The following is a 57,671-nucleotide window of genomic DNA, read 5'->3' on the forward strand; positions in this document are numbered from 1 at the left end:
ATTTCAGTTTTTTCTTTGTCAGTAAGGGTGTCAACAAGGAATATTACAAATTGTTAACCGAGTCTTGAAAGCCTTGTGCTACAAAGGTTTGAAATGTTAAGAAAGATGTGACTAAAGGACAGCTTATTAAGGGGGGATTAAGGGGGGATCGGCACCCCCCTTATCAAGGGGGGCAGGGGGGATCGAAGCTAAAATCCATTTTTAATTTAATTATAACCAGCTACTTAAAATGATGAATATTACCATCCCAAATCTCTACGATAGCGATTATCAACTTTGGTTAGAAAATACTATCAACCAATTACGTCAAGGCGATTTTCAAGCGGTAGATTGGCAGAATTTATTAGAGGAGTTAGCGGATTTGGGGAAAAGTGAACGACGAGCATTAGAAAGTTTATTAACTCGACTTTTAGAACATTTACTGAAGTTAACTTACTGGCAATCCCAACGAGATTATAATCAAGCTGGATGGAAAAAAGAAATTCGCAATTTTCGGATTCAGATCAAAAAAATTCTCAAAGATAGTCCCAGTTTAAAGTCTTATTTAAGGGAAATTTTGCAGGAATGTTATCTCGATGCTCGCAATCTGCTTATTGACGAAACCCAATTAGATGCAAGTATTTTCCCTGTGGAAGTGTTAGCTAATCTAGAGGAGATTCTCGATGAAAATTGGTTGCCTAATTGGGAAGCTATCAGCAATAATTCTGAACAGTGAAATTAAGGAGTAAAAAATCATGAATATTACCATCCAAAATCTCTACAATAGCGATTATCAACTTTGGTTAGAAAATACTATCAACCAATTACGTCAAGGCGATTTTCAAGCAGTAGATTGGCAGAATTTATTAGAGGAGTTAGCGGATTTGGGAAAAAGTGAACGACGAGCATTAGAAAGTTTATTAACTCGACTTTTAGAACATTTACTGAAGTTAACTTACTGGCAATCCCAACGAGATTATAATCAAGCTGGATGGAAAGGGGAAATTAGAAACTTTCGGAAACAAATCAAGAAAATACTGAGAGATAGTCCCAGTCTCAAACCCTATTTATCCGAGATACTTGAGGAATGTTACAGCGATGCTCGGGAGATAATTATTGATATAACCGAATTAGATGCCAGTATTTTCCCTATGGAAGTGTTAGCTAATCTAGAGGAGATTCTCGATGAAAATTGGTTGCCTAATTGGGAAGCTATCAGCAATAATTCTGAACAGTGAAATTAAGGAGTAAAAAATGATGAATATTACCATTTCAAATCTCTACGATAGCGATTATCAACTTTGGTTAGAGTCCACTATCAACCAATTGCGTCGGGGGGATTTTCAAGCGGTAGATTGGCCGAATTTATTAGAGGAGTTAGCGGATTTGGGTAAAAGTGAACGACGAGCGCTTAAGAGTCTCTTAACTCGACTTCTAGAACATTTACTGAAGTTAACCTACTGGCAATCCCAACGAGATTACAACCAAGCGGGATGGAAAAAAGAAATTAGAAATTTTCGCCTACAAATTGCTGATCTTTTAGCAGATAGTCCCAGTTTAAAGTCCTATTTAAGGGAAATTTTAGCAAAATGTTATCTCGATGCTCGCAATCTGCTTATTGACGAAACCAAATTAGATGCCAGTATTTTCCCCTTGGAAGTGTTAGCTAGTCTAGAGGAGATTCTCGATCAAAATTGGCTGCCGGATTGGGAAGATATAAACAGGGATAAATCTTCCGAGGTGAACTAAAGATTAGCTTCACCTACCCGGTTTACAGACATTATAGTCCTCGTGAGAGATCACCGCTTCCGGGACGAGGAGATTGCCGTAGTCGCGACAGATGAGGCGATAATTGCGGGTAACGGGGATACTGATAATAAAGCGATCGTGTCGCAATCGTTTACCGTGGAAATCTCGATAATTGCGGTGATCTTGCAATCCTTGCAGGATTTCCCTAGCTTTAAGTACGACATTTTTCGGTAATTCCCGTAGATCGATCGGATCTTGGGAAAAAGTGGCTTCCCAAGCATTTTTTTGACGTTTTCTTTCTTCCCAAGCGGCATCTAGTTGAGCGCAATGATGGCAGACTTGGCCATAACCCTTGTGACCACAGGGAAACTTCTTCTTTCTTCTGGACATAATACCATCTGTCTGTGAGGCTGTGAGAGACTATTCAAGAGCGGCAAAGCTTGCTTCACTTTTGGCAGATGGAGAAGAAAGTCTTTACCTAGTGATTATCTATACTTATCAGCATACAGGGATCGATACCTCGTTTGGTCATTGACCAGCAAGAAAGTTGATCTTGGTTAGTTAGGGTCTGCTGTCACCAACAGGATTAAGGCTGCTTAGAATAATTCCCATTCTTGGGTTCTTAAACGTTTGAGAATGGCCAAACGGCTACTAAAATAATTGGCGCAGAGACGACTATAATCGGTTAAACGCAGGTTATTTAAGCTAATTGACCAAGACCAAATATAGGCCGCTTGGGTGAGATACTGAAGACAAGATAATTCACCATCAGTTAAAGGCACTGTTTGATCGTAACCTTGGATAAAACTGTGGCGAACCTGGCGATTTAAGCCGGATTGTAGGGAAACTTGCAGAAATTTAGCGATATCAAAAACTCGCCAACCATAACCGCACTGATCGAAATCAAATAGGGTCATCTGATTATCTGGGGTGATATGTACATTACCACTATGAGGATCGCCCCAACAAATGCTCCAATAGGGAGATTCTGTCGGTAATTTGGCGGTTTCTTCCTCTATTTCCCCAATGGTTTCTAAAACACAGTCTAGGTCCCTCGGTCGTTGGTGCAGAAAAGGTGCGATAATTTGCAGGGAATCCTCGAGAAGATATTTGAGGTTGAGGGGATGACGATAGGCTAGGGGTTGAAAATCTGCTGTCACCCGATGTAAATTAGCTACGATCGCCCCTAAATGATAGGCTTGTTCTATATCTATGTCTCCAATGGCAATTCCCCCCGGAGCATAGGGAAAGAGGACGGCGTAACGTTTCCCTTCCGGAGCATTAATTTCTAGGGATAAATCACCCTTTTTGCTGCGAATTGGGGCGGCGACGGGAACCTGAGAGCGATCAAGATAATCTAATAATTCTAACTCGAAGTCGATTTCCATTTTGCTGCGCCAATGGCAGTGAGATACGCGCAAAATGTAGGGAGTTGTCAGGGTTTCGAGGAGATACACATCACTTAAACCCCGATGCCAAAATTGACAATTTTTCGGTACATCAATCTCGTAACGAGAAAAAACTAAATCTGCTAGGGCAGCAGGAGCCAGAGTCGAGTAGAGTGTGGGAAAAGTCCATTCTCCAGTGCGAAAATTGGCAGCGGGAGAACTAGAAGGCAGTAAATTGAGCGAAGCCTGAAAAGTCGTCACGGTTCCCTCCCGATGCAAGTGTGGACAACGCTCGCATCATCCTATTTTATAGGCCACATATATTACAAATTGGTTCGATCGCTCCGTATATTTCGCTACATTCCTCTGTAAGTTATCAGATTTGAGTTTTCAGCACCCACAGCAGTTATCTGAATGGTGAGATGGGAAGTTTTCGTTTTGGGGAGTCGGTCGTTAATACCAAATTAGGTTACACTTCATCTTTATGAGAAAGGCTGTACTAAAGTTGTTGATTCTTCCTGACTGAGATGACGTAGTTTATCTCGAAAATAGCGAAATTCATAGGTAATTGGTCGGGAATTGTAATCTTCTTTATAGTAAATCTGAAATTCAATGCTTCCTTTCTGACCCTGGGAACTAAGACGCTCAAACCCGCCCCGACCTCGCGCATCACAAGCTTCTTCTAAGTAGCTGGTTATAATTAAATTAAAAATGGATTTTAGGTTCGATCCCCCCTGCCCCCCTTATCAAGGGGGGTGCCGATAGGCGGGGGGATCCCCCCTTATCAAGGGGGGATCCCCCCTTAATCCCCCCTTAATAAGGGGGGCATCTGACAAATTTTAACGCCTACCTACTTACTCCTCCTTTAAGACAATCAGATAAAAAACCGAACGCATCAAAAAGTGTGCTTTTTCCCACGCCATTTTTGCCGATAACGGCCGTCATCGGTGTCAGAGAATCTCGATTTTGAGTGTTCCATAACTTGCCCAGGGTTATATCCTTGAGCGCTCGATAATTTTTAATCCTCAATCCCTCAATTCTGGCCATTATTTAGTCCCGTTTCTCATTACTAAAGTAATTTGAGCAATTTCTTGATAGATTGATTCTAGACCAGTTATTAATAGAGTTCTTGCCTAATTAATTTTTGAGAGTTCAAAAATGAGAAAAATAGGCATAAAATTGCATAAAATCCTTAGATAGAGCATTTAATTGATTAATGCTCATTCTTAATTCTCCTGACTACTGACTACTGGCTACTGACTCCTCACCTAAGGTCAGATTTTTGATTTTTACAAGAGGTCTAATTACTGACCCGATTCGATCGCTCCTTCGGCCTCATGAACAATTGCCCTCAATCGATCTAAAGTTTTCTGGTCCACCTGGGTCCATAATCCCCGTTGTTGAGCCTCTAATAATCTTTCGGCCATATCTCGCAATGCCCAGGGGTTTTTCTCCTGAATAAATTGTTGTACCTTGTCGTCAAATAAATAAGCTTCGGCTACTCCCTGATAGATAAAATCCTCCACGAGATGAGTAGTGGCAGAGTAGGCAAAAATATAATCTACGGTCGCAGCCATCTCGAAAGCGCCTTTATAGCCGTGTCGCATCACTCCCGCTATCCATTTGGGGTTAACCACTCGCGAACGGTAAACCCGGCGAATTTCTTCCTCTAGGGTTCTGATGCGGGGATTTTCCGGACGGGAATGATCACCAAAATAGGTGACGGGATTTTTGCCGGTTAATGCCCGGACACTGGCAGTTAAGCCGCCTTGAAATTGATAGTAGTCATCGGAGTCGAAAATATCGTGTTCCCGATTGTCCTGATTGTGCAGCACTATCTCTAATTCTTGCAGTCTATTTCTCAATACTTCCGGTAAAGAATGGGCAGTTCCTTGACTATCATAGGCATAACAACTCCAGTTAATATAAGCATTAGCTAAGTCTTGATCATTTTGCCAGTTTTGTGACTCGATTAACCCCTGTAAACCGGCCCCGTAAGCACCCGGTTTGCAGCCAAAGATTCTGGCAGTAGCTCTCAGTTTCGCCTCTTTTTCTCCTAAGCCCTGATTTAGCCAAAACTCCCTCTCTGTCTTCACTTTCGCCGCTAAAGGATTAATTTTTTCCTCTTCCTCTTGACAAGCTACCGCATTTATGCCAGAATTAAGAAGATGTAGTATGCTGGGGAAACTGTCCCTAAAAAAGCCCGATACCCGAACGGTCACATCAATGCGAGGACGGCCTAAGCTAGACGGGGTAAGGATTTCAAACCCGACCACCCGACGGAAAAAACCATCCCAAAGGGGACGAATTCCCAGTAAAGCCATGGCTTCGGCCACATCTTCGCCACTATTTCTCATCGTCGAAGTTCCCCAGATAGAAATCGCCAAAGTGCGGGGATATTCGCCATTTTCTTGGGTATAACGTTCAATTAGTGCCTCTGCGGCCTTTCTTCCCACTTCCCACGCGGTTTCTGTGGGGATTGCGCGGGTATCGACGGAATAGAAATTTCTGCCGGTGGGGAGAACATCAGGACGGCCGCGGGTAGGAGCGCCGGAAGCACCACTGGGGACGTATTGGCCAGCGAGACCTTTTAAGAGATAGGTAAGTTCATCGGGGGTTTGTTTTAAAGCAGGAATTAACTGATTTTCTAGCCAAACCAATTCTTTTGCCGTATTTTCGCCTACAGGTTCAATTTTCCGGCTAATTAAATCCTGAGCGAGACCTTCCAGATAAGTAGTGGTATCGTTATATTCCGTCAGGGGGTCGCAGTCGAGATGGAGGTCAAGGGCGATCGAACGGGTTAAACCGGGGCGGTCGGGACTGGGAGAACGGGCGATCGATTGAATTAAATCAATTAACTGCTGACCCTGGGGACATTGACCGAAGATATGTAAACCATCGCGGATTTGTGCTTCCTTGAGTTCACAGAGATAACCATCCACGACGGTGAGAAATTGACCAAAGGAGGCGCTGGTCGCAACGCGCTCGCTACGCGAGATCGTGCCTAGCTCTCGATCGAGATTAGTTTTCGCCACCAGGTCGTTAATCCGCTCGCGAATCAGAGCTAAACGAGAAGGATCAAGAGATTCTGCCTGATAATATTCATCGATGAGAGACTCTAACTTTTCCCAATCCCCATACAATTCCGCTCGCGTCATTGGGGGAGTGAGATGGTCGATGATAACAGCTTGGGAACGTCTTTTAGCACTGGAACCTTCTCCGGGGTCATTGACAATAAAAGGATAAAAATTCGGCAGCGACGAGAAAGCAATTTCGGGATAACAATGGGGAGAAAGAGCGAGACTCTTCCCGGGTAGCCATTCTAAATTGCCGTGTTTACCGAGATTAATCACGGCAGTGACTTGGAATTCCTGTCGTAACCAATGGTAAAAAGCGAGATAGCTGTGGGTAGGTTCCAGGTCGGGGGAATGATAATTAAGAGTCGGGTCAAGGTCATAACCGCGAGAAGGTTGAATACCGATAAAGACATTACCTAACTGGATGCCGGGGATAGGAAAATCCCCATCCGGATGTCCCCAACGGTCAAGCAGAGCGCTTTGATTATCGGGGGGAAGGGAGGAGAAATAATCTAGATATGCTTCTAGGGAGAGAGATTGATAGATAGGTTTTAATTCCCTTGTCTCCAAGTCATTAGTGATACCGGAAATAAGCAATCGCATTAATTCGTCGCTATGGTCGGGGAGGTCGGTGAGGGTATAACCTTGGGTTTGTAATGCGCGAAGAATTTCCAAACCACTAGCGGGAGTATCTAAACCAACTCCGTTAGCGATACGACCATCCTTATTGGGATAGTTGGGGAAAATGAGGGCAATTTTTTTCTGGGAGTTGGGAAGGGAGGAGAGTTGACAATAGTTTGCGGTTAAATCAGCGACAAAATCAACCCGGTGGGGGAGGGGTTGATAGATAACTATTTCCGTTTCTAGTTTGGGATGTCGGGTGAGGACAGATTTAAAGGAAATAGCGCGGGTGATAATTTTGCCATCCATTTCCGGTAAAGCGATATTCATGGCCACATCCCGGGGGGAAAGACCTTGATAACCCTGTTGATAAGCTTCTAAACTGCTGCTGCTGAGGATTACTTGGAAGATGGGTTTATTGAGGGACTGCCAGAAGTGATGATTTTGTTTGTCTTCCGGTCGCTGGATAGAGAAGCTAGTGGTATCGAGAATTAGGTCTGGGGGATGGTGGGAAAAGAGGGTTAATAGTTCCTCTTGCACTTCAATTTCCCGGAGAGAGGAGAGAAAGATAGGGACAGTTTCAATATTTCTTTGGGTGAAAGCGCTGATTAAAGCATCGATAGCTTTGGTATTACCCGCGAGATAATGGGAACGATAGAAAAGTATCCAAGTCCGTGCTTGGGGTTGGGATAGGGTTATCTGGGAATAGATTCCCAACCTAGGGACAACCCTAGGAGGAGAGGGAAGATAGTCGAGATGGAGACAGGTATGCGCGATAAATTTAGCAGCATTAATCCAGTTATCTATCCCTGCTTCCGTGAAATAGCACCATAACTGGTTAACAGTAGTCAGGGAAGCAGTGGAATGACTCATCAACTCTAAATCCGGTTTATCCTCTCCTGGGAGGACAAATAAAGTCGCACCAGTTTCCTCGACAATTTCCTTAACTACTTCCAACCCGTAGGACCAACTCCCCCGTCCCCCCAATAAGCGAAGAATAATCACCCTTGCTTGGAATAGTACCTTGTCCCCATAGTTATCGATACTGTATTGCTGTTGTAACTGGGATAAATTCAGGGCGCGAATTGCGGGAAAATTATCCGGTAGATGGTCGATAGCTGCCGCTAGAGTTTGAATATCGGTATCAGCCATGGTGAGGAGAACAATCGGGGCCGGATTTTGGTCAATAATAATCACCCCTTCGGTATCTGCTGTCCAACCACCCGCTTGGGGAGCAATTCGGTGCATAAGTTTTGAGAGTCAGGTTAAATAATGATTAGGTTTTGAGAATCAGGGTCTCGATCGAGGGATCATTCTTAGGTAGATAGAGATGATTATATCTGTCTGCGGCAATTTAAAGAACAGGGAATAGGGATTAGGGAATAGTAGGGGATAGGGATTAAGAAAACTTCACTAAAAACCGAACCCCAGTCCCCTTACTGATGACTGGGAAGTGGGAAGTGGGAAGTGGGAAGTGGGGAAGTGGGGAAGTGGGGAAGTGGGGAAGTGGGGGAATTTCAACTAAAACCCCAAAACCCTAACACCCTATCACCCTATCACCCTATCACCCTATCACCCTATCACCCTATCACCCTATCACCCTATCACCCTATCACCCTATCACCCTATCACCCTATCACCCTATCTCCTCCTGCCTCCTGCCTCCTGCCTCCTGCCTTCTGATAACTGATAACTGATAACTGATAACTGATAACTGATAACTGATAACTGATAACTGATAACTGATAAATGAATGCTTCTCCCGCTTATGTTTGCTGTCAAGTGTTGTCATCTACTCACTTCGAACAAATTCGTTCTTGGTGGGGACAGTTGGCAATACAGGTGACAGCGCCGAGGATTAGTCTCAGTGAAAGAGAGCTGCCGCTAAAGACGGGGGAAATCTATCAACTCTTGCTTTCTACTGACCTACAAGCTTTATTGTTAGCCAGTCCCCAAGCACATAACTTTGAGTACGAAGTCCGCATTAGTTTTGAAGCGAACACGATTAAAAACTTTCTGCAAGGACTGGCCGTCAAGTCTCTCCACCAACCGAAAATTGAGCAGGGTTATCAAATTTTAAATCTGCCTCTATCCACTAATGTCAGCAGTTTTCAAAATAAAATTTTAGTCAAAATTCTCTCGATAATTTCTTCTCCGTCTGCTGAGGGGGGTTGTCCCCACATCTTCTCCGTTTGTCAACCGATAGAAGCGGCCCTATCCCAACAAATCGAACAGGAAAGATTATTAAACCAAGTCATCACCCAAATGCGTCAGAGTCTGGAGTTACCGGTGATTCTGGAAACCGTGGTCAGGGAAGCGCGGGAGTTTCTGCAAGTGGACCGATTGTTAATTTATCAATTTTTCCCCGGTATCGGTGAGGGAAAGGGAAAAATAACTTCCGAGTCGCGCATTTCTGACCAGATAAATTCCGTGTTAAATTTAACCCCCGAAGACGATTGTTTTTCCTATATTCCCCAATACAAGGAAAAGTATCGTCAAGGATTAATTCTGGCCGTGGATGATGTGGATGTTAACTATTCTTCTTCCTTCTGTTTGTCCGAATTTTTGCGACAACACCAAGTGCAATCAAAATTAATCGCCCCGATTGTGGTACAAGAAGAATTGTGGGGTTTATTAATTGCCCATCAATGTGTAGGAAAACGCCAATGGTTGCCGCAAGAAAAGAAATTTTTAGGTCAGATTGGTGAACATCTCGCCATCGCTATCTATCAAGCGCAATTATATTCCCAAGTACAGGAACAAAAAGATATTTTTGAGTGCCGGGTAATAGAAAGAACCCAAGAATTACAAGATACTTTAATGGCCGCAGAAGCCGCTAACCTCTGCAAAAGTGAATTTTTAAATAATATGAGTCATGAGTTATTAACTCCCCTAACTTGTATTATCGGTTTGTCCAGTACCCTGCAAAAATGCTCGGCATCCAATAATTTTTTACCCCCCGACAAACAAAAACACTATCTAAAAGTTATTCAGGATAACGGCAATAAACTATTAGAATTAATCAATGACTTGCTTAATTTCTCGCAAATTTCGGCAGGAAAAGCTGTTTTAGATATTAAACAATTTTCGCTAAAATACCTCTGTAATCACGTTTTAGAAATTATCAAAACAGAGGCAGAAATTAAAGAAATTAGTCTAATTTTAGAGATGAAAATTGCCGAAAAAGAGCATTATTTTTACGCCGATTACGATCGAGTTCAGCAGATACTTTTGTACTTGTTAAAAAATGCCCTGAAATTTACCCCCGAACAGGGTGCTATCACGCTGAGACTGTGGAAAGAAGGCAGTCAGGTCATTTTTCAGGTAGAAGACACGGGCATCGGCATTCCTGCTCAAAAAATACCGCTTCTGTTTGAAAAATTTACCCAGTTGGATGGCTCTCGTAAACGTCGTTATGGTGGTATGGGATTAGGATTGGCTTTAACTAAACAATTAGTGGAACTCCATCGCGGCACGATCGAGGTAGAATCTTGCTTAGATAAAGGTTCCATCTTTACCGTCCGTTTACCTCAACAAAACCCATCCAAATCTCAACCCCAACCCTCAGAGTATAATCCCCATTTTAATCACCACCATCCCACTATAGTTTTAATTGAAAGTGACGAAGAAATCGCCAATCTTATTTGTGAGTTATTGATGGTGGCACATTATCAAGTTATTTGGTTAATCGATAGTGTCTCCGCTATCAAAAAAATTGAGATCGTGCAGCCAAGTATTATAATTGTCGATCAAAAAATGCCCGATATATATCATCTCTGTCATCTCTTAAAAAAATCCAGCCAAACTCAAGCCAGTAAAGTGCTAATCTTGAATGATACCCCCGAAATCAGCGTTAATTTCCTCGGTCGTCATGGCATTGACGACTATCTCCTCAAACCGATTCAACCCTCCCTATTGTTGGAAAAAATCCGCTATCTAACCGCTTTATAAGTGGGGTTTGCGGCAAACAGTTTTTCGGTGCGGGTAGGGGTGTGGGGTGTAGGGTGTGGGGTGTGGGGTGTGGGGAGAAACAATTCATAACTTGAGAGTTAATCACACTATTAAAAAGGGATTTGGTATCATTTTTGTCAATCTACTAATTTGGGATTTTTCAGGGGAAACTTTCTCCTAAAATTGGGTGTGTTACTTTCAGTTTTATCACTCAATCCAAGCTTTTGGGGGGTTCTACCCCCCAAACCCCCCGTTGGGGGCGTGGCGCGGCCACTGAGCCTGTCGAAGTGCCGCCCCCAAACCCCCCGCGCATTAGGTTAACTGTGAGATGCTTACACGCGATTGTTCATATTTTTTTACCAATTTCAGAGTCACTGATAATTGCTGATTGTCGGTATTTCTGCAAATGTGGGATGCAGCCGGGGGCAGGGTGTGGGGTCTGGGGTTTTACCCATTTTCATCTGGTCAATTTTTTCTTTTTTCTTCAGAAAATAGGACTTGAAAACTAACTATAAAATAGCTAATTTTCAAGTCCTGAATTGTAGGAATCCTAGGCTAAATTAGGATTCACTTTCGATATAGATAAATAACAAACCCATCACTACAGCTGGCATTAACCAACAGACGATCGGGATTAAAATCCAAGGCAGATAAGAAGCTGCGTAGGCACCAGTCATGTCAAATGCTCCTAGTAAAAAAATAAGGAAATGATAATCAGGTAGAACAAGGGTTAATTATTGATTAAAAACCCCGCGCATGATGCCATCAACGACACCAAGATTTTCTAGGAGGAAATAGGCCACAAAAGCGCCACCCATACCACCAATAAAGAAACCGGCGGCGAATTGACTCCAACCCTCGGAGGATTGCAGAGGATCACCACTAGCGGCCTTACCTTGGAAGGAGACAAGACCATAACTAGCTAAACAACCCGTAGCCAAGAGAACCATGGCTAAAGCGGGGATTAAGCCGCCGAGATTAGCATATTCCGAGTCTCTCAAGGGACCCAGGACAACCCAGGGACCACCGAGGAAATAACCGTGGGCCATACCCACTTCTAGACCGCGCAGAATCGGAGCTAGACCGGGACGATAGGCAGGTAAGTTACCAATAAAAGCTTTGGTAAAACCAGAAGCGGAAATGGGGGTAGCTAGATGACCAATGAACGGATCATCATTGTAGGGTGTCACCACCTGTTTGTATCCAGTTTCAGCCATTGTGTTTGAGTTCTCCTTTTTCCGATCAACAGGAAAATTGATCATAAAACTTTAAGATTACACTTTAGGCCTAAGAATTACTTCAAGCAACCCCATCGATCGAGTTTTCAAGGGTTGACGGCTGAAACTCTCACAATTCGTTACATTTCTCTCAGGAGACGGGGGAGTGGGGGAGATGGGGAGATGGGGGAGCTTTGTTTCAGTGAGCAGTAAACAGTAATCAGTGAACTGAAAACTCACATCTGATACTAAATCCGTTGAGTATAGGCTACATATCAGGATAGGCAAGAGGCAAGGGGCAAGGGGCAAAAGGAGGAATAGATAATCAGTCTTTAATAACTGGATTTAGTATGATATAGCCTTTTTCAGTCTGCTGAGCTACAAAAGTTATGGGTTTTAGGCACTCATGCACTCATGCAAGAGGCAAAAGGGAAGAAAAATATGTGTACCTCACTAGCTTAGGAAACGCTATAACTGCTCACTGATAACTGATCACTGATAACTGATCACTGATTAAGGGATAATCAACACTGGACAGGGGGCAAGGTTAATAACTTTGGTGGTGACGCTTTCGGACACACCTTCGCCGGTTAATCCTAAACCGCGACAACCCATAACGATCAGGTGAGCATTAATTTCATCGGCCACATCACAGATGACAAAAGAAGGCATTCCCTCCCTTTCAATCATTTCCGCCTTGATGCCAGCTTGAGCGAAAATCGCTTGGGCCGATTGTAACAATCTATCCACCGCTTCGATCGAACTCATCTTATCGTCGGCGGCAATTTCTCCGGTGGGTGTCGTTTCCACCACCGACAACAGGACCAAACGACTGTCAAAGATTTTGACTAATTCGATCACACTACTGGTAGCGTCACGACTTTCGCGGCTGTGGTCGATGGGAAATAAAATCGTCTCAAACATAATTAGCAAGTCTCTCCAATCAAATTTTTCTGGGCAAATCAGTCTTGGAACTGCAAAACTGATCCCCAAATCTGAAATAATCTTTGTCAAAGTAATTGCCGCAAGTAGCGATACCCTGATTTAATCTTTATTGTACGGTAAGCAATCTAGGAGGTTATGGGCTGTGCCAAAAAAAACAGTAGCGAATTTAACAGAGGCTGATTTAGCGGGCAAACGGGTTTTAGTCCGGGTCGATTTTAACGTTCCCATGGACAAAGCCACCGGGGCAATCAGCGATGATACCCGTATTCGGGCGGCACTACCAACGATTGAGGATTTAATTAAAAAAGGGGCTAAGGTTATTTTATGCAGCCACATGGGTCGCCCCGACGGTCAAGTTAAAGAAAATTTGCGTCTGACTCCTGTGGCTAAACGTCTCTCGGAATTATTGGGCCAAGAAGTAATCATGTGTCCCGATTGTATTGGTGAGGGAGTGACGGCAGCGATTAGTCAAATGTCTAACGGCCAAGTGGCCCTTTTAGAAAATCTGCGTTTCCACGGTGAAGAGGAGGCAAATGATCCCGATTTTGCCAAAAAATTAGCCGCTAATGCCGATTTATACGTTAATGATGCTTTTGGTACCGCCCACCGCGCCCACGCTTCTACGGAAGGCGTTACCCACTATCTCAGCCCCTCGGTGGCGGGTTATTTGATTGAAAAAGAGTTAAACTACCTACAAGCAGCTATTGAAACTCCCCAACGTCCCCTAGCGGCGATTATCGGCGGTTCTAAGGTTTCTAGTAAAATTGGCGTGATTGAAACTTTATTGGAAAAGTGCGATAAACTGCTCATCGGTGGCGGTATGATCTTTACTTTCTACAAGGCCCGCGGTTTAAGTGTTGGTAAGTCTTTGGTGGAAGAGGACAAACTGGAATTAGCCAAATCCCTGGAAGCGAAAGCTAAAGAAAAAGGAGTGGAATTCCTCCTTCCTACCGATGTGGTGTTAGCGGATCAATTCGATAAAGATGCCGAGTCCCAAATCGTCAAGGTCGAAAATATTCCCGATGGTTGGATGGGATTGGATATCGGACCTGAATCAGTTAAAGTTTTCCAAAAAGCTTTATCTAGCTGTAAATCTGTCCTCTGGAATGGCCCCATGGGGGTGTTCGAGTTCGATAAATTTGCGGCGGGTACAGATGCGATCGCTCACACTTTAGCCGATTTAACCGCTACTGGTACAACTACCATTATCGGTGGTGGTGACTCGGTAGCGGCGGTGGAAAAAGTGGGAGTTGCAGAAAAAATGAGCCATATTTCCACCGGTGGTGGCGCTAGTTTGGAATTACTCGAAGGGAAGGTTTTACCCGGTATTGCCGCTCTCGATGAGGCCTAATTATCGCTAATATCTAAGGTTTAAACAAGGTGGGTGTTGCCCCACCTTTTTTTATGAATTATGAATTATAATACTAAATCTGTTTATTAAAGACTGATTATCTATAGCCCCTATTGCCTATTGCCTATCCTGATATGTAGCCTATACTCAACGGATTTAGTATCATTAGGATACTTCAATCGCGGTAAAATCCACCCGCTGATATAAATCTGTCAGGGATATTTGAAAATCTAGAGAAAACAGAGTTAAAATCGCTTCTTGATCGTGATAATCCCGAAATGCCCAATGATCGCCTCTTTTATGAAATTGTTCTATATAATAACCATATTGATCAATTAAAATATATTCTTCAAAACTATCAAGAGAGCGATAAAACTTAAACTTATCACCCCGATTATAGTCTTGAGTAGATTTTGATAAAACCTCGATAATCACCTGTGGATTGGTAATCGTATCGGTGCGTCCTCTTTCAAGAATTGGTTCCCCCTTAACGATCATAAGATCGGGATAGGTGTACACATTATAGGCGGGTATTGCCAAGCGTAGATCGGTGATAAATATATCATAGGCTTGATTCTGGATAGTTAAGGGAAATCTTCTATAAAAATTTCCCGCAATGCGATTATGGTTAGGAGTTCCCCCAGTCATAATAATAATTTCTCCATCTCGATACTCGTGTCTGTCGGTGGCGGTTTCCTCTAGTTGAAAGTATTCTGCGACTGTGTAGCGTTTCTCAGTGGTTGCGACCATATTGCCCCCTTGAAAGCAAAGCTCTGTTTTTATAATAACCTGTTTTCTGAAAAGGTAAGTAGCTGGTTATAATTAAATTAAAAATGGATTTTAGGTTCGATCCCCGCTGTTCCCCTTGATAAGGGCGGTGTCTGATAATTTTTAACGCCTACCTACTTATAATTATCGGTTTTAATCAGGTGCTGACTGCCGGATAAATATCGAGAGACCTTGTTAACAAGGTCTCTCGAAAGTGGGTGGGATTATTGTTGCTAATTTGTTAATCCGGTTGGGATAATTTGAGGATAGAGCTAGTGACTTTCATGCTTTCTTGATAAAGCACATCCTGGCCCCAACGCTGTAACTGTTTACCTAGCAGAGTTTCTGTTTTTTGGTCTTCCAGATGGGACACTTGTTCAACGCGGCAAGATTGGGCCCCTCCCGAAGCTTCCATCCGCATACAGCCAGTAGTTCCCGAACAAATTACCGTGCAACAATCGGCCTGAAGATTAGTAGAAGTGAGTTTAATACTAATCAGATCTCCTTGTACTTCACCCCAATCGGCCACGGGAACACCGGCTAATTCTGCCTCAATTAAACGCTGGTCCTGACCGAGGAAGCTAATCCGATGAATAGCGTAATCTCCCGACCGGTGACTATATCCCACCGGTCGCCATTGTAACCGGCTGGCCATCCAACCCAGGAACATAAAAGCTTGGCAAGGATTGCCCTTTTCGTAATCAATAGTGATGCGATCGACTTCCAGAATAGCATCCCGGCGCTCCGGTGGATCAAAAGCCTCGGCGGTTAGTTCTTGCCAGGGGGCGAGACGACTCCAGTTCAGGTCAGCTAATGGTACATCTGTTGCTAATAAATCCCCCACTTGCAGCAGTTCCTTTTCCGGTTCCCGAAAAGTGCTGGAATCGACGATAATCGTATCACATTGACTGGCCAAACGTTTAAATAGTCCATATTCCGCATCGGGACTGGCTTTCCACCAGAGAAATTTGGGCAAACTGGGAATAGTTAACTCGGAAATAATGCCGCCAATTCGTTCCAAAGCTTCCGCTGTGCCGCTTAAAGTGACGTATTCACAGCAAACTAAAGTGTTCTGACTACGTTTGTTAACGGGACAATAGGCAGAAACAGAGGCTTTTACCCCTTCATCGGCCTCGGCGGTGGGACAGAGGGTAATAATGCGACAGGGATTGGAGGCAGCGATCGCATCGGCGACCCCGATAGCATCTAAATCGGCGGCGTATTGACGATGATTAGCCCCATCCTCGGCGTTTTTTTCCGCTTCCCAGGCCGCCCTTAACCGGGCGACAAATTCATCGCTAGAAAGCCCAGTTACTTCTAGTTCTAGGTCTTTCTGGGCGACTTTGATGGCGGCGTGGGTTCGCGGACCGGCAATACCATCAATCGGGCCGGTGTAATAGCCGAGAAGGGTTAACAATTCCTGTACCGCATCGGGTTCATAGACAATAAAGCTAAAGGTGGTGGCCCGGGTGGCGGCCATACCATCCTCATTATTATTATAGGATTGCCAGATATCGCGCAGTTCCTGCTCGATCACATCGATGGAAACATCTTTCGGTGCTTGCAGGGAGACAATGGGGGGGCTTTGGGTGGTCATGTCAGTTATCAGTTATCAGTTATCAGTTATCAGTTATCAGTTATCAGTTACCAGTTATCAGTTATCAGTTACCAGTTATCAGTTATCAGTTATCAGTTACCAGTTATCAGTTATCAGTTATCAGTTATCAGATGTGAGTTTTTAGTTTACTGTTTACTGATTACTGATTACTGTTCACTGTTTTAGAGTCGTCGCCAACGACGGCCATCGCGGTTAAGGAGAAATTCCGCTTCTGTGGGTTCCCAGGTACCCGCTTCGTATTGGGGTACGGAGGCGGGATCGGCGGGGGCATCCCAAGCGGCGAGAGCGGGAGTAACGATGCGCCATGCTTCTTCTACCTCGTCAGAACGGGTAAATAGGGTTTGATCTCCCAGCATAGCGTCTAAAAGTAGGCGATTATAGGCATCGGCGCTGGTGACACCGAAGGAGGAACCATAGCTAAAGTCCATTTCTACCGTGCGCGTGCGTAATTCCGAGCCCGGCATTTTCGCCTCAAAACGGAGGGCAATACCTTCGTTAGGCTGAATCCGCATACTCAGTACATTTGCATTAGTTTGTTGCGCCGCCGATTGGAAGATTAATAACGGCACATGACGGAATTGGATGGCAATCTCGGAAACTTTTTTCGGCAGACGTTTACCGGTACGCAGATAGAAGGGAACCCCCTGCCAACGCCAGTTATCTACCATTAATTTCATGGCCACGTAGGTGGGGGTGGTCGATTCGGGATTAACCCCCGGTTCTTCCCGATAGCCCGGAATGGGTTTTCCTTTCATCCAACCGGCTTTATACTGGCCGCGGATGGCGGATTTTTCTAGGTTATTAATATCGGCCAGGTGAGTCGCTTGCAGGACTTTGACTTTTTCGCCGCGGACACTATCAGCGTTAATAGCGTTGGGTGCTTCCATCGCCGTCAAGCAGAATAACTGCATCAGGTGATTTTGCACCATATCGCGCAAAGCTCCCGATTTTTCGTAATATCCGGCCCGCTCCTCCACTCCCACGGTTTCGGCCACGGTAATCTGGACGTGATCGATAAATTGACGATTCCAGAGGGGTTCAAAGATAGCGTTAGCAAATCGGAACACCAGCAAGTTTTGGACGGTTTCCTTGCCTAAATAGTGGTCAATGCGATAAACTTGGTTCTCCTGACAAACCTCTTGTACGACTCGATTGAGAACTTGGGCAGAACTGAGGTCTTTGCCAAAGGGTTTTTCGATCACTAACCGGTGTTTAATTGGGTCTTTCAGCATTCCCGCCGCGCCGAGGTTTTTAAGACCGGGGGGAAAGAAATTAGGAGAAACCGCTAGATAAAAGACTCGATTGCCGCGGGTTCCCCGGATTCCGTCTAATTCTTCCAGAAAGACTTTCATTTTGGCGTAACTTTCTGGATCGTCCATGTTGCCGGGGAAATAGTACAACCCTTGGGCGAAGTCTTGCCAATATTCCTCACTACCAATCCCGTCGGAAAATTCTTCGATGCCTTGGCGCATCTGTTGGCGAAAATAATCATGACTCCACTCTCGGCGCGCTGTACCGACGATGGTTAATTCGGCCGGCAGTCGTCTTTCCCGTTTCAGTTGATAGAGAGCAGGAACCAGTTTTCTTTGGGTTAAGTCTCCCGATGCCCCAAAAATGACTAAGATTAAGGGTTCTGGGGTTCTTTCTTGTCGCAATCCCACTCGGAGAGGATTTTCGAGCAGCTTTACCATAGGATTTTGTCTAGCCGAGGTGCATTATTTTCCAGTCTAGCGAGAATACTCGACGGCATACCTAAAGTAAAAATTAATAACCACAATCAGTAATCAGTGATCGGTAATCAGTAATCAGTGATCATACTAAATCTGGTTATTAAAGACTGATTATTGATTCCTCCTTTTGCATGAGTGCCTAGACCTTTTTGAGATCAAAAAGTTCTGGGTCCGGGAGTGGTCGGGGGGAAAATTGGGGGACTTTTTCCCTGAAAATTAGGTAATTGACCACCCAAAAATGGGTGAAACCCCACAACCTACCCCTAGGAAAAACTTTTTGCCGCAAACCCTACTTATTTTTTGGCGGTTTTAACACAATCGAGGGTACGGACGATGGCGGCTGCTGCGTAGTTACGACGGGTGGGATCATTTGGTACAAAAGCACTACCCTGTTCGTTCAAGGGAGAGGCCACAGCGCAAAATCCCGACATCTGGGTAATTAAACCAGCGGCCCAATGACCAGAAGTATCGGAAAAATTGGCGGGGGTTTTAGTTTGGGCCAAATCGGGGGCTTGTTTTTGCTGAGTTTTCAGGTAGGTGGCGGCCTGTTTGAGGATCGCCATCAATTCGGCCCGGGTGATGGGGTCGCCCGGACGGAATTCGCCGTTAGCTTTGCCGGCAACAATACCATTGGCCCGGGCCCATTGGATTTTTTTGGAACTCCAACGCGTCGCGTCCACATCGTTAAAACTGCCGCTGCCGGGGGGAATCTCTTCTAGGTTAATTTTGGTGACAGTTCCCATCCCCTCAATAATCATCGAGATGAATTGTTCCCTGGTAACGGGATTTTCGGGGCGGAAGCTGTTATCTTCTTTAAAACCAGCCACTACCCCAAGCGCGATCGCTTTTTCGATCTCAGTTTTATAGATATCGCCGCTAATATCCCGGAAACTGGCCCCGGAAGTGGGGGGAGGAGTGGTTTCGCTGATAGGAGGTCTGCCAGCGATTGCGAGAACTTCCGTTTCTTTGCCGCTAAAGTAGAAGTGGCCTAAACTTTTGCCTTCAAAGGTACGTCGGCTAAATCTCCAACCCGGTTCGAGGATAATTTTCATAAATCCCGTTTGCATTCCTCGGGTTCTTCCCACCACTAATTCTGGTCTGCGAGCATCCCGGGGAGTTCCCACTAAGTATAATTCGCCATTGCGTTCCACAATACGCAGGATGTAATCTAGCCCAAAATCCCGGCCATCGAGACGGATAGAATAACCATTACTATCGGTGGCGCGGCGACAAATGCCGGTAAAGTCAAAGTTGAGGAGCAGCGGGTCGATCATGACGGGATTTGAGCCGGTTTCACTCCAACACTTCTGTTTTCCCTGAATTTGTTCCAATACTAGGAGGTCAAATTTATTACCTCCGTAGGGACGAGCGATCGCTACTACCTGGGTCTGCTCGATGTCCTGTTCGTCAAAGTTGGCCGCTGGTGTGGCAGTTATGCCCAAGGTCATTAGGGCGGTTAGGGCGATCGATAATCTAGCTTTCATGATCTTTATCTATAAGACGATTTTTGCAGTAAAAATAATAGACGTGCTAATCCCACTATTCTAAGACTGAATACTTCCGGTTGTTGTTCCAGACTGCGCCGGATTGTTGTCTGTCTGCACAACTTTTCTCTCAATCTTCAATTTCCGAACCTATTGATCCTAGCAATATTCTGCTTGAACTGGTGGGTTGATCAATATTAATTCGGTTAGCTGTTGAAACTGGGGAGATTTTAGCGAATTGTTGAAAATTTTAGCCAGCCATTCGAGTCTTAGGCTAAGATGGGGAGAGAGGCTTTTAATTGGCCGCAGCCCTTGACTTCCTCACAGGATTTAAGCCCAATAATTGCCTAAAAAATGGCAATTAATCGATTTATCGCTATCAGTGCCGCAGTGAATTATCATAGTTCATTAGCTCTGGTGAGCCGTTGCCCTTTCTTTGGTGTGTGTGAGGTAAACAATTATGAGTAACTCCCCCGGTGATCCTTCTCCTCGTCCTAATCTTTTTCTGAGTATCGGTCGATTTTTACGCCGGCCTTCTACTTTAATTGTTGGGGGAATTACTCTACTAGGAATTACCTCCCTTGGCTATTTTACGACTCGTTATTTAGTTTATGAACGTCTAACCCCAATTTTAGATAATATCTTCAGTGAAATGCTGCATAGACCCGTCAGGGTAGGTAAAATAGAGGGCTTTTATTTTAATCGCATTCGTATCGGTAAATCGGAAATTCCAGCTACGGCCAATTCTGCCGATAGTTTATCTATTGATGCGATCGAATTGGGATTAAATCCGCTGCCCTTACTTTTAGGTCTGCCGCTGCCAGTTGATGTGAAGTTAATTAATCCCAGTATTTATCTCGATCAGGATAAAAATGGTCAATGGCTCGATAATTTAGAAAAAATAGCTAGTAACTTAGATCGGGAGGCACCCATCAGGTTAAATCTGGGTTTTCAGGTGGAGAAGGGAGATATTACTATCCAACCCTATGCCCTGAAAAAACCGATAGAAATTAAGGCCGATGGTCAGGGAAGATTCATCGATAATCAAAGGCAGCCTCTCACCTACGATTTTAGCGCAGAAATCCTCAAAAGTCAAGTAAAAATTGCAGGAGAAACGGCGTTAAAAACAGGCGAAAGTCAAACTAATCTTCAGATTGATCGTTTGAACTTAAATGAACTATTAACTTTAAGTCCTCGGAGCAATTTCCAATTAAATCAAGGACAAGTAAATGCTAATATTGCTCTCAATATTCCCAGTTGGGCAAAGCTAAATCAAACCGAAGGAAATGGCAATTTTCAGGTGACAGATTTGGCGGGGAAATTCCAACCTTTCCAGTATCCAATTAAGCTAACAACTAAGTTAAATTTACAGGGAGATAAAGTATTAGTCGAACAGGCGAGCGCAAGTATTGGCAAGATTAAAACTGAGGTGAAGGGAGAAGTAAATTGGCAAACTGGTTATCATCTCAAGGTCGCTCTAGAATCGGTGGATTTACAACAGCTTTTAAGAATTATTTATCTGCAATCACCTCTAGATTTACGGGGAGAAGCACGCTCTACTTTTCAAGTGACGGGAAAATTAGATCAACCTCTAATTAAAGGAACCGTTAGCAGCAGCAAACCGATTATTTTTGAGCAAATTCCCATTCAATCAATAACCAGTAATTTTCAAACAAATCTCAATCGTCTTAATTTAGATAAAATTCAAATTAAACCCGTCGCAGGTGGAGAAATTAAAGGAGAAGGAAAATTGCAGTTAAATATTCTGCAATCCCTGCAAAAAAATCAAACTCTTGACGGGACAAAAATGCCGATTAATTTGAATTTACAAGCAAATTTTCCCACGAGAAAAATTTTATCTCAACTGGCAACAATTCCCGCTAAAATTAATATAAACGATCTGCAAGCTAATATTAAAGCTAGGGGTAGTTTAGGACTACCACAATTATTAATTAATTGGCAAATACCCACGGTTAATCAGTCAGAATTAATCAATGTTGCCGGGGAGGGTAAAGTATTTTTAGGGGGCAACAAAATAAATTTAACCGATACGGTCATTAAAACAAATGGCGGCAAACTACAGGTTAATGGTAATGGTGATTTTACTAGCAAATTAGTCCAGGCAAAAATCACGGGTAATAACTTTTTATTGACTCCTTTTGTGCCTCTTGTTTGTCAATATTTAGATAGCATTTGCCCCTACCTAGAAACCTTAGAACCCTTAAATTTAGAGACAGCTAATATTCAAGTCAGTGGCAAAATTGATCAACTCAATGTTAATACTTTAAACGGAATTGCTAACTTAAAAATTAGCGGTAAACAAGGCACAATTTTAGTCAATAGTCAAGTATTGCAAGGAAATCTTCAGGCTAACGCTTTCTTAGCGGGATTGCCGATTAATTCCCTATTGCCTAACTTACCAACCCAGGTTAAATTAACGCGATCACAAATTAATTTACAGGGTTATTTAGGGGAATTACTGAATAATAAAAATAATATTTTCAGCAGTTGGCAAGGTCAAGGGAATATGGAGTTATTAGTAGATAATAATCCTTTAATTGCCACAGCTAAACTGAATCGAGGTTTCCTGACAGGAACAGTTAACACTGGGGGAATTAGTCTCAATCCTCTAGTGGAAAATTTAACAGTTCCCGTCAGTTTAGGCAAGACAAAAATTAACTTTGCTGGTAGAATAAATTCTCTGATTAGCGGTACTTTAACGGATTTACAAACTTGGCGCGGAGAAGGGGATATACAGTTATTTGTCAATAGTCAATCTCTAAGAACGACAGCCCAACTGGAACAAGGTATTTTAAGTGGTATAGTTAATACGGCAGGCATTAACTTAAATCCGTTTTTACCCAAGATAAATATTCCTGTTAGTCTAGGAAAAACCCAAGTCAATTTCACTGGTGCAATCAATAATTTACTAGCGGGAAAAATACCAAATCTGTCCACCGTCAATGCTAGGGTAAATACTCGGTTGTTAGTGGATAATAATCCGATTAATACTGATATTCAGTTAAACAACGGTATTTTTAATATTCTCAGTAGCTTAGAGAATTTTCAGACTAATATTCCCATACCGTTGAATATTTCCCAAACTAGGTTTCAAGCAACAGGAAATGCCCAAACTATTTTCGACTCTCTGCTAGAAAAACGACTGAACTTAAGCAGTATTAAAGCAGTTTTTAACTCTCGTATTAATGTGGCTAAAGGAGAGATTAAAGCTAAGGCACAACTGAATAATAATTTCTGGCAAAGTGATATTATTGCCGCTAATCTTGATCCCGCTGCCCTACTAAGGCAATTGGGGGGAGTAAAATCAATCTCGATTCCTAACCTAGATTTTAGTGCCAATTTAGCGGGAAATATTAAAGAAATTTGGCAGGGAGTAACACCAATTCAGATTAATAATCTTTCGGCACAGTGGGGAGAAAATAGCTTTAATGTGCGAGGAAATATTCTTTTAGCTAATCTTACCAGTCAACCCGATATCGCTGAGGTTAACTTAAATCTACAGGCAAAAACCGACCTTGCTGCTGTACCGCTAACTCAGATTATATCGCTTTTACCGATTGATTCTAACCTAAAACCCAAAGAATCAACACTAACAGGGATCGGAGAATTTCAAGGACAAATCACAGGAAAAAATCTCTTAACTGCTTGGCAAAAAGTCGGAAATGTACAAATCAAAGGAGATATAAATTTAGCTAACTTTAGCATTAATGAGCGACTCTTTGAACCTGTCTTAAAAGGAAGTATGCAAGCAGGAATCGGTCAAAATATTAGTTTAAATCTGCGGGGAAATCAGGACATTATTGACCTAACTTTCGATCCTTGTCAACAAAAGAATTGTCTGCTGCCCTATCTTCCCTTAGGGATAAATATTCGCCAAGCTTTTGGAAATAAGACTCCTTTTCTAGCAACAGCTAAACGAAGCGGAGAAAATTTAAATGTTCAGATTGCCAATTTTCCCCTAGAAATCCTGAAAATATCTCCCACGGCAGCCTATAATATTCCAGGGATTATTGCTGGACAGATGAATGCTAATCTAGACATCAATTTATTTAACTTACAGGGACAAGGACAACTAGAGATTAATCAACCTAGTTTAGGTAACTTAATTGGGGAAAAATTAACGGCAAATTTGGTTTATCGGGATTCCATAGTCCAACTGCAAGCGGGGAGTTTACAAGCGGGTGCAAGTCAATATAATCTGCAAGGTTTATTTAATTGGCAAACCCAAGCAATAGAAGCTAAACTCAGGGTAGATCAAGGTTATATTCAAGATTTATTATCAGTTGCTAGTATCTATGATTTAACCAGTTTAATCAACCTTTTCTCCTCGGAGAATAACCAGACTATTCAACTTAGTACACTAGGAGTAGGTAATCCCGAAGCGTCCCTAGCACAACAGGTAAATTTGCGGGCAAAAATTGAAGAAATAATCCAGCAATTAGCAGGTAAAAGAGGGGTAGTCGGGATACCTTCTGAACTAGATTTTCGCGGCCGTTATCAAGCAAATATAGCCTTAATTGGGACTTTACGAAATCCCGATCTTAGCGTACAATTTCAGGGCAATCGATGGGAATGGCGACCACAAAGACCGACGGTAAATATTGTTAACCCTCTGGGAATTGTCACCACCGATACCCAATTAATTCCGATTGATGAAGTAACAATTAATCTTAACTTAAATCGTCAGTTGCTCAGGATAGAACCGATTAGATTAAAATCACGAGATTCTTCCGTATTTTTAGCGGGTGATTTTTCCTTAAAAAAAGTAGAGGGAACTTTTGCTGTGGAAAATCTTTCTCTCGATCTCTTGAGAAATTTCGTCCAGTTTCCCTTGGATGTATCCGGTAGTCTAAAAACTCAAGGACAAATTACAGGAACTTTATTAAATCCTCGTATTCAGGGTAACTTTGCCTTTATTGACGGTGCAATTAATGCCCAAAATATTAATCAGGATATAATTGGTTTATTTACCTATAATCAGTATCGTTTTGATTTGCGGACAACCTCCTCGGAATCAATCCAACTTTATGCCAGCATTCCCTATCCTCCCCTACCGGGTAATGATCAATTAAAAATCCAAGCAAAATTGGGAACCGATGCACTCAAATTAATTGAAGCTATCAGTCAAAACACCATTGAATGGGTTAACGGTGAGGGAGAGGTACTTCTTTCAGCGACGGGAAGATTAGATATAAAAGAGGGTTTAAAAATCAAAGATTTAGAAGCAAATGGTATAGTTACTCTCGATAATGCCGCTATCCGCAGTGTTGCTTTTCCAGAGATTTTAACCGTAAATGGCCGCATTGGGTTAACCCCTGAAAACTTAACAGTAGAGGAATTACAAGGCTTGATCGCTGACAGACAAATTTCTGTGGTGGGAGTTTTACCTTTCTTTCAAGCCTTCAAAAATAATCCTAATCCCTTAACAATTAATATTCAAGAGGGAGATATAGCAATTAATGGCCTTTATCGAGGATTAATTGCTGGGAATGCTATGATAACGGGAACAATTCAGCAACCAATTATCGGGGGTAATGTGCGTCTTTCTAGGGGTAAAGTTTTTCTTCCCCGCACAGCAGAAATTAATCAAGAAACAGATAAACCAGTGAGTCGCTGGCTGCAGCCTCTCAACATTCCTCAGACGACAAATATCACTCCAGTTTTAAATAATTTTCAAGTGTCTTTAGCAGGATTATCAATTGAACAAGAACCTTTGTATCAATTTGATTTTAGTGGTGCTTTAACCTTGAACGGTCCGCTCACTCCAGTAGAGAAATTACAAACCAACGGAGTAATTAATCTCGATCGAGGACGAGTTAGCTACATCGATACTCGTTTTCTTCTTAACCGACGCAATCAAAATGTTATTGTTTTCGATTCTAGTCGCGGGTTGGGACTTTTTAATCCCTTTGTTGATATTCAACTGCGAACAATTCTCAGCGAATTTTCTCAATCTCGCGATTTTGCTATTTCCCGTCCGGGGGGGGATTTTCCTAGTAATGAAATTCCCGATGATAGCCTCAATCGCATTCAAAGGATCGATGTCACCCTCAGCGTTGAAGGGGAATTAAATCGCTTGCTACCAAATTTAGGTCGTAACATCAATGAAGTGTGCCAAATTCGTCCCGATAGTCCACCTTTTCCCCTAGAGGAAAACTATACAAATGCAGAATTACAAAAAGTCGCTAATTGTTTACAAGCATTGGCTTTTGCTAGAGGTGAAGATGAGGGATTGCTTAATACTCCTCTAGTTAAATTAACTAGCACTCCCCCCCGCAGCCAAGGGGAAATCGTTCGACTGTTGGGGGAACAATTGCTGTCGGTTTTTAATGGTTTACAGGGAAAAAATACAGAACAATTAATTCAGTTTGGAGTGGTTCAGTTGGCAATTCCCCTCTTAGCTCAAGGAGTCGTGTATGATGTAGAGAATGCGGTTAGTAATGCGATTGGAGCAACGGATTTTAATATTCTTCCCAATTTGGAAACCGTCTATCGAGTTAATTCCCAGTCTTTTATCCGCTTCTCCTACGATTATAATTTGAATGAGTTTACCGTCCGCTATCAAACCCAATTTTAAGGTAAGATTGAGAGATATAGGAGAGTTCAGAAGTTAGGAGACAAGGCAAAATTAGGTTATACTTCATCTTACTTGATATTCTATGATTATTCGCGAGGCTAAAGAAACAGATTTACCAACAATTATCGAGATTTATAATGCTGCTGTTCCCACTCGCAAGGCAACCGCAGATTTAAAGCCTATTTCCCTCGAAAGTCGGCGAGAATGGTTTAAAAATCACGATCCTGAACAGTATCCCATTTGGGTAATAGCGCTCGAAGGTCGGGTGGTGGGTTGGCTGAGTTTACAGATGTTTTATGGTCGTGTCGCTTACCAAAAAACGGCAGAGGTTAGTTTATATATTTCCCCCGATTATCAAGGTCGTGGAATCGGTAAATTATTAGTAGAATATGCCCTGAATTGCTGTCCGAAATTGGGTATATCTAATCTTATCTGTATTATTTTTGCCCACAATCAGGCCAGTATTCGTCTCTTTGAAAAATTCGGCTTTCAACGATGGGGTTATTTACCTCAAATTGCCGAACTAGACGATTTTCTGGCTGATGTAGTCATTTTAGGGAAAAAAGTCGCTTAAATAGGCAATTCTCCCCATAGCTAGACTAAATTCTAGACTTAATTGAATATCAGTATTTTCTGGTTCGCCTAGAGATGATTTCTGGGTGAGAGAAAAGAGATAGTCTTTATGGCTCTTCCTTAGCATAATTTTTTACTCATGAAGAAACTACTATCAAGGCTTAAGTTTTCTTACTAGACTCAGTTAATTTATCGATTAGGTCAAGCTGTGTATCGAGATCATCCGAGATATCCTATACTTATTTTACAGCGTTTCTCATCAAGATGAAGTGTAATCTAATTTGATATCGACCACCGACTCCCCAAAACGAGAACTGTTTACCTCATCATTAAGATAACTGCTATAACCATGAATAATTTCAAAATACTGCTCATCGGCTATGGTAATACTTTAAGAAATGATGACGGAGTGGGAATGAGAATAGCCGAAATTATCGCCGAGGAGAATTGGCCTAATCTAGAGGTCATCGCTACCCATCAATTGACTCCTGAGTTAGCGGCCGATATAGCTGATGCTTCTCTAGTTATTTTTGTTGATGCGGTATTATCTAATCAAACTGATATCCAGATAGAAAAATTAGCGGCAGTTACCGAATGGAATAATTTCGGTCATGCAGAAAGTCCTGCTTCTTTATTAGCATTAACTCAAGCAATTTATCAACAAAGTCCCAGGGCCTGGGGAATATTTATTCCTGCTATTAACTGTGAATTTGGTGAAGAATTATCAACAATAACTCAAAAGTGCTTGACAAATGGGATTAAAGCTATTAGGAAAATTATTACTTCTGAGAATTTGACTGAATACCAAAAGCAGGACTTTGATAATCTTCCGGCAGATAATTTTCAGGAATAGTGCTGTGATTGCCATCCCGGAGAGCCTTGTAGTGAGGAGACATAATTTCGATACCGACTTCGTTACATTTATCCTGAATATTTTGATGTAATTCAGAATAAATATACACCATTTTGCTAGGATGATCGGTGTAGGCATTTAGCTGATAGCTGACATAAAAATCATCGAGACTGGTTTGCAAGACAAAAGGAGCAGGTTCTGAGACAATAAATTGGGTGGCTAAGGCTGCTTCTTTCAGGGTTGCGTGAACCTTACGCCAAGGTAAATCATAACCGAGAGTGACTGTGGTTTGCAAAATTAAAGGCTGTTTGAATTCCCGTTGAGAGACAGTAAAGTTAATCACATTAGTGTTTAACAGCGATGAATTAGGAATCGTGATAATTCTATTAGACGGTGTGCGAATACGGGTGACTAATAATCCTTTTTCAATCACATCTCCAATAACATCACCAATAGAAATTTTATCTCCTAGTTGAAAAGAGCGGGTATAGATGAGGATAATTCCCCCCACCACGTTAGCGATAGCCGAGGTGGAACCCAAGGAAAATAGTACCCCTAAAAATACTGACACCCCCTGAAAAGCAGGAGAATTAAATCCGGGTAGATAGGGAAAAGCGATGACTATAGCTAAGGCAATTATCAGCAGTGACAGTAAATTATAGGTTGGTTTTGCCCAATCGGGATAGAAACCATTAATTACTAAATTTTCTCTTTCCAATCCAGTGAAAAATGGTTTAATTGCTCTCAACAGATAGTGAGTTATAAAAACAATTATCAGTATAATAAAAATATTGGGTAAATATTTTGCTATCTCTTGGGAAATAACTTCCAAAGCACTAAAAAAGTATTGCAGAAAACCATCACCAAATTTTCTAGTCCAGGGAAAAAGACGAAGGACAAAAGTTAAATAAAAATAGAGAATAGTTAAAATAATTAGAGTGCGGATAAATTGCAAAACTCTTAGGGAAAAAATTCCTATTGTCTGGGAACTAATAATCTCAAAATTTTGGAATACGACCCCAGGAACTAGGGAGGTGATTAACCTCTGAATCTGGGGAAAAACCCGCGAAGATATAAAAATTATTACCCAGAAAATTAAGACCGTGGCCAAGGTAGCACTTACCGTCAAAACTGCATCTTTTAAGAGGTTATCCGGTTGACGTTCTTGACGATAACGGACAATGGCTGCTTTAATCTTTGCCAAAGCTCGTTCGGCTAATACTTCTTGACTTACTGAGTGTAATTTGGCATCTTTAGAAGTAATAGTAGCAATAACTGTATCTCCCAAAATAATCGAAGGGTTTTTGTCTTCAGGATCAATTTTTATAGTTAAATCTTCAGGAGAAAGAGCATCGTCATCGGCAATTTTTTCAATTCTGTCTGTAATCGATTTCGCTCTTTCTTGCGCTGAAAAAGAACCTATTCCCTGCCGAATCGTAAAAAGTTCTTGATTATCAAGCATGACGGGAAAAACTTCTCCCAAAGTTTCCAGGGGTGTTTCCTGTCCCTGTTTAGCAGGATTATTCTGGGCTGCTATCATGAAGATAGGGGATAAAGTCAGTAACAAAACTAAACAAAACAGTACTAGGTAACGCCAGATTTTTTTCATCTTCTAAGCCACAATTGTACAGGAGCGATCGAGTTTAATACCTCTTTTTTTCATCGTAGCATGGAATAGTTTTGTGGATAACACCTGTTCCACGGGATAAATCCCAGCTTTTTGGAGTTTTGCCGCTAAGATTAATTCTGCCACGCTGCCAGTTCCCCAACCCGCTGCTTGAGCAGTATTCTCGTGAACCATAGTTGCTTGATAAACTGCTTTTTGCTGCCCTTGCCATCCGGCGACTTTTGCTAACATTGCTACCCCAATTCCCGAAAATTTATCGGTTACTTCTGTCATGCGATAACTAACTTGGGAAAAAAACTCGATTCCCCGAGAACTTTCTACCCAAGCATCGGGGAAAATATGGGCAGTAATCCAAGTTAAATGATTATAAAAATCGGGAATAGAACCAAATTTTGTGATCACATTTTGCACCTGAAAAGATTCGGCGAAAGTATAGGTTTCTGGCATATCGAACCAATAAACACCAGTTTTACCTAAAGGAGCGGGAAAGTCAATTACTTCTCTGGCAGTATAGGGTTTAATCTCTTGCCATCGTCCCTCAATCCAAGCTAAAAAAGGCTTTTTTAAACCGAGAAAAGTTGTCCGCATTACGGTTAATCCCGCACCTCCAGAACCGGCGACGGCATAATTTAAACGGATCGTTTCTACCCTATCTAACTGTTCCACTCCCTCCCGCACTATACTATTAGAAATACCGGGGAAAATTCCCGTATTAACCACGGCAGTTATTCCTGCTTTTATCGCTAATTCTCGATAGGGAATTAACTTTTGATAAAAAGAACGATGATCACTAACATCAATATAATTGACTTTTTCTTCGATGCAAATTTTTACTACCCTGCCATCGCGATAGTGAAAGGGACCGGCACAATGAATGACTAAATCACTATTTTTAATTGCTTGTCTAAGCTTGTCTATTTCTTCTAAATCTAAAGCCAAAAACTGCATTCTTGGCAGTAATTTAATCGCTTTTTCCTTGCGTCCTGTGATAATAACTTTAGCTGAAGTATGATTAATAATATCTAGGGCGACACTTTGACCAATGCGACCGGTGCCACCTAAAATTAAAACAGTTTTTTCCATGGCAACTATCAATAATATTTGTTGCCCTAGTATAGCATCCTCTTGGCAATTTTGCCTATTTTACAAGATGAAAATTTTAGAATAATCCCAACTTATTTAATGCGTCCGAGGGGCAAGAAAATAGTTAAAATCTCACCTTCTTCGGGTTTTTCACGCACAATCAATTTACCTCCCAAAGCTTGAAAAAGGTTTTTAGTCACCTTCATATTCAGACTTAAACTACCGGTTTCTGGTTGAAACATTAGGACTTTTCCCAAAGCTTTTAGGGTAAGATTAGGCGATTTTACCTGAGTTTGGAACTGCATTTTTAATTGATTTCCTGCCGTTGATATATGTACTTGCAACAGGCCACCACTAGCCATACTGCGAGTACATTTTTCCACGACTCCATTTAACATTTGATCCAATAAACTCGGGTCGCTAATTACCGAAGGCAATTTTTTCGGTACATTAACTTCTAAATTGACATTGCGCCGTTTAGCCTGTTTTTGCCACCGGGGGATACTATCTTGAAAGACTTTTTCTAGAGCAATTGGAATTAGTTGAATCGGTTTATCTCCCAGAGGATTAATACCCAATTCTGCGGCTCGAAAAATTAATTCCATGCGCTGAATTTGTTCACTACATTCTAAATCAATTGTTTCCAAATATTTTTCTACATCTTCCGTTACTTTGGCCCGTTTTAATAATAATCGGGTAATGGTGCGAATGGTGGTTAAAGGGGTGCGAATTTCGTGGGTTAAAGCTCGCAATAATTCCAAATCACAACCCGATTCTAAATTAGAATTATCTTCTTTTGGGGGAGTGATTTCGGCATTGATAGGCGATTTCGTTTTTTTCAGGTCTAAGTTAGACTGGTTGGGTAAATTTTGTAGTAATTGGCGACTAAATTGGCTAACTAGACGGTAATCCGGCGAGGGACTGCCATTAGCCTCGATAATTGCCTCTAAAGTCTCGATTTGCGGATAACGCAGATTAACTAATCGTTGCCGCAACTGCTGCCAGGCTTGCTGAGTGAGGACGGGATCAAAGGAAAATTGAAAAGAGGACAAACCCCACTGATCCTCGCCTAAAACCAGCAAAAGAGCGAAACTTTCGCTAAAAACCAGACAAAATCTTTCATTAGCAATCGGATCCGTTGGCAAGAGAGGCAATTCATGAATCTCCGTCGGGGAAATATCGGCGGCGGATTTTTCCTGAGAAGGCAATTGCAAACCCAGCCATGGTAAATGTTTTAAAGCTTTAACGGTAAAAACACCGAATTTAAAACCCGTTAAAGCCTTGCTTTCTCTGACTAAAGCCGTCGGACCGGAGAGAATTAAACCCCGACTGGCGGCATTATTTGGGTTTTGTAATAAGATATTTTCTAAAGCGGCGATCGCTGCGAACCATTCACTTTCCGCTTTCAGTTGCGAGCGCTTGAGCCATTCCGATAAATTAGGATAAAAAGCATTGGGGGTGAAAGTTTCCCGGTCCTGATGGTCAGTCGGCGGGAAAATATCGCTTAATTTCGGTAAAGACCCCTTTAACATCGTCTTCATCACTGACTAGATACAAATTCCTTACCTAGAATAGTACCCCCGTTAATGCTCATCCCATAACGGTAAAACCGAACTCTATTGGCAGTGATATCCGCGTTTTGATAGCAGTTATCTTAATGGTGAGGTACAAAGTTTTCGCTTTGGGGAGTCGGTCCTCGATGGCAAATTAGGTTACACTTCATCGGGGATGATCAGAAAGGCTGTATTAGTTATCAGATGTGAGTTTTCAGTTTGCTGATCATATTTTTCTCTTATCCAGAGGAATTCTGGGTTCGCAAAGGGATAAGAATAAGAAAGTGTGGAGAATCCTCCCATAATCGCTACAATTTTTCTAGAGGCTAAGTATTGCCCTCATTTAAGTTCTTTTGTACTCATTAAAAACCATGAAAATTCTTCACGGTACTTGGATTCCCCAATCAACGGATGAATTTATTCAGAAGGGTAGCTTTTATCTTTGGGGAGAAACTAGCACCCCGAAAAAGAGTCGCACCACTGCTGATAATTATCATCCTTTTCAGTTAAGCAAAGAAGAATTAACGAGCTTTCTCACTGGAGAATTAGGAATAGTTCAATCGAATTATAATCCTCTTAGTCGGCAATTTGTCCCCCGCTACTTTCTTTTACCTAGTCACGAGAATCAACCTTTACCCTCCTTAGAATTACTGCGTTATCTAGAAAAAGAACCCCCAGAAAATAGCCAATGGCAATCTTGGCAAATTGATTGTTATCCCCTTAATCCTGTACTTAAACTGCTCAATTATCTGCACTTTATCTGTCTTTACAACTCCTCAGAGATTCAGTTAGGTGCAGATCTACTTTTTTGGTATCACTACAGTCAAGCTTTTAAAGAAATAATTCTCAAAGATAACTATATTCCTGCCTTTAAATATCGAGAATTAACCACAAATAACAAGAAAACCGCTAACTTTGCCATCTACCCTCTTTGGGAAATTATATCAGCAACCTACGAAACCAATCTCGATCGCTATCTCGAATATCTTCCCCGCATTTGTCTTGCTGGTGCTGAAAATCCCCATGCTTCACCACAATTATACGATCCCAAAACCCTACTCCGGCACTTCTCCGAATGTCTCCTCAATGAATTTGTCACTAATACGGCAATTCCTGCCAGTTTTGAGAAAAAAATTAGCGAGACAATTATAGGTGATTGCTTCTCTGTGACTAAAGCTGCTGGATTTCTGCAAACTGCCGCTGCCTTAGAAAAATATCAACAGTGGCAAACTTGGAGACAGCAATTACTAGGAGACCAAAATATATCTAGTTTTAGCCTTGGTTTTAAACTAACGGAAGCGCCAGAAAATAATATTGAACAGTGGCAAATTACCTTTATCCTCATCTCTAAACAAGACCCCTCCCTGCGATTAGAATTAGACGAATATTGGTATGCAGTCCCCGAAATTAGAACAAGCATACAAGCGCATTTTGGTCAAGATTTAGATAAAAATATTTTACTAAGTTTGGGTTATGCTGCCCGTATTTATCCCCCTATTTGGCAAGGATTAGAAACGGATAAACCGACGGGATTTTATCTCAACCTTACAGAAGCTTTTACTTTCTTGAAAGAAACTGCTTGGATTTTAGAAGATGCGGGATATAAAGTGATTATTCCCGCTTGGTGGACTCCCCAAGGTCGTCAACGCGCCAAAGTTCGGCTAAAAACTACTTCTAAATCGGGCAAATCTACCCCCGTTAGTAAAGGGATTTTTAGCCTCGAAAACATTATTGAATATCAATATGAACTAGCCATCGGTGAAGAAACTATTAGTCAAGAGGAATGGCAACAATTAATTAACACAAAAACACCCTTAGTTAAATTTCGAGGTCAATGGGTAGAATTAGAACAAAATAAAATGCAGCAAATGCTGGATTTTTGGCAGAAATATCAGCAGGAAAATCCTGAGATAAATCTGATTGAATTAATGAAAAAAGCGGCCGAATCCCCAGAGGAGATTATTGTTGAAACCGATGAATTTTTGGGTTCTATGCTAGAGAAATTACAAAATCCTAGTCAACTAGAACCGATCGAAAATCCTCCCCAATTACAAGGAACGCTGCGGGAGTACCAAAAGCGCGGGGTTGCTTGGATTCAATACCTGGAAAAATTGGGGTTAAATGGTTGTCTTGCTGACGATATGGGATTAGGAAAAACCCTACAGGTAATTGCTAGATTGGTTGGGGAAAGAGAGGGAGATAATAAGGTTTTACCAACTCTGCTAGTCGCACCCACTTCTGTGGTGGGAAATTGGGCAAAAGAAATTGAAAAATTTGCCCCCCATCTTCAGGTTTTAATTCACCATGGTAGTAAGCGCTATCAAGATGAGAGCGAATTTCAGACAGTAGCTAGTCACAAGGATATCGTCATTACTTCTTTTACCTTAGTTCGCAAGGATTTGAAATTATTTAACTCGCAATCTTGGCAACGTTTGGTAATTGATGAAGCACAAAATATCAAAAATCCTAAATCGGCACAAACTAAAGCAATCTTGAGTTTATCTGCACAACATCGTCTCGCATTAACGGGAACTCCAGTAGAAAATAGACTGCTTGATTTATGGTCAATTTTTAACTTTCTTAACCCTGGTTATTTAGGTAAAGAAACTCAATTTCGTAAAGCTTTTGAAGTGCCAATCCAAAAACAAAATGATCGTCTCCAGTCCACGGTTCTCAAAAAATTAGTGGAACCTTTTATTCTGCGTCGGGTAAAAACCGATAAGCAGATAATTAAAGATTTGCCTGACAAAGTGGAAAACAAACAGTATTGTAATTTAACTAAAGAACAAGCTTCTCTCTACGAAGTTGTTATCAAAGAAGTGGAAAAACAATTAGAAGAAGCGGAGGGAATAAAACGCAAAGGATTAATTTTATCTACCCTGATGCGCTTGAAACAAATTTGTAATCATCCCCGTCAATTTTTACAGGATAACAGCGCTTTTATCCCTGAGCGATCGCATAAGTTAGAGCGTTTGGGAGAAATGCTAGAAGAAGTAATTTTAGAGGGAGATAGTCTGCTAATTTTCACTCAATTTACTGAAATTGGTGACTCTTTACAAAAGTATCTCAAACAAACTTTTCGCTATAATACTTATTATCTTCACGGGGGGACTTCTCAACCAAAACGAGAACAAATGATCGAAGAATTTCAACATCCCGAAACAGAACCTTCTGTGTTTATTTTATCCCTAAAAGCTGGGGGAGTGGGGATTAATTTAACCAAAGCAAATCATGTTTTTCATTTCGATCGTTGGTGGAATCCTGCGGTGGAAAATCAAGCAACTGATCGCGCTTTTAGAATTGGTCAACAAAAAAATGTTTTCGTGCATAAATTTGTCACTTTGGGAACCTTAGAGGAAAGAATTGATGAAATGATCGAGGAAAAGAAAAAGGTAGCTAATGCTATTGTTAGTAATGATGAATCCTGGTTAACGGAATTAGATAACGAAAGTTTTCGTCAGTTAATCGCATTGAATAAACAGACAATTATTTAATCGAGGTAAACCTATGAATAAATTTAGTAAAACTTGGTGGGGACAACGCTTTATAGAAGCATTAGAGGAATTTACCGACTCAGCGCGTTTGAGTCGAGGACGTTCCTACGCCAAAAATGATAAAGTCAAGAATTATACAATTGATGGTAATTTAATTACTGCTCAGGTGCGAGGTTCCATTAATCCCTACTTTGGAGTTTACAAAGAACCTTTGTATAGCGTGAGTATCGAGATTAAACCAATTACTAAAGCAGAGTGGTCACAAGCTTTATACAATCTTGGTTCAAGAGCGAGTATGATCTCTAAACTGCTGCTGAAAGAAGTTCCCGATAATATTGATGAAGCATTTAGCGATCTGAATCTGCACTTATTGCCCCACAGTCAAAAGGATTTTATCACCAATTGTTCCTGTCCCGATTGGGAAAATCCCTGTAAACATATTGCTGGAGTTTATTACCTCGTTGCTTCCCAATTAGATCAGGATCCTTTCCTCTTATTTGAATTACGGGGTATCTCTCGTCAAAAATTACTGCAAGAGTTAGCAAAAACTCCCCTCGGTAAGCTGCTTTCCTCCTCTATCCAAGAGGAAGAAATTCCTCTTAACCCTGTCACTTCCTATCACACTAAACCCGAAACTATACCAGCATCACAAACAATTGATCTCAAAGAATTTTGGCACTCCCATCACCGTTTACCAGAAAATCCTCAGTTAGTTAAATCCGCAACTATTCCTGCAATTGTCATTAAAAAAGCTGGTGATTATCCGGCATTTTGGGATAAGGATACCTCCTTTATCGAGGTAATGGAAGAAATGTATCAACGGGTACGCAATAAAAATGCAGGTATGTTATAATTTTTAAGACAAGCAGAATCTATGAACCAAGAATCTCTCAGCTTTGTCCATGGGAATGTCAAGTTAGCCGATCGCTTTTTAGTGTGTGGATTGGGTAGTCTCGGACAACACTGCGTCAAGTCTTTAAAAGAGTTTGGGGTTAGCGTCGTCGGTATCGAACTAATACAGCCTCCCAGTTGGGAAATTAATGATTTTCCCGATTTATTAGAGGAAATAATTATCGGTGATTGTCGTCAAAAAAACATTTTAGCAAGAGCGGGAATCGATCGCTGTCGGGCTGCTTTAATTGTCACCAGTGATGAGCGAATTAATGCCACTACTGCCCTAATTATTCGGCAATTAAATCCCCTTACCCGCTTAGTGGTGCGTTCTTCTAAAGATAATCTCAATCAGCTACTCAAGGAACGTTTAGGCAATTTTATCGCCTATGAACCCACCCAACTACCCGCCAATGCCTTTGCTTTAGCCACATTAGGCACGGAAACCCTCGGTTTTTTGCATCTAGACGGTCAGAAATTGCGGATTATCCAGAGACAAATTAGCCCCGAAGATGGTTTACTCGATCGCTTTTTAGGTGATTTAAATACCCCCACCCGTCGTCTGTTAGCACACACAGCCCCCGATGAACCTTTAAGGGCCGGATTTTATCAATGGTCCCCCACCACTACTATCCGGGCCGGTGATACCATTACCACTATAGAGACTACCTATCAAAACATCGATTCTACCCGCCAGAAACCGTCAAATTATCGCCAGAAGTTGCGGTATTTTTGGCAAAAATTGCTCAAAGAAATCCAACAATTCTGGCAATTGAGTTTTCAGCAGCAAATTCACCGGGTGGCTTTCATGTCAGTATTTATCATTATCCTGCTGGTAATGATCGGGACTTTTCTTTTCCATCTCTACGCTCCGAGAGCTTCCTTTATTTCCTCTCTTTCAGGAACAGCGATTCTTTTATTAGGTGGTTACGGCGATGTTTTCGGTGGCTCTAACCCCGAAGATTTAAATGCAATTCCCTGGTGGATGCAGCTATTTAGTCTCTTTTTAACCTTAGCTGGAACCGCTTTTATCGGGGTTCTCTATGCCCTTTTGACAGAAACTTTATTATCATCAAAATTTCAATTTATCCCTAACCGTCCCCCAGTTCCCCAACAGAATCATATCGTTATTGTTGGCTTGGGTCGAGTCGGCAAAGAAGTGGCTAATTTATTACTAGAAATGCAACAGGCGATCGTTGGGGTCAGCTTAAATAGGGATTTTGATGCGACTATCCTGCCAAAAATGCCCCTGATGACGGGAAATATCGAAGAATCTTTAAAAAATGTCAATTTAGATAGGGCTAAAAGTATAGCGATTGTTACCGATGACGAAATCCTCAATTTAGAAGTGGCCCTAACCACCCGCAAACTCAACCCCCAAAGCTACTTAGTCATCCGCACCACCGACGACAACCTTAGTCAACAATTAAGTCAAATTCTGCCCCGCTCTCACATTTTAGGAACCAACACCGTAGCGGCAGAAGCCTTTACGGGAGCGGCTTTCGGAGAAAATATTATCTATCTGTTCCGTTGGGCGCAAAAAACGATTCTGGTGACAGAATACGAGATCGAAGCTGGGGATACTCTCAATGGTAGCTCGATCGGGGATATTGCCTACGGTTATCGAGTCGTGCCGATCCTACACCAACGAGAACGGCAAGCCCCGAAATTAATGCCCGAAGATTATCTCAATTTACGCATCGGCGATCGCATTGTGGTGCTGGCCACCATCAACGGACTGCGACGGGTGGAACAGGGTCGTCGCACTCCCAAAACTTGGCGCGTGCGGGTGGAAAAAGCCTTTAACCGCAATATTGCCGCGGAAGCGCCCACCGTGATCAGTCGTTTTTCTAATTGTCCCCTGAAAACCGCCAGCGATCTCATGGAAAATTTGCCAGCGACTCTCGGCGCTCCCCTCTACGAACAGCAGGCGATTCGATTAGTTTCCGAGTTAAAAAAAATTCAAGTTCAAGCATTGGCCATTCCAATTACAGGTCAAAAATAACAATTTTGCTTAACTCAGAAGTTGATCCAACTTAGCGAAGAATTGATGAACATCTTCATGAATTTCATCAGATTTCATGTTAGTGGCGACGATTTCGCGGGTCAATTCTAAAGATGGAACAGATTCTAAAACAGGTTGACAAGATTTAAGCCTTTGAAAAAGAGAGTCCTTATTTTCAAACAATAGCTTTTTCCCATCCACAACTTGAAAAATATTTGCCTTGACATCTCTCCAAGATTGATTTCGAGGCAGGGTAAGATTTTCGTTATCAAAAAACTCCCTAATTATTTTTTGAACTGGAGAGAAAAAAATATCTTGGTCGTTAAAACCGCCGGTTTGTTGAGCTGCTCTAATCCAAGCATCGGGAACTAATAAATAATTCTCAATATTTTTTCGTCGCCATTCATATAATGATTGCTTCGGATCATTTGCTTCTGGGTGGAAGGCCTGATCGTCATCATCATAATCAAACAATACCAACCTTTTCGCCGATGGAATTATTTGTTTAATCCCGTTAAAATGACGATCAGAATCTTCTTTCATTTTCTTCTTATTGCCGCCTCCCATAACCCGACAACAAACCTGATTCAATTTATCCTGCCTTCCTAAAGAAGTGGCAAAACCTCGTAAAAGACGCTCATCTGTTTCTCCTTCAACATACAAAATAACGGGATAATTAAATTCCGAAAGCTGTGTTATCTCTAAGTTAGAAACATCGGCCATCGCTGTTAAAATCGCTGGTGTAGCTTCCACTCTTTTAGGAATTCTATCAAGTAATGAGATAATTTGCCGAACGTCAACTCCTCTAATAAACTCTTCTGCGTGGGTGGCAATAAGAAATTGAGTATTTCTCTCGATCGCCTTTTGATTCTTAAAATAATCTAGAATCTCTCTTTGCAAGTTAACATGAAGATGAGCATCGGGTTCATCCAGTAAGATAGTAGTAGGTTTATAACCATAAAAAAATGCCAACAAGGTTAAAGTTTGATGGAAACCGCTGCCAGCAGATATAATGTCATAGGATTTGCCCCCCTGTTTATATTCGCAGATTATTTGGGTGTCCACTCCTCGTTCGTATTGAGGGTCTTTTAAATCAACGTTAAACCATTTTTTGACAACCTTTTGAATTTCACTCCAATCCTCTCGATTTTCTTGCCAAACTCGCAGCAGTAAATTTCTTAATATACTTCCGGGCTGCGCTTTTCCCACTTGTTTTCGCAGCGGTCCGTCATCACGCCATTCTTCATTGGGTTCTAATCCCGAAAAAGGCGGAACGTAAGCAATAATAGGTAAAAGAGAAGGGGAGTGATTTGACTCTCCTTCTAGTTTTCGGAAATGTTCCCATCCTTCCGAAGGAATTGCGTAGATAGTTTGAGGAGAACTATATCGTAGTCTAACCCCCAAAGAGCATGGTTCTGGCCCAGAAGATTCCGCTATCCAAGTAACATCAATTTCAATGAGAATAAACTCTTGCTTTTTGGAACCATCTACTTTTGGATAGTGGCGCTCGGTCTTCTCTCGCCACAAAAGATTAAATTCTGGAACGGGAAGGGCTGTAAAGTTGGGAAGGACAACTTGTTTGCCGGTCGTTCCGCTCCGTTTCGCCCGCCGGAACTCCTCAATACAGAACTGCCAGATCGCTAAAGCCTGTAAAATGGTGCTTTTACCACTGTTATTCCGTCCAACTAAGAGATCGAAGAGAGCAAACTCGTAGGTTTGTTCCTTGATACTCTTGAAATTTCTCAGGGTTAGCTTGGTTATCATCGATCTGGTTAGGCTGTCGGCATCTTCATCTTAAATTATGCAAGTTAACATCGCTCACTTTCCCAGACCCCATTTTTAAGGACAAAAATAGATCGGGACTAACTCATCTCTCCAGCTAGGGCAACGAAAACGATCGCGCTTGTCGGTGCAGGGATCGGAGGGGAGTCGATCGCCTAGATTAGCACTCAAGCCCTAAGAGTGCTAAATTAACTATAAGGAGTCCTATTACAACAGCGATACCATGTCCAAAATCATTGCCTTCAAAGATGAATCCCGTCGCGCCCTAGAAAGAGGTGTCAACGCCTTGGCCGATGCGGTAAAAATCACCCTCGGTCCGAAAGGACGCAATGTCTTGTTAGAAAAGAAATACGGCGCCCCCCAGATCGTTAATGACGGCATCACCGTCGCCAAAGAAATCGAATTGTCCGATCCCCTCGAAAACACCGGGGCGAGATTAATTCAGGAAGTAGCGGCAAAAACCAAAGATTTAGCGGGAGATGGCACCACCACCGCCACCATCATCGCCCAGGCTTTAATTAAAGAAGGTCTGAAAAACGTTACCGCCGGGGCCAATCCCGTCGCTTTAAGACGCGGACTAGACAAAACCATCGCCTATCTGGTCGAAGAAATCGCCGCCGTCGCTAAACCGATCGCTGGAGATGCGATCGCTCAAGTGGCCACCGTTTCTTCCGGCAACGACGAAGAAGTGGGAAAAATGATCGCCGCCGCCATGGAAAAAGTCACCACCGATGGCGTAATCACCGTGGAAGAATCGAAATCCCTAACCACCGAATTAGAAGTAGTGGAAGGGATGCAGATTGATCGCGGTTATATCTCTCCCTATTTCATCACCGATCAGGAAAGACAGATCGTCGAGTACGACAACCCCCTGATCCTGATTACCGATAAAAAAATCAGTGCGATCGCTGAATTAGTCCCCGTCCTCGAAGCCGTTGCCCGTCAAGGTCGTCCCCTATTAATTATCGCCGAAGATGTGGACGGCGAAGCCTTAGCCACTCTAGTGGTCAACAAGGCCCGGGGAGTCTTAAATGTCGTCGCTATCAAAGCCCCCAGTTTTGGGGAACGTCGCAAGGCGGTTTTACAAGATATCGCCATCCTCACCGGCGGTCGTCTGATTTCCGAAGAAGTGGGCTTAAGTCTTGACACCGTTAGCCTCGATCTGCTAGGGCAAGCGGCAAAAATCACCCTAGAAAAAGACAATACAATTATTGTCGCCTCCGGGGACAGCCGCAATAAGGCCGATGTGCAGAAACGTCTCGCCCAACTGAAAAAACAGTTAGAAGAAACCGATTCCGAATTCGATAAGGAAAAATTACAGGAACGCATCGCTAAATTAGCCGGCGGTGTGGCCGTCATTAAGGTCGGGGCAGCCACAGAAACCGAACTCAAGGATCGCAAACTCCGCATCGAAGATGCCCTCAATGCCACCAAAGCCGCCGTGGAAGAAGGTATCGTCCCGGGCGGTGGTACAACCTTGATTCATCTGGCTTCTAAGGTGAAGGCTTTCAAAGCTTCTTTGACTAACGATGAGGAAAAAGTCGCCGCCGATATCGTCGCCAAAGCCCTAGAAGCACCCCTGCGTCAGTTAGCTAATAACGCCGGTGTGGAAGGGGATGTGATCGTGGAAGGTGTGCGCGAGACCGCTTTTAGCGTCGGTTACAATGTCCTCACCGGCAAGTACGAAGACTTAATCGCCGCCGGAATTATCGATCCGGCTAAAGTGGTACGGTCAGCCGTTCAAAACGCCGCTTCTATCGCCGGTATGGTCCTAACGACCGAAGCCCTCGTGGTCGAAAAACCCGTTAAAGAAGCCGCAGCCCCTGATATGGGCGGCATGGGCGGCATGGGCGGCATGGGTGGCATGGGCGGCATGGGCGGCATGGGCATGATGTAATTCCTGATGCCGTCTGGCCCTTGAAAATAATCTCATTCCATTGAGCCAATCTGTCCCTTTTCTGGTTATCGTCGGCATTAGGGACAGGTTTTTTTTTCCTCGGGAAAAACTTTTTCAGCAGAACCTACTTAATCTATCCTTTGCATTAGTCCAGACACTACACTAGAAAAGAAGGATTATTCCCAGAAATCATGACACTGCTGACGGTTCGATCGCTCAAAAAAGACTTCGGTATCAAGGAAATTCTCAAAGATGCCAGTTTTAGCCTCGATGATCGCGATAAAGTCGGCCTGATCGGTACGAATGGATCGGGAAAATCGACCCTATTGAAAATGATCGCCGGATTAGAATCGATCGATGGTGGCGAAATTCAAATCAATTCTGGGATGAAAATCGTCTATTTACCCCAGCAACCCGATCTAGACGACGATAAAACGGTTTTAGAGCAGGTTTTCGCCGATAGTGGCGAAAGCATGACTTTAATTAAGGAATACGAGGAATTGTCCGATCGCCTTGTCCATGAGCCAGAAAATCTGGATACTATTATGGAACGTTTGTCAAGGGTTTCGCAACAAATTGATAAACTTGCCGCCTGGGATTTAGAAACCAATGCTAAAGTTATTTTAAGTAAACTGGGCATCGATAATTTTAATGCTCGCGTGGGAGATTTATCGGGGGGATATCGCAAAAGAATCGCCATCGCTACCGCACTTTTAGCCGATCCTGACTGTTTATTGATGGATGAACCCACCAACCATTTAGACGCGCTTTCCGTGGAGTGGTTACAGAGTTATTTGTCCCGTTTTCGGGGAGGATTATTATTAATTACTCACGATCGCTATTTTCTCGATCGAGTGACTAATCGCATCATTGAAATCGATCGGGGAGATTTATCTACTTATTCCGGTAATTATGCCTATTATCTAGAAAAAAAAGCCTTAGCGGAAGAATCGATCGCCAGTAGTCAACGCAAACACGCGGGAGTTTTGCGACGGGAATTAGAATGGTTATCCCGGGGACCAAAAGCGCGCAGTACCAAACAAAAAGCGCGGATCGATCGCATTCAGGCAATGGGTAATAAGGAATTTAAACAGGTGGAGGGAAAAGTCGATATTGCCACCGCAGGAAGACGCATCGGCAAAAAAGTTATCGAAGTAGAAAAGATATCGAAAGCTTACGGCGATCATACTTTAATTAAAGATTTTACCTATATTTTTACCCCCGAAGATCGCATCGGTATTATTGGCAGTAACGGGGTAGGAAAATCTACTCTCATGGATATTATTACCGGGAAAACTCTCCCCGATTCAGGCACGGTTGACATCGGTTCCACTATTCATATTGGTTACTTCGATCAACAATCCGATGATCTCAATATTAACGAAAATCAAAGAGTAATCGAATATCTGAAAAGTGTGGCCGAATTAGTCAAAACCCTAGACGGCAGCGTGATTACCGCTTCCCAGATGTTAGAAAAATTTCTCTTTCCTCCCGATCAACAGTATGCACCAATTTATAAACTTTCTGGAGGGGAAAGAAGACGCTTATTTTTACTACGAGTTTTGATGAGTGCGCCTAATGTTTTAATCTTAGATGAACCCACCAATGATCTCGATGTGCAGACTTTAGCAATTTTGGAAGAATATTTAGAGGACTTTAACGGTTGTGTGATTGTCGTTTCCCATGATCGCTATTTTCTCGATCGAGTAGTTGATACTATTTTTTCCTTTGAAACCGGGGGTAATATCCGTCAATATCCGGGTAATTATTCCCTTTATCTCGATCAGAAAAAAGAGGAGGAGGAACCAAAAGAAAAAAAAGTCACCCCAAAAACTGTTAAAGCTTCTCCGTCACCCGTCAATAAGAAAATCTCTTTTAAAGAGAAAAAAGAATACGAAGATATCGAAAAACAAATACCAATTTTAGAAGCAAAAAAAGCTGAAATTGAACAGGTACTTTATGGAGAACCCCTAGAAGATTTTACCAAAATAACCGCTCTGACCGAAGAATTAGCTCAATTGAGTCAAAAAATTGATAATTTAACCGATCGCTGGTTAGAATTAGCGGAAAAATTAGGCTAGGATAATCCCTATTTTCCCGATCAATTTAGTCAAAACTGAGTGATAATTTCTGGTGAATCATCCTCATCCATGATCAGATCTACCGACTCCACCCGCAAGAGTGCCAAATTATCGTTAACCACCCCTTGAAGATAGATTTCCCCCATCCCTTCACCCCCAAGATCGATCGAGCCAAAAACTTGACCGGTTTTGGTATTAAAATTAAACTGAAAATAATTAGCCGAGGAAATTCCCTCGCTGACATTATCGTATTTAGCGATCTCCTGACCACTGTTATCATAAAAAGATACCCGAAAATCTTCTAAAACTTGCATCTTTCCCGAACCTTTTTCCGAAAAGATAGTCGGGGCCGTTTTTTCATCATAACTAAAAGAACCTTTAGCTGTATAACCCTGATTTCCCAACCATTGAAAATCGATCGTCACCGCTAAAACCCCTTGGCTATTCATGTTAGCAACTAAAAGCCAAGCTAATAGTAAAGTCAATATCATCTTTTTCATTAGTCGGTTATTTGGCTCTCTTATTCTTTGTATGATAAGTTTAACTTATATAGTAGCGATCGGTCTTTGTGTCCTCTGTGTCTGGAGTGGTTCATTACACTCACTTGCTCGTAAGACTGTATCTTAGAATACATTTTACCCACCAAACCTAAGAGAGCCATTATTTCAGTTATCAGTGATCAATGACTACAACCAGTCTTCCGGGGAATTTCTATGAGGTACTCTGTCTGTCCCTATAAACCTTAAGAAAACTTCAATTACATGGGTACAAGAAAAGGAAACCCAAATGCTCTTTTGTGGGGGGGTAACTTCCGTTTGCTGATATTACCCGATTTTAAGACAAAAATCGTCAAAAACCGCCATAACGTTCCTCTAACCAGGGATCACCTCGTCTATGGTAGCCATTAAGTTCCCAGAAACCCAGTTGCTCTCGATCGAGAAATTCTAAGCCATTAATCCATTTAGAACTTTTCCAAGCGTAGAGATGGGGGACAACTAAACGCAGCGGACCACCGTGGTCGGGGGTTAAAGGTTGACCAAACAGTTGAAAAGCGAAAAAATTATCCTCGTGCAGGAATTCCTCTAGGGTGAGGTTAGTGGTATAACCACCATAACAGTGTTGCATGACGTGGGTAGCCTCCGGCAACAGGTCAATTAAGGCCATAAAATCCGATACCTTAATTCCCGTCCAAGTCACATCTAATTTTGACCAACGGGTGACACAGTGAAAATCCTTAGTAAATTCCCACTGCGGTAGGGCCATAAAATCCGACCAGTTAAAAATTTTAGTCGCGGCCACCTTTCCCCAAACCTTGAATAACCATTCCTCGGTCTTGATTTGGGGAGTATCTCCGTAGGTAAGCACAGGAAAACCACTAGCGAGATATTGGCCCGGAGGAACTCGGTCTTGATCGGGAGATTCTGGTTTTTTAAAGAATTTGCCTAACATTAGTTGAGACTCACAACGAAAACCCTAAACAAATCTTAAAATATTAGGGAGCGAAAAGGTTTTCTCTACCTCACTCCCCACCATCAAGTTATTCCTCGTCTTCCCCTTCTTCTTCCTCTTTAGTGGGATAGACAAAGCTGTTAGAACGACCAGAAAGAACAGATTTACCCAAAGATAAGGCTTTTTGCGCTTCCCGAGCTGCTTGCTTTCTCCAGTGCGCTCTCCGTTGGTCGCGCTTGGCATTTGAGGTTTTCTTCTTGGGACAAGCCATAGTATTTTAACGATAGTTATAGACTCACAACCTTTCTATTCTACTCCCTATTTCCCTAATCGGCTCGCCAACTTGTCTGATTCCCCTACTCACTACTGCCTAAAATATTGATAAAACTTAATAATTATCATTGGCTTACCTATTTATGTTTAAAATCCTATATAGCTATGTAGTCAAGTAATTTCCATCATGGTCACTACCGTCGAACCTCCCTCCCAGAAAAAAGCTGTTCTGCGCGAAACTATCCTCACCCCTCGTTTTTATACCACCGATTTTGAGGCTGCCGCTAATTTTGACCTTTCTTTGCAAGAAACCGAAATCAAAGCGATGTTAGAGGAGATGCGGACCGATTACAACCGGCATCACTTTGAACGTCAGCAAGAATTTGAGAATTATCAAGACAATCTCGATGAAAAAACGAGAAATGCCTTTATAGATTACCTAGAACGCTCCTGTATCTCCGAATTTTCTGGCTTTTTGTTATTTAAGGAACTGTCACGACAACTAAAAAGCCGTAATCCCTTGTTAGGAGAGATATTTCATCTTATGGCTAGAGATGAGGCGCGCCATGCAGGATTTCTCAATAAAGCCATGGCTGACTTTAATATTTCCCTCGATCTAGCCAAAATTACCAAAACCCGTACCTACACCTTTTTCCCCCTTGAATGGGTGTTATATACGGTCTATCTCTCCGAAAAAATCGGTTATTGGCGTTATATCCTCATTTATCGTCATTTAGAAGAACATCCAGAGTATAAATTTAATCCTCTTTTTAATTACTTCGAGAGTTGGTGTCAGGACGAAAATCGCCACGGAGATATCTTTAAAACCTTACTGCGAGCTAAACCACAATTGTGGAATAATTGGCGATCGAGATTATGGAGTCGTTTTTTCCTGCTTTCTGTCTTTGCTACCCATAGTTTAACTGTACGCGAACGCTCAGACTTTTATGATGCTTTGGGAATGGATGCGATCGCTTTTGATCAAGAGGTAATTCGTCAGACTAATAATACCTCCGCTCGCGCTTTTCCCACCATTTTAAATGTGGACCATACCCAATTTTTTCCCCGTTTAAACCGTTGTGCCGAACGTAATTTACAATTAAAAGCGATCGATGAAAGTAGCTCTCCTCAATGGCTAAAAACAATGCGTAAGTTACCCTTACAGCTAGGTATCGTCGGGGATCTGTTGCGATTGTATCTAATTAAACCCATAGATGCAGAGGCCACCAGAGAAATGGTACTTTAATCAGTTATCAGTTATCAGTTATCAGTTATCAGTTATCAGTTATCAGTTATCAGTTATCAGTTCACAGCAAAAAACTCCCCAATTTCCAATTCATAATTCATAATTCCCACACCCCACACCCTACACCCTACACCCCACACCCTACACCCTACACCCCACACCCCACACCCTACACCCCACACCCCACACCCCACACCCCACACCCTACACCCCACACCCCACACCCTACCCCCACGAAAAACTTTTTCAGCAGACCCTAAGTAGTCGTGCCAAATTAATTTCCTCAACCTTGACGAGAAATTCTGTAAACTTCGATCAAAAGCTGCGTAAATTCTGTATTTTCTCTGGAAGTGTTAGATATAGCCTTTAGAATTGTGATCATAGCGCTAGGCTAATTCAGATCAATTAAACTTTTTCCTCACTCCCGACTTTGTTAGTATCATGAAACCTAACTCTGGCCGTAAACGTTTATTATCCCTGATATCTGCCGTTTCTTGTAGTTCCCTGTTGATTTTATCCCCTCTAGCCCAGAGAGCGCAAGCAGACGATATTACGGATGCCCTAGAAGCGGTAATTGAATATACGGCTCAATTACACCAGATCAATTTTAAGTATTTGTTAAGTGATGGCCCGATAACCACTCCCTGCGGTGTAATTTCCCTAGCGGCTTTCTGCACTGTAGATAATACAGTTTACGTCAATCTCCAGCAAGTCACTCGCATTAGTGATAATCCCCTATTTCCCCTTTACGCCGTCGCTCACGAGGCTGCTCACGCTGTTCAGTGGAATCGGGGTATCGGTGGCATCGATGAAGGCGGAATGAGCATCGGCATTGAATTACAGGCCGATTGTCTAGCGGGAGATACCCTTTCTTGGTTATTTACCGAAGCAAGAAGTTTATCCAAACAGGATTATATAATAGCAGGAAAACTTCTAGCGGAAGCGGCCTCGGAAGTGGGCGATTTTGAAGCTCCCAATAGCTCCCACGGCACACCACAACAGCGAGGTGATTCGGTCTTACAAGGATTCTACGGGGAAAATCATCAAGCTTGTATGCGTTAACTAGCATTCAAGGCTCTATTTCCCCTAGAATGCCTTAAAAAGTTTAAAAAACTACTGTAACCCTAACCAAGATAGCAGACCTTGGCCAGTGAGATACTCGATCAACAGGGTGATCACAAAACCAATCATAGCGGCTCTACCGTTGAGGCGCTCGGCATAGTCATTAAAACCAAATTTGGGGTCTTCTAATTTGGGGGTTTGAGTCGGTTGTGGTTCAGTCATGATCTTTACAGGCCGTTTACATTTCTTTACTATTCTAGCGGAGTTAGAAGTTAGGTTGTAACTAATTTCTAACTCCTCTCTATTTGCCCTAATCTCGACCGTTAAGAGCGATTAAAAGGCGCAGAATAAAGATAAATAGGTTGATATAGGTCAAATACATCGATAAAGCAGCACTGAGATACTGCTCATCTCTGTAGGTACGGGGCAAGATGTAAAAGTCCACCACTGCCGAGCCAGCAAACAGGAAAACCCCGATGCCAGAAATAGCGATTTCTAACCAGGTGGGAGTACCGCCACCAAAGATAGAGAAAATTAGCTGACCAATGAGAACAATAAAAAGAGCGAGAATACCGATGCTCACGGTTTGAGTCAGCGCCAAACCATCTTTTTCCGACAGATTCGAGCCGATATTCCGTCCCAACACAAAAGCGATGCCGCAACCGAGGGCAGCAATTGCCACTCCTCGCAAACCGACACCGGAAGTACCTAGGGCCACATAGACGATTCCACTGAGAGTATAGCCAGAAAGAAGACTATAGAGAGTCAGCAGGGGCAGAGCAGTGCTTTTATTGCCGCTTTCCGCAGTACTACGCGCGACGAAAAATAAAATAATCTCAGCAATCAGAGCGACAAAGAAAGTCGGGAAGAAAATCTGGGGATAGGATTGGATCACACCTAAACCGCCATAGGTTCCCACCGCAGTCAAAATTAGACCGCCACCGAGATAGGGCAGGGCCTTGGGGATAACATTAGGGCCGATAAGTGCTTGGCTTTTAGCCTCGCGTAAAGCTTGGCGAAAATTACTGGTATTACTCATGGTGACTAGGTTCGAGATACTTGTCTCAATCAATCTTGTTAAACAGAAACTATTCTTGATTAGTTCGTCAAGAATGGCGAATCGGAGGGAAGAAAAAAAGATAAATTTTTCCCCCGGCATCGATTCCCTCTTGATTGTAACGAAAAGACTAGGAATCGAGCTAAGTAGGTAGGTATTAAAAATTGTCAGATACCCTCCTTATCAAGCTATCCATTAGACCTCGACCTAATATTATCTCAAGACCAAAAGTCTTTCTAGTCAAGGAATATACCCGAATAAAAATTATTTTAATTGCCTCATATTTTTTCAGTAAAATTGAATTAGCAACGACAGATATACATTTCAGCTATCGAACTGCTTAATTAGTACATAGGCTAAAAGCAAGCTGTGACTGGGTTATAATTTTTGGAGATGTTTATTAGTCGGATATTTCTTAACAAAAAGAGAAGAAACTTAAAAAAAAGGAAACGATTGATAGGTATAGTTTTGGCTCTTCCGAACTTGTCATGTAAAATTAAAGAAAAAACAGACAATTATTGCTGACCAATAAAACAATAATTTATCTTTAAAAGCTGACTATGCTTGCAATACAGCAATTTATTGTTTAAAATATAGACAGCCAAGACAAGCAATTTTAGACACAAGCTATACTTATGCCATCAAATCCACAATTAAAGTTAATGACCGAGCTACTTAACCTAGAAGGAGTTGTCGTTACCAATTATCAAATTATTACCGATATAGGAATTGTTGGCTCTACCGAACCTGTCATGTAAAACTATCAACAAGTTGTGCTTGTAAAGCTTGTATACTAAGGCTTTGAGTTTTTGTTAGATTGATATTTATCAACTTTACAGCATTGCTGGGCAGAGAGGGAGCTTGAGGAATTTTCTACAGTGTAAGTTCGGAAGAACCTACTTTCCTAACAATTCTATACGCCGTTGATTCGTTAACACCCCAACTATTTCCCAGATGAAAATAGGTGCGATATTCTCGCCAATACTCTAATGCCATTAGTAGTTGGTCTTCCGTACTCAATTTGCTCGGTCTGCCAGTCTTTTTTTGCCAAACTTTTTCTGTCTTTAGGACTGTTACCATATCTTTAAATGTCTCTGGATACACGACCCACAAGCGTTTGAACTCTGTTGACTTTAAAGTTTTTACTTGTTCGTAAGTCATCTTTCACTCTTAACTCTTGGACTATTTTATCTTATTTTGTCTAGACTTATGCAAGAGATCTATTTAAGAGTCACTCCACTTGCAGGAGTGCCTCTCCTGATGTGTAGCTTATGCTCAACGGATTTAGTATGATTGACGAATTTGCGTTATTTCAGTTTCTATTTTCCAGTCAGAAATTAGACAGTGGCATCAATTTGGGCGAGGATTGCCGTGGACAACTGACAAAGTTGTTGATGACAAGGACCATTACTGGCCATGATCCCCCCCCATTGCCGCACATCGCCGCGATTATAGCGCACGGGTTGACCGTCAAAATAGGAGAATTTGCCGCCGGCTTCCGTTAAAATCAACTCTGGGGCGGCAAAATCCCAGTCTTTAGCCGCCGATTTCCCCGATAGGGAGATATAAACATCGGATTTTTGTTCGAGGATCGTGGCAATTTTACAGCCCACACTACCCACATAATTTTTACCTAAGAAGGGTATTTGACTTAATAAATTATCAAAACGTTGGTCGCGATGGGTACGACTAACTACCAGATAGAGATCGGTAATTTTATCTTTATTGGCAACTTTTACCTGTGTAATATTTCCGTCGCTAGTTTCTAGAAAAGTACCTTTTCCTTTTTGGGCAAAATAGAGTTTTTCTTGATCCGGTAAGGCAACCACGGCGATGATCGGTCTTCCTTGATAACATAAGGCGATATGTAGGGCATATTCTCCCGTTTTGTCGATAAAATCGCGGGTTCCGTCCAAAGGATCGATAATCCATACCCAATCTTTCGGGATAGCTTCATTACCCTGATGGGTTTCCTCGCTTAGATAACCAAAGTCGATATCAGAAAAATTTGTTTGTAATTCCCCTAAAATATAATGATTTGCCGCTAAATCCGCCGCCGTCACTGGTCCGCCTTTTTTCTTCTCGTTGACGGCTAAATCCTGTTCACCCCGGTGGTAGGATTGGAGGATTTTAGCACCACCCCAACCGACGGCACGAGTCACGGCTAAAATGCGATCGAGTGTTTCGGTATCTTGACAGGTTAAATTAATCATAAAATAGCCTCAGTTTTTCAGACTTATTATCTACTAAATTTAAAGACTGGCTTCTTAGCTTATCATCCCTTGCTTCCTAGCTCCTGACTGGCTTAATTTTGCCCTTGCCAAAAATAATCGGCGGGTTTTTTAGTTTCTTCCGGTGATGATTGGGGAGCGTCTCCCAAGAAAACCGAGCGCTGGCTGACGCGATCGCCTAATCTTCTCTGGACTCGACTGGGAATGCCGTAACCGTAGGCAATATGACCTTTTCCTGCTAGGACGATGATCTGATATTCGGGATGAGCTTGCCAGAATTTAGCGATCGCATCGGCCATGGTTTCATCCCAGAGAACCTGTGCCAGAAAAAAGCGATCGAATCCCTGACTTTTGCCCCCCGTGTGTTGCTGATAAACGGCTAGGATCTGTTGACGATACTCTTCGTTATCCTGGTTTATTTCGCTTTTAGGGGGAATGTAGGTCATTTCTGAGGTGGAGAGGCTTTCTAATCCCTCCTGTGCCACTTTTCTAGTGATTTCCGTGGGTGTATTGAGGGCGATCAATGGTAGTTTTTTCGCCTTGGCCAAGCGCAGGATCGGGGCGTAAAATTCCCAATCAAATCCCCAACGTTGGTCGTATTCACTTTTTTCTCTTAACTGATTTTCGCTAATTTTGCCGGCTAAATACTGATCCAAATAGATTTGGTAAGGACGTTGAAACATCTCGAAAGCGATGGCTATTTGGGGATTATTAGCCTGTAAATACTCGATAATAGCTAATTGGGCCTGATGATCGGCTTGGCTATCGTGCCTTTCTCCCAGATAAATAATCTCGGCTGTTTTTAAATCTGCCAGAATTTGTTTTTGGCTATTAGTAAAACTCCAGGCCCGGGGCAGCAAAATAAACAGTAAGCAGAGGGCAAGGAAAACGGGAAAAAAGCGTCGAGAGAATTTCATCTTTTTAAAGGTCTTTTAAAAAACCTAAGTAGATAGGTATTAAAAACTTTCAGATGCCCCCCTTATTAAGGGGGGATTAAGGGGGGATCCCCCCAGCTATCGGCACCCCCCTTATTAAGGGGGGTAGGGGGGATCGAACCTAAAATCCATTTTTAATTTAATTATAACCAGCTACTTATCTTAACCGAAACCAAGACAAAAAAGGTGGGCAATGCCCACCCGAAAAAATTTTCAGAGAACCTTTTTGGTTTAGTAGGTTTCTACGTGCCAGCGATGTTCTTTTTTCAGTTGTTTCTGATAGACAGACCAATCGGTGCCATTTTTAGCGGCAGCACCACTGATAGCATCGTCGATACCATCTTCCATCCCTTTAAGTCCGCACATATAAGCGTGGGTTTTGGGACTTTGGAGTAGATTCCAGATTTCGTCAGCGTGTTCGGCTACCCGGTGTTGAATATACATTCTGCCGCCCTGGGGATTTTGCTGTTCCCGGCTGATGGCATAGGTGAGACGGAAGTTATCGGGGAATTCCGCCGCGATTTGCTCTAATTCTTCTTGGTAGAGAATATTGGCCGTTTTGGGAACTCCGAAAATCAACCAAGCTAGACCTTTGAATTTATAATCTTCGTGTTGTTCCTTGAACATCCGCCAGAGGAAAGCTCGGAAGGGAGCGATTCCCGTCCCGGTGGCCATCATAATGATAGTGGCATCTTCATCACCGGGTAGCAGCATTTCTTTACCCACGGGGCCAGTAATAGCCACATCGTCCCCCACCCCTATATTACAGAGATGGGTGGAACAAACCCCATAAACGGTTTCCTTGGTTTCTGGGTGCTGGTATTCTAACTGACGCACGCAGAGAGATACGGTTTTATCGTCTAATTTATCACCATGACGGGTGGAGGCGATCGAATAGAGTCTCAATTTATGAGGTTTGCCATTAGCATCGGTACCCGGAGGGATAATACCGATACTTTGCCCTTCTAAATAGCGTAAATCGCTCCCAGAAAGGTCAAAGGTGACGTGTTGTACGATGCCGATACCCCCCTCATCAACGAGAGGATAATTCTCGATACATTTGCCGATAAAGGGTTGGTTCGGACGGTAGATATTGACGGGGATATCTGTTTTTTCTTTCGCTTGAGTCATGGCCTTTTTCTTGGTCTGTTCGGGGACGGGCGATGATTGAGCGATTGGCTGTGGTGTGGAGGCACTAGAAACAGTTGCTACGGGGGCAATCCCATTTAAGGGTTTGATGCTGACGATACGACCACCTAAACGGGTAATCCGACGCATTTCTTGATTCATGCGACTGTAGGGAACCGTGAAAAACACGCTTCCACTCTGACGGATTGAATAATCCAAGCTGTCAGTATTGTCGTTTTGATTGAGACCCGCCACTTCGTAAACAAATAAACGGTTTCCCGCTAGTGTACTCGGACTGTACATTAAATATAACTCCCAACTCAAGTCACGATAATCGTTCCATAGTTTAGCCTACCATCGGTACACTACACCTAGGCCTAATTGAGAGTTATCTTAAAAAAACCACAGACATCGCTTTTATCCTTTTGGATAGGATAGGTTAAGTCTCTGGTTAAAATCTGTTACATTTGCAGCATTTTACTTTTTATTAAGATTTATGTTACTTTTTCCCATTTATGCTAAAAATCCCCCTAGTTTGCCTGATGAGGGCAAGAGCGGGGGACAAATATTAGCGATAATTATTTTATGAACTACTCGGCCGCAGCAGCGTTTAAGGGTTTAATGCTGACGATGCGAGCGCCTAAACGGGTAATCCGACGCATTTCTTGATTCATGCGGCTATAGGGAACGGTTAAAAAGACACTGCCACTCTTACGGATAGAATAATCTAGGTTATCAGTCTTGTCATTTTGACTCAAACCGACGACTTCATAGACAAAAAGGCGATTTTCTTTGGCACTAGAGAGACTTTGCATCGAAATGGCTCCTACATTGATGTTATAGTTCTCTAGTTTAGCCTAGCAGGGAGACTAGCAATCTAGTTAGGGTTTGCGGCAAAAAGTTTCTCGTGGGGCCAGGGTGTGGGGTGTAGGGTGTAGGGTGTAGGGTTTTATTTTAAGGTACTTTTCCCCTGAATTTTCCCCCCGATCCCTCCAATGGCTGGCACTTTTTGATTTTCCAAAAGTCTAAAAGTCTTAACCAACAAGGTTTTTAGATTTATTCAGCCAACCCTAGTTAATGGCCGATTTACGGCCGTTCATTGTACCATGACGCTCGATCGCAATTGTCCACAGGCCGCATCGGTCGCTAAACCTCTCGAATAACGGACAGTAACGGCGACTTTTTCCTGTTCTAAAATAGTTTTAAAAGCCTTAATTCTCTTTTCATCAGGCCGTTGATAATCCACCTCCTGAATGGGATTATAGGGGATTAAATTGACGTGAGATTGAAACCCTTTCACCAGTTTGGCTAATTCCCTTGCGTGTTCGGGTAAATCATTTACTCCCGCTAAAAGAATGTATTCAAATGTCACCCTTCGTCCCGTGATTTGAACGTATTCCTGACAGTCTTGGATCAGATTACTTAGGGGATAATGGTCGGCACTGGGGATTAATTTAGATCGAACTTGTTGATTAGAAGCATGGAGACTAACAGCAAAAGTTACTTGCAAATTATGTTCGGCTAGTTGCTTGATTTTCTGGGGTAATCCCACGGTAGAAATCGTTAAACAACGCTGACCGATACCCACATCTTGATTCAGGGAATGAATCGCTGTCACCACTTCGGGGATATTTAATAAAGGTTCCCCCATACCCATAAATACCACATGACTAACTCGCTGTTGAAAATCCTCCTGTACTGTTAATACTTGGTCAACGATTTCATGTGCTTTTAAATTACGAGTAAAACCCCCTTTTCCCGTGGCACAAAAATCACAGGCCATGGGACAACCCACTTGGGAAGAAACACAGACTGTCAATCTTTTTTCACTGGGAATTCCCACCGCTTCGATAATTAAACCATCCGCCAGTTTTAGCAGATATTTACGAGTGCGATCGGGTGCTACACTGCGATAATGTATAAGGGAACGACCGATAGGATAATCCGCCAGCTTGCTGCGCCATTCTTGGGGGAATACGGAAATATCCGCCAAAGAATGCACCCCTTTTTCGTATAGCCATTGGTGTAGTTGTTTACCCCGATAAGCGGGTTGTCCCTGGTCTTTTACCCAGTCGGTTAGTTCCTCTAAAGATTTCGCCAGTAAAGTCATAATTATTATCGTTGATCACCTTATCATTCTAGCCGATCAATCATATCTAGTAGCAAAACCGTAACAAAATTGTATTGATTAATTGACATTTTTTCCCTTTGCTCCTTCTCTAGTCTTTGTTCGTCAATTAAATACTTAAGTAGTCGTGCAAAATTAATTTCTTGGTTAGGATAGGCAAAAGGCAAAAGGCAAAAGCTTTATCGAAATGTGTAGTTAATTTTGCTTAGGTACTTAAAACTATAACTTAAACTGAGCCTGACGACAAAAATAAATCTAGTCTTAAGCTTGATCTTTTTTACCTTTCATTTAACTTAACTGTTCAAGGGGAACTGTCAGCGCCATAATGATCGATGGACTTCGATCGAGAGCAGAAATTTTATGAGTTGCCAGCAAAAAAAGTCAATATGGGGAAATAAGGAGCTATTCAGTTGTAAAAGCAATATTTAAGCGAAAATTTATGAAAATCGCTATTTTATCGCAAGACGCTTCTCTTTATTCCACCAAGCGACTGAAAGAAGCGGGAGAAGCTCAAGGCCATGAGGTACGAGTGATCAATTATTTGCGCTGTTACATGAACATCACCTCCCATAAACCCACGGTTGTCTATAACGGTAAACCCTTGGAGAGTTTCGATGCGATTATCCCCCGTATTGCCGCCTCAAAAACCTTCTATGGAACCGCAGTCGTCCGACAATTCGAGGTGATGAATGTTTTTACTGCCAACGACTCGCAAGCAATTTCTCGGTCGCGGGATAAATTGCGTTGTCTGCAAATCCTCGCTCGGGAAGGGATAGGTTTACCGGTGACGGGAATTGCTCACGCAACTCAAGATATCGATGGTTTAATCGAAACCGTCGGCGGCACCCCTCTAGTGATTAAATTATTAGAGGGAACTCAAGGTATTGGGGTAGTTTTAGCGGAAACCGACCAAGCAGCCAAGTCAGTTATTGAAGCTTTTCGGCAATTAGAAGCTAATATTCTAGTACAAGAGTATATTAAAGAGGCTAGTGGCGCAGATCTGCGCTGTTTTGTCATCGATGGAAAAGTGGTAGCCTCGATGAAGCGACAGGGGGCCGAAGGGGATTTTCGTTCTAATCTTCACCGCGGTGGCAAAGCAGAAAAGATAAAATTAACCCCAGAGGAACGCAGTACGGCTATACGGGCCACTAAAGCCATGGGTTTACGGGTTGCGGGTGTGGACTTATTGCGGTCTAATCACGGGCCCGTGGTTATCGAGGTCAATTCCTCTCCCGGTTTGGAAGGAATAGAAGCGGCCACCGGTGTGGATGTGGCCAAAAAAATTATTGATTTTGTCGCTAAAAATGCCACCCTAGTCCTAAATCGCGATCGATATCAATATTAGCCGTCAGCCTTGCATCAGTTATCAGTTATCAGTTATCAGTTATCAGTGGGTAAGTTATCAGTCAATAGTATTAAGCGTTGACATCCTCGCCGCCGTAAAACGGACGGCGGTTCCTCACCACGCCACTTTTTTAGGGTGGTCGCGTCAACGGGGTTGACGCAGATAGCGAAAAACGCTTAATTGCTTAAGTCTGACACTTTCGACCCGTCCGTTTTGAGTGTCCGAATGCCCTCTGGCCACTTTGAACAAGTCGAAAAAATCTAATGTTCAACCTTATTTCCTAGAAAGTTTTACTTGTTCAAGGCCGAATTTGAATTCTTTTCTGAACGAAACCCCCTACTATCTGTGGTCAAGGTTCAGTTTTTAGCTTGGTTATCGCTTTTTCCATTGTAGCCTAAAGCCGTCCTAAAAGGACGGGGTTTTAACCCAAATTTTCGATAAGCTCGGAGCTGCCTTTTTACTGAAAAAGCTCCCCACACCCCACTTCCCCACTTCCCCACAC

The 57,671-nt window shown here is 42.4% G+C and carries 44 protein-coding genes and 2 pseudogenes; 18 read left to right on the forward strand and 28 right to left on the reverse strand.

Annotated elements, in window-relative coordinates; genetic code table 11:
* Window positions 1–229 precede the first annotated feature (229 nt).
* Genes IM496_RS13365 through IM496_RS13375 form a run of 3 tightly spaced genes read left to right on the forward strand, consistent with a single transcriptional unit; the run spans window position 230 to window position 1,728 of the window.
* Window positions 230–715: a DUF29 domain-containing protein gene (locus IM496_RS13365; protein ID WP_194017321.1), complete on the forward strand. Its 486-nt coding sequence runs from the start codon at window positions 230–232 to the stop codon at window positions 713–715.
* Between the two features lie 19 nt (window positions 716–734).
* Window positions 735–1,217, forward strand: a complete 483-nt coding sequence (locus IM496_RS13370; RefSeq protein ID WP_228009776.1) for a DUF29 domain-containing protein — start codon at window positions 735–737, stop codon at window positions 1,215–1,217.
* A gap of 19 nt (window positions 1,218–1,236) precedes the next feature.
* Entirely contained in the window at window positions 1,237–1,728 is a 492-nt protein-coding gene (locus IM496_RS13375; protein ID WP_194017319.1) for a DUF29 domain-containing protein, read from the forward strand.
* 9 nt (window positions 1,729–1,737) lie between these two features.
* Here IM496_RS13375 and IM496_RS13380 read toward each other — a convergent pair whose 3' ends face one another.
* From IM496_RS13380 to cobN, 4 genes and pseudogenes are all read right to left on the reverse strand, one after another.
* Window positions 1,738–2,118, reverse strand: coding sequence for a DUF7682 family zinc-binding protein (locus tag IM496_RS13380; protein ID WP_043998006.1), 381 nt, complete (start codon window positions 2,116–2,118; stop codon window positions 1,738–1,740).
* 206 nt (window positions 2,119–2,324) lie between these two features.
* Window positions 2,325–3,377: a phosphotransferase enzyme family protein gene (locus IM496_RS13385; protein ID WP_194017317.1), complete on the reverse strand. Its 1,053-nt coding sequence runs from the start codon at window positions 3,375–3,377 to the stop codon at window positions 2,325–2,327.
* Window positions 3,378–3,971: 594 nt separating this feature from the next.
* Window positions 3,972–4,163: pseudogene (locus IM496_RS13390) on the reverse strand (AAA family ATPase); the annotation flags it as partial.
* A gap of 257 nt (window positions 4,164–4,420) precedes the next feature.
* Window positions 4,421–8,062 (reverse strand): cobaltochelatase subunit CobN, encoded by a 3,642-nt coding sequence (gene cobN, locus IM496_RS13395; protein ID WP_287662198.1) that lies wholly within the window; start codon window positions 8,060–8,062, stop codon window positions 4,421–4,423.
* A gap of 501 nt (window positions 8,063–8,563) precedes the next feature.
* Here cobN and IM496_RS13400 point away from each other — a divergent pair.
* Window positions 8,564–10,765, forward strand: a complete 2,202-nt coding sequence (locus IM496_RS13400) for a hybrid sensor histidine kinase/response regulator (RefSeq protein ID WP_287662199.1) — start codon at window positions 8,564–8,566, stop codon at window positions 10,763–10,765.
* A gap of 150 nt (window positions 10,766–10,915) precedes the next feature.
* Window positions 10,916–11,130 (forward strand): annotated as a pseudogene (locus IM496_RS22730) (hypothetical protein); the annotation flags it as partial.
* A gap of 195 nt (window positions 11,131–11,325) precedes the next feature.
* Here the strand turns inward: IM496_RS22730 and IM496_RS13405 are convergent.
* The 3 genes from IM496_RS13405 to IM496_RS13415 all read right to left on the reverse strand — a co-directional run bounded on the left by IM496_RS13405 (window position 11,326) and on the right by IM496_RS13415 (window position 12,906).
* Window positions 11,326–11,442 carry a photosystem I reaction center subunit VIII gene (locus IM496_RS13405; RefSeq protein ID WP_002737043.1) on the reverse strand — a complete coding sequence of 39 codons (117 nt, stop codon included), beginning with the start codon at window positions 11,440–11,442 and terminating at the stop codon, window positions 11,326–11,328.
* Between the two features lie 57 nt (window positions 11,443–11,499).
* On the reverse strand, window positions 11,500–11,982 hold the full coding sequence (locus IM496_RS13410; RefSeq protein WP_002737469.1) for a photosystem I reaction center protein subunit XI: 483 nt from the start codon (window positions 11,980–11,982) through the stop codon (window positions 11,500–11,502).
* 513 nt (window positions 11,983–12,495) lie between these two features.
* Window positions 12,496–12,906: a universal stress protein gene (locus tag IM496_RS13415; protein ID WP_004162196.1), complete on the reverse strand. Its 411-nt coding sequence runs from the start codon at window positions 12,904–12,906 to the stop codon at window positions 12,496–12,498.
* Window positions 12,907–13,069: 163 nt separating this feature from the next.
* Between IM496_RS13415 and IM496_RS13420 the strand changes: the two genes are divergently transcribed.
* A complete protein-coding gene (locus IM496_RS13420; protein ID WP_149986338.1) occupies window positions 13,070–14,278 on the forward strand; it encodes a phosphoglycerate kinase in 1,209 nt (402 codons plus the stop codon).
* 165 nt (window positions 14,279–14,443) lie between these two features.
* On the opposite strand, the gene IM496_RS13425 is transcribed toward IM496_RS13420, so the two are convergent.
* The 4 genes from IM496_RS13425 to IM496_RS13440 form a co-directional block, all read right to left on the reverse strand.
* Window positions 14,444–15,028: a Uma2 family endonuclease gene (locus IM496_RS13425; protein ID WP_130756682.1), complete on the reverse strand. Its 585-nt coding sequence runs from the start codon at window positions 15,026–15,028 to the stop codon at window positions 14,444–14,446.
* A gap of 259 nt (window positions 15,029–15,287) precedes the next feature.
* Entirely contained in the window at window positions 15,288–16,643 is a 1,356-nt protein-coding gene (gene opcA / locus IM496_RS13430) for a glucose-6-phosphate dehydrogenase assembly protein OpcA (protein WP_287662203.1), read from the reverse strand.
* Between the two features lie 182 nt (window positions 16,644–16,825).
* A complete protein-coding gene (gene zwf / locus IM496_RS13435) occupies window positions 16,826–18,355 on the reverse strand; it encodes a glucose-6-phosphate dehydrogenase (RefSeq protein ID WP_036402568.1) in 1,530 nt (509 codons plus the stop codon).
* A gap of 332 nt (window positions 18,356–18,687) precedes the next feature.
* A complete protein-coding gene (locus IM496_RS13440; RefSeq protein ID WP_194013748.1) occupies window positions 18,688–19,878 on the reverse strand; it encodes a DUF3747 domain-containing protein in 1,191 nt (396 codons plus the stop codon).
* Window positions 19,879–20,338: 460 nt separating this feature from the next.
* Here IM496_RS13440 and IM496_RS13445 point away from each other — a divergent pair, with 460 nt between their 5' ends.
* Both IM496_RS13445 and IM496_RS13450 read left to right on the forward strand, forming a co-directional pair.
* Window positions 20,339–26,476, forward strand: coding sequence for a translocation/assembly module TamB domain-containing protein (locus IM496_RS13445; RefSeq protein ID WP_287662205.1), 6,138 nt, complete (start codon window positions 20,339–20,341; stop codon window positions 26,474–26,476).
* Window positions 26,477–26,558: 82 nt separating this feature from the next.
* The gene (locus tag IM496_RS13450; RefSeq protein WP_194013752.1) at window positions 26,559–27,050 is read left to right on the forward strand and encodes a GNAT family N-acetyltransferase; all 492 of its coding nucleotides are present in this window, start codon (window positions 26,559–26,561) and stop codon (window positions 27,048–27,050) included.
* Here IM496_RS13450 and IM496_RS13455 read toward each other — a convergent pair.
* On the reverse strand, window positions 27,030–27,176 hold the full coding sequence (locus IM496_RS13455) for a hypothetical protein (RefSeq protein ID WP_194013754.1): 147 nt from the start codon (window positions 27,174–27,176) through the stop codon (window positions 27,030–27,032). The two genes, IM496_RS13450 and IM496_RS13455, sit on opposite strands and share 21 nt — an antisense overlap.
* 222 nt (window positions 27,177–27,398) lie before the next feature.
* On the opposite strand from IM496_RS13455, the gene IM496_RS13460 reads away from it, so the two are divergent.
* On the forward strand, window positions 27,399–27,902 hold the full coding sequence (locus tag IM496_RS13460) for a hydrogenase maturation protease (RefSeq protein WP_104396325.1): 504 nt from the start codon (window positions 27,399–27,401) through the stop codon (window positions 27,900–27,902).
* Here the strand turns inward: IM496_RS13460 and IM496_RS13465 are convergent.
* The 3 genes from IM496_RS13465 to IM496_RS13475 form a co-directional block, all read right to left on the reverse strand.
* The gene (locus IM496_RS13465; RefSeq protein ID WP_287662206.1) at window positions 27,829–29,511 is read right to left on the reverse strand and encodes a mechanosensitive ion channel family protein; all 1,683 of its coding nucleotides are present in this window, start codon (window positions 29,509–29,511) and stop codon (window positions 27,829–27,831) included. The genes IM496_RS13460 and IM496_RS13465 overlap by 74 nt on opposite strands.
* A gap of 3 nt (window positions 29,512–29,514) precedes the next feature.
* Entirely contained in the window at window positions 29,515–30,612 is a 1,098-nt protein-coding gene (locus tag IM496_RS13470; protein ID WP_194013758.1) for a saccharopine dehydrogenase family protein, read from the reverse strand.
* Between the two features lie 92 nt (window positions 30,613–30,704).
* Window positions 30,705–32,144 carry a sensor histidine kinase gene (locus IM496_RS13475; RefSeq protein ID WP_353737640.1) on the reverse strand — a complete coding sequence of 480 codons (1,440 nt, stop codon included), beginning with the start codon at window positions 32,142–32,144 and terminating at the stop codon, window positions 30,705–30,707.
* A gap of 392 nt (window positions 32,145–32,536) precedes the next feature.
* On the opposite strand from IM496_RS13475, the gene IM496_RS13480 reads away from it, so the two are divergent.
* The 3 genes from IM496_RS13480 to IM496_RS13490 are packed head-to-tail and all read left to right on the forward strand — an operon-like array spanning window position 32,537 to window position 38,555.
* Entirely contained in the window at window positions 32,537–35,659 is a 3,123-nt protein-coding gene (locus IM496_RS13480) for a DEAD/DEAH box helicase (protein WP_194013760.1), read from the forward strand.
* A 13-nt stretch (window positions 35,660–35,672) separates the two neighbouring features.
* Window positions 35,673–36,512 (forward strand): SWIM zinc finger family protein, encoded by an 840-nt coding sequence (locus IM496_RS13485; RefSeq protein ID WP_287662210.1) that lies wholly within the window; start codon window positions 35,673–35,675, stop codon window positions 36,510–36,512.
* A gap of 21 nt (window positions 36,513–36,533) precedes the next feature.
* A complete protein-coding gene (locus IM496_RS13490; RefSeq protein ID WP_287662212.1) occupies window positions 36,534–38,555 on the forward strand; it encodes a potassium channel family protein in 2,022 nt (673 codons plus the stop codon).
* A gap of 9 nt (window positions 38,556–38,564) precedes the next feature.
* Here IM496_RS13490 and IM496_RS13495 read toward each other — a convergent pair whose 3' ends face one another.
* Entirely contained in the window at window positions 38,565–40,319 is a 1,755-nt protein-coding gene (locus IM496_RS13495) for an ATP-dependent nuclease (RefSeq protein WP_194013766.1), read from the reverse strand.
* A 241-nt stretch (window positions 40,320–40,560) separates the two neighbouring features.
* On the opposite strand from IM496_RS13495, the gene groL reads away from it, so the two are divergent.
* Complete coding sequence (gene groL, locus IM496_RS13500) at window positions 40,561–42,234, forward strand: chaperonin GroEL (RefSeq protein WP_016516009.1); 1,674 nt, start codon at window positions 40,561–40,563, stop codon at window positions 42,232–42,234.
* A 191-nt stretch (window positions 42,235–42,425) separates the two neighbouring features.
* Window positions 42,426–44,315, forward strand: a complete 1,890-nt coding sequence (locus IM496_RS13505) for an ABC-F family ATP-binding cassette domain-containing protein (RefSeq protein WP_287662214.1) — start codon at window positions 42,426–42,428, stop codon at window positions 44,313–44,315.
* Window positions 44,316–44,344: 29 nt separating this feature from the next.
* Here IM496_RS13505 and IM496_RS13510 read toward each other — a convergent pair whose 3' ends face one another.
* The 3 genes from IM496_RS13510 to rpmF all read right to left on the reverse strand — a co-directional run bounded on the left by IM496_RS13510 (window position 44,345) and on the right by rpmF (window position 46,035).
* Window positions 44,345–44,815, reverse strand: a complete 471-nt coding sequence (locus IM496_RS13510) for a hypothetical protein (protein ID WP_194013770.1) — start codon at window positions 44,813–44,815, stop codon at window positions 44,345–44,347.
* 349 nt (window positions 44,816–45,164) lie between these two features.
* Window positions 45,165–45,764, reverse strand: coding sequence for a sulfite oxidase-like oxidoreductase (locus IM496_RS13515; protein WP_194013772.1), 600 nt, complete (start codon window positions 45,762–45,764; stop codon window positions 45,165–45,167).
* 88 nt (window positions 45,765–45,852) lie between these two features.
* Complete coding sequence (gene rpmF, locus IM496_RS13520) at window positions 45,853–46,035, reverse strand: 50S ribosomal protein L32 (RefSeq protein ID WP_002742494.1); 183 nt, start codon at window positions 46,033–46,035, stop codon at window positions 45,853–45,855.
* Between the two features lie 189 nt (window positions 46,036–46,224).
* Between rpmF and acsF the strand changes: the two genes are divergently transcribed.
* Together acsF and IM496_RS13530 are read left to right on the forward strand one after the other, a co-directional pair.
* Window positions 46,225–47,283, forward strand: coding sequence for a magnesium-protoporphyrin IX monomethyl ester (oxidative) cyclase (gene acsF, locus IM496_RS13525; protein ID WP_287662215.1), 1,059 nt, complete (start codon window positions 46,225–46,227; stop codon window positions 47,281–47,283).
* A gap of 441 nt (window positions 47,284–47,724) precedes the next feature.
* Window positions 47,725–48,345 carry a neutral zinc metallopeptidase gene (locus IM496_RS13530; protein WP_287662216.1) on the forward strand — a complete coding sequence of 207 codons (621 nt, stop codon included), beginning with the start codon at window positions 47,725–47,727 and terminating at the stop codon, window positions 48,343–48,345.
* Window positions 48,346–48,396: 51 nt separating this feature from the next.
* Here the strand turns inward: IM496_RS13530 and IM496_RS13535 are convergent, their stop codons facing one another.
* Together IM496_RS13535 and IM496_RS13540 are read right to left on the reverse strand one after the other, a co-directional pair.
* The gene (locus IM496_RS13535) at window positions 48,397–48,567 is read right to left on the reverse strand and encodes a CAB/ELIP/HLIP family chlorophyll-binding protein (protein ID WP_002742489.1); all 171 of its coding nucleotides are present in this window, start codon (window positions 48,565–48,567) and stop codon (window positions 48,397–48,399) included.
* 88 nt (window positions 48,568–48,655) lie between these two features.
* Window positions 48,656–49,384, reverse strand: coding sequence for a Bax inhibitor-1/YccA family protein (locus IM496_RS13540; protein WP_194017048.1), 729 nt, complete (start codon window positions 49,382–49,384; stop codon window positions 48,656–48,658).
* A gap of 653 nt (window positions 49,385–50,037) precedes the next feature.
* Between IM496_RS13540 and IM496_RS13545 the strand changes: the two genes are divergently transcribed.
* Window positions 50,038–50,160 carry a hypothetical protein gene (locus IM496_RS13545; RefSeq protein WP_287662217.1) on the forward strand — a complete coding sequence of 41 codons (123 nt, stop codon included), beginning with the start codon at window positions 50,038–50,040 and terminating at the stop codon, window positions 50,158–50,160.
* A 115-nt stretch (window positions 50,161–50,275) separates the two neighbouring features.
* Here IM496_RS13545 and IM496_RS13550 read toward each other — a convergent pair whose 3' ends face one another.
* From IM496_RS13550 to IM496_RS13580, 7 genes are all read right to left on the reverse strand, one after another.
* On the reverse strand, window positions 50,276–50,482 hold the full coding sequence (locus IM496_RS13550) for a helix-turn-helix domain-containing protein (protein ID WP_287662218.1): 207 nt from the start codon (window positions 50,480–50,482) through the stop codon (window positions 50,276–50,278).
* Between the two features lie 257 nt (window positions 50,483–50,739).
* Window positions 50,740–51,615: a 3'(2'),5'-bisphosphate nucleotidase CysQ family protein gene (locus tag IM496_RS13555; RefSeq protein WP_287662219.1), complete on the reverse strand. Its 876-nt coding sequence runs from the start codon at window positions 51,613–51,615 to the stop codon at window positions 50,740–50,742.
* A 92-nt stretch (window positions 51,616–51,707) separates the two neighbouring features.
* Window positions 51,708–52,550 (reverse strand): ChaN family lipoprotein, encoded by an 843-nt coding sequence (locus IM496_RS13560; RefSeq protein WP_287662220.1) that lies wholly within the window; start codon window positions 52,548–52,550, stop codon window positions 51,708–51,710.
* 249 nt (window positions 52,551–52,799) lie between these two features.
* A complete protein-coding gene (gene cpcD/petH / locus IM496_RS13565) occupies window positions 52,800–53,999 on the reverse strand; it encodes a bifunctional rod-capping linker CpcD/ferredoxin--NADP reductase PetH (protein ID WP_287662221.1) in 1,200 nt (399 codons plus the stop codon).
* Between the two features lie 287 nt (window positions 54,000–54,286).
* Window positions 54,287–54,511, reverse strand: a complete 225-nt coding sequence (gene cpcD, locus IM496_RS13570; protein WP_002772199.1) for a rod-capping linker protein CpcD — start codon at window positions 54,509–54,511, stop codon at window positions 54,287–54,289.
* A 281-nt stretch (window positions 54,512–54,792) separates the two neighbouring features.
* Window positions 54,793–55,806, reverse strand: coding sequence for a dual-specificity RNA methyltransferase RlmN (rlmN, locus tag IM496_RS13575; protein ID WP_194017042.1), 1,014 nt, complete (start codon window positions 55,804–55,806; stop codon window positions 54,793–54,795).
* Between the two features lie 23 nt (window positions 55,807–55,829).
* Entirely contained in the window at window positions 55,830–55,991 is a 162-nt protein-coding gene (locus IM496_RS13580; protein WP_194017050.1) for a hypothetical protein, read from the reverse strand.
* 272 nt (window positions 55,992–56,263) lie between these two features.
* Between IM496_RS13580 and rimK the strand changes: the two genes are divergently transcribed.
* On the forward strand, window positions 56,264–57,169 hold the full coding sequence (gene rimK, locus IM496_RS13585; RefSeq protein WP_002776181.1) for a 30S ribosomal protein S6--L-glutamate ligase: 906 nt from the start codon (window positions 56,264–56,266) through the stop codon (window positions 57,167–57,169).
* Window positions 57,170–57,671: the final 502 nt, after the last annotated feature.

The organism is Microcystis sp. M049S2 (assembly GCF_020245625.1).
Taxonomy (GTDB): Bacteria; Cyanobacteriota; Cyanobacteriia; order Cyanobacteriales; family Microcystaceae; genus Microcystis; species Microcystis ichthyoblabe_A.

What these genes read in the sequence shown, in the direction of transcription:
- IM496_RS13550 (WP_287662218.1), bottom strand. Translation starts at nt 50,482, where the DNA reads ATGGTAACAGTCCTAAAGACAGAAAAAGTTTGGCAAAAAAAGACTGGC.
- IM496_RS13375 (WP_194017319.1), top strand. Translation starts at nt 1,237, where the DNA reads ATGAATATTACCATTTCAAATCTCTACGATAGCGATTATCAACTTTGG.
- IM496_RS13425 (WP_130756682.1), bottom strand. Translation starts at nt 15,028, where the DNA reads ATGGTCGCAACCACTGAGAAACGCTACACAGTCGCAGAATACTTTCAA.
- IM496_RS13370 (WP_228009776.1), top strand. Translation starts at nt 735, where the DNA reads ATGAATATTACCATCCAAAATCTCTACAATAGCGATTATCAACTTTGG.
- IM496_RS13410 (WP_002737469.1), bottom strand. Translation starts at nt 11,982, where the DNA reads ATGGCTGAAACTGGATACAAACAGGTGGTGACACCCTACAATGATGAT.
- IM496_RS13455 (WP_194013754.1), bottom strand. Translation starts at nt 27,176, where the DNA reads ATGCTAAGGAAGAGCCATAAAGACTATCTCTTTTCTCTCACCCAGAAA.
- cpcD (WP_002772199.1), bottom strand. Translation starts at nt 54,511, where the DNA reads ATGCAAAGTCTCTCTAGTGCCAAAGAAAATCGCCTTTTTGTCTATGAA.
- IM496_RS13555 (WP_287662219.1), bottom strand. Translation starts at nt 51,615, where the DNA reads ATGATTAATTTAACCTGTCAAGATACCGAAACACTCGATCGCATTTTA.
- IM496_RS13530 (WP_287662216.1), top strand. Translation starts at nt 47,725, where the DNA reads ATGAAACCTAACTCTGGCCGTAAACGTTTATTATCCCTGATATCTGCC.
- IM496_RS13540 (WP_194017048.1), bottom strand. Translation starts at nt 49,384, where the DNA reads ATGAGTAATACCAGTAATTTTCGCCAAGCTTTACGCGAGGCTAAAAGC.
- IM496_RS13475 (WP_353737640.1), bottom strand. Translation starts at nt 32,144, where the DNA reads ATGTTAAAGGGGTCTTTACCGAAATTAAGCGATATTTTCCCGCCGACT.
- IM496_RS13495 (WP_194013766.1), bottom strand. Translation starts at nt 40,319, where the DNA reads ATGATAACCAAGCTAACCCTGAGAAATTTCAAGAGTATCAAGGAACAA.
- acsF (WP_287662215.1), top strand. Translation starts at nt 46,225, where the DNA reads ATGGTCACTACCGTCGAACCTCCCTCCCAGAAAAAAGCTGTTCTGCGC.
- IM496_RS13545 (WP_287662217.1), top strand. Translation starts at nt 50,038, where the DNA reads ATGCCATCAAATCCACAATTAAAGTTAATGACCGAGCTACTTAACCTA.
- IM496_RS13480 (WP_194013760.1), top strand. Translation starts at nt 32,537, where the DNA reads ATGAAAATTCTTCACGGTACTTGGATTCCCCAATCAACGGATGAATTT.
- IM496_RS13415 (WP_004162196.1), bottom strand. Translation starts at nt 12,906, where the DNA reads ATGTTTGAGACGATTTTATTTCCCATCGACCACAGCCGCGAAAGTCGT.
- IM496_RS13465 (WP_287662206.1), bottom strand. Translation starts at nt 29,511, where the DNA reads ATGAAAAAAATCTGGCGTTACCTAGTACTGTTTTGTTTAGTTTTGTTA.
- IM496_RS13485 (WP_287662210.1), top strand. Translation starts at nt 35,673, where the DNA reads ATGAATAAATTTAGTAAAACTTGGTGGGGACAACGCTTTATAGAAGCA.
- IM496_RS13460 (WP_104396325.1), top strand. Translation starts at nt 27,399, where the DNA reads ATGAATAATTTCAAAATACTGCTCATCGGCTATGGTAATACTTTAAGA.
- IM496_RS13440 (WP_194013748.1), bottom strand. Translation starts at nt 19,878, where the DNA reads ATGAAAGCTAGATTATCGATCGCCCTAACCGCCCTAATGACCTTGGGC.
- zwf (WP_036402568.1), bottom strand. Translation starts at nt 18,355, where the DNA reads ATGGTAAAGCTGCTCGAAAATCCTCTCCGAGTGGGATTGCGACAAGAA.
- IM496_RS13365 (WP_194017321.1), top strand. Translation starts at nt 230, where the DNA reads ATGATGAATATTACCATCCCAAATCTCTACGATAGCGATTATCAACTT.
- rpmF (WP_002742494.1), bottom strand. Translation starts at nt 46,035, where the DNA reads ATGGCTTGTCCCAAGAAGAAAACCTCAAATGCCAAGCGCGACCAACGG.
- IM496_RS13560 (WP_287662220.1), bottom strand. Translation starts at nt 52,550, where the DNA reads ATGAAATTCTCTCGACGCTTTTTTCCCGTTTTCCTTGCCCTCTGCTTA.
- IM496_RS13405 (WP_002737043.1), bottom strand. Translation starts at nt 11,442, where the DNA reads ATGACTGGTGCCTACGCAGCTTCTTATCTGCCTTGGATTTTAATCCCG.
- opcA (WP_287662203.1), bottom strand. Translation starts at nt 16,643, where the DNA reads ATGACCACCCAAAGCCCCCCCATTGTCTCCCTGCAAGCACCGAAAGAT.
- IM496_RS13445 (WP_287662205.1), top strand. Translation starts at nt 20,339, where the DNA reads ATGAGTAACTCCCCCGGTGATCCTTCTCCTCGTCCTAATCTTTTTCTG.
- IM496_RS13535 (WP_002742489.1), bottom strand. Translation starts at nt 48,567, where the DNA reads ATGACTGAACCACAACCGACTCAAACCCCCAAATTAGAAGACCCCAAA.
- IM496_RS13490 (WP_287662212.1), top strand. Translation starts at nt 36,534, where the DNA reads ATGAACCAAGAATCTCTCAGCTTTGTCCATGGGAATGTCAAGTTAGCC.
- groL (WP_016516009.1), top strand. Translation starts at nt 40,561, where the DNA reads ATGTCCAAAATCATTGCCTTCAAAGATGAATCCCGTCGCGCCCTAGAA.
- IM496_RS13505 (WP_287662214.1), top strand. Translation starts at nt 42,426, where the DNA reads ATGACACTGCTGACGGTTCGATCGCTCAAAAAAGACTTCGGTATCAAG.
- IM496_RS13510 (WP_194013770.1), bottom strand. Translation starts at nt 44,815, where the DNA reads ATGAAAAAGATGATATTGACTTTACTATTAGCTTGGCTTTTAGTTGCT.
- cpcD/petH (WP_287662221.1), bottom strand. Translation starts at nt 53,999, where the DNA reads ATGTACAGTCCGAGTACACTAGCGGGAAACCGTTTATTTGTTTACGAA.
- cobN (WP_287662198.1), bottom strand. Translation starts at nt 8,062, where the DNA reads ATGCACCGAATTGCTCCCCAAGCGGGTGGTTGGACAGCAGATACCGAA.
- IM496_RS13380 (WP_043998006.1), bottom strand. Translation starts at nt 2,118, where the DNA reads ATGTCCAGAAGAAAGAAGAAGTTTCCCTGTGGTCACAAGGGTTATGGC.
- rimK (WP_002776181.1), top strand. Translation starts at nt 56,264, where the DNA reads ATGAAAATCGCTATTTTATCGCAAGACGCTTCTCTTTATTCCACCAAG.
- IM496_RS13450 (WP_194013752.1), top strand. Translation starts at nt 26,559, where the DNA reads ATGATTATTCGCGAGGCTAAAGAAACAGATTTACCAACAATTATCGAG.
- IM496_RS13515 (WP_194013772.1), bottom strand. Translation starts at nt 45,764, where the DNA reads ATGTTAGGCAAATTCTTTAAAAAACCAGAATCTCCCGATCAAGACCGA.
- IM496_RS13470 (WP_194013758.1), bottom strand. Translation starts at nt 30,612, where the DNA reads ATGGAAAAAACTGTTTTAATTTTAGGTGGCACCGGTCGCATTGGTCAA.
- IM496_RS13400 (WP_287662199.1), top strand. Translation starts at nt 8,564, where the DNA reads ATGAATGCTTCTCCCGCTTATGTTTGCTGTCAAGTGTTGTCATCTACT.
- rlmN (WP_194017042.1), bottom strand. Translation starts at nt 55,806, where the DNA reads ATGACTTTACTGGCGAAATCTTTAGAGGAACTAACCGACTGGGTAAAA.